General features: G+C 62.2%; 58 protein-coding genes and 1 tRNA gene (2 of these 59 cut by a window edge). 33 read left to right on the top strand and 26 right to left on the bottom strand.

Features of this window, described 5'->3' with window-relative positions; all coding sequences use genetic code 11:
* From VH564_RS12960 to VH564_RS12945, 4 genes are all read left to right on the top strand, one after another.
* Nucleotides 1–76, top strand: the end of a protein-coding gene (locus VH564_RS12960) for a peptidase M14 (RefSeq protein WP_423340249.1). The gene continues 986 nt to the left of window position 1, outside the view; only the last 76 of its 1,062 coding nucleotides appear in the window; its start codon lies beyond the left edge, outside the window; the stop codon is at nt 74–76.
* Nucleotides 77–78: 2 nt separating this feature from the next.
* Complete coding sequence (locus tag VH564_RS12955; RefSeq protein ID WP_423340248.1) at nt 79–429, top strand: ArsC family reductase; 351 nt, start codon at nt 79–81, stop codon at nt 427–429.
* 3 nt (nt 430–432) lie between these two features.
* Complete coding sequence (gene ybaK / locus VH564_RS12950; RefSeq protein WP_423340247.1) at nt 433–906, top strand: Cys-tRNA(Pro) deacylase; 474 nt, start codon at nt 433–435, stop codon at nt 904–906.
* Between the two features lie 110 nt (nt 907–1,016).
* Nucleotides 1,017–2,270 (top strand): aminopeptidase, encoded by a 1,254-nt coding sequence (locus tag VH564_RS12945; RefSeq protein WP_423340246.1) that lies wholly within the window; start codon nt 1,017–1,019, stop codon nt 2,268–2,270.
* 19 nt (nt 2,271–2,289) lie between these two features.
* On the opposite strand, the gene VH564_RS12940 is transcribed toward VH564_RS12945, so the two are convergent.
* Entirely contained in the window at nt 2,290–3,150 is an 861-nt protein-coding gene (locus VH564_RS12940; RefSeq protein ID WP_423340245.1) for an EamA family transporter, read from the bottom strand.
* Nucleotides 3,151–3,228: 78 nt separating this feature from the next.
* Here VH564_RS12940 and VH564_RS12935 point away from each other — a divergent pair, with 78 nt between their 5' ends.
* Complete coding sequence (locus VH564_RS12935; RefSeq protein WP_423340244.1) at nt 3,229–3,729, top strand: MarR family winged helix-turn-helix transcriptional regulator; 501 nt, start codon at nt 3,229–3,231, stop codon at nt 3,727–3,729.
* A 322-nt stretch (nt 3,730–4,051) separates the two neighbouring features.
* Here VH564_RS12935 and VH564_RS12930 read toward each other — a convergent pair whose 3' ends face one another.
* The 3 genes from VH564_RS12930 to VH564_RS12920 form a co-directional block, all read right to left on the bottom strand.
* Nucleotides 4,052–5,161 carry an endonuclease/exonuclease/phosphatase family protein gene (locus VH564_RS12930; protein WP_423340243.1) on the bottom strand — a complete coding sequence of 370 codons (1,110 nt, stop codon included), beginning with the start codon at nt 5,159–5,161 and terminating at the stop codon, nt 4,052–4,054.
* Nucleotides 5,162–5,265: 104 nt separating this feature from the next.
* A complete protein-coding gene (xseA, locus tag VH564_RS12925; protein ID WP_423340242.1) occupies nt 5,266–6,879 on the bottom strand; it encodes an exodeoxyribonuclease VII large subunit in 1,614 nt (537 codons plus the stop codon).
* A gap of 140 nt (nt 6,880–7,019) precedes the next feature.
* Nucleotides 7,020–8,831 (bottom strand): hypothetical protein, encoded by a 1,812-nt coding sequence (locus VH564_RS12920; protein WP_423340528.1) that lies wholly within the window; start codon nt 8,829–8,831, stop codon nt 7,020–7,022.
* 270 nt (nt 8,832–9,101) lie between these two features.
* Here VH564_RS12920 and VH564_RS12915 point away from each other — a divergent pair, with 270 nt between their 5' ends.
* Nucleotides 9,102–9,476, top strand: a complete 375-nt coding sequence (locus VH564_RS12915) for a GtrA family protein (protein ID WP_423340241.1) — start codon at nt 9,102–9,104, stop codon at nt 9,474–9,476.
* Between the two features lie 12 nt (nt 9,477–9,488).
* Here the strand turns inward: VH564_RS12915 and VH564_RS12910 are convergent, their stop codons facing one another.
* The gene (locus tag VH564_RS12910) at nt 9,489–10,475 is read right to left on the bottom strand and encodes a Gfo/Idh/MocA family protein (RefSeq protein WP_423340240.1); all 987 of its coding nucleotides are present in this window, start codon (nt 10,473–10,475) and stop codon (nt 9,489–9,491) included.
* 176 nt (nt 10,476–10,651) lie between these two features.
* On the opposite strand from VH564_RS12910, the gene VH564_RS12905 reads away from it, so the two are divergent.
* A complete protein-coding gene (locus tag VH564_RS12905; RefSeq protein WP_423340239.1) occupies nt 10,652–11,602 on the top strand; it encodes an aldo/keto reductase in 951 nt (316 codons plus the stop codon).
* A 12-nt stretch (nt 11,603–11,614) separates the two neighbouring features.
* The gene (locus tag VH564_RS12900; RefSeq protein ID WP_423340238.1) at nt 11,615–12,058 is read left to right on the top strand and encodes a GNAT family N-acetyltransferase; all 444 of its coding nucleotides are present in this window, start codon (nt 11,615–11,617) and stop codon (nt 12,056–12,058) included.
* Here the strand turns inward: VH564_RS12900 and VH564_RS12895 are convergent.
* Both VH564_RS12895 and VH564_RS12890 read right to left on the bottom strand, forming a co-directional pair.
* Nucleotides 12,048–12,659, bottom strand: a complete 612-nt coding sequence (locus tag VH564_RS12895) for a hypothetical protein (RefSeq protein WP_423340237.1) — start codon at nt 12,657–12,659, stop codon at nt 12,048–12,050. The genes VH564_RS12900 and VH564_RS12895 overlap by 11 nt on opposite strands.
* 61 nt (nt 12,660–12,720) lie before the next feature.
* The gene (locus VH564_RS12890) at nt 12,721–13,611 is read right to left on the bottom strand and encodes a LysR substrate-binding domain-containing protein (protein WP_423340236.1); all 891 of its coding nucleotides are present in this window, start codon (nt 13,609–13,611) and stop codon (nt 12,721–12,723) included.
* A 120-nt stretch (nt 13,612–13,731) separates the two neighbouring features.
* Between VH564_RS12890 and VH564_RS12885 the strand changes: the two genes are divergently transcribed.
* Both VH564_RS12885 and VH564_RS12880 read left to right on the top strand, forming a co-directional pair.
* Nucleotides 13,732–14,727 carry an aldo/keto reductase gene (locus VH564_RS12885; protein ID WP_423340235.1) on the top strand — a complete coding sequence of 332 codons (996 nt, stop codon included), beginning with the start codon at nt 13,732–13,734 and terminating at the stop codon, nt 14,725–14,727.
* Between the two features lie 51 nt (nt 14,728–14,778).
* Nucleotides 14,779–15,003 (top strand): DUF3072 domain-containing protein, encoded by a 225-nt coding sequence (locus VH564_RS12880; protein ID WP_423340234.1) that lies wholly within the window; start codon nt 14,779–14,781, stop codon nt 15,001–15,003.
* A 143-nt stretch (nt 15,004–15,146) separates the two neighbouring features.
* Here the strand turns inward: VH564_RS12880 and VH564_RS12875 are convergent, their stop codons facing one another.
* Complete coding sequence (locus tag VH564_RS12875; RefSeq protein ID WP_423340233.1) at nt 15,147–16,451, bottom strand: DUF3422 family protein; 1,305 nt, start codon at nt 16,449–16,451, stop codon at nt 15,147–15,149.
* 232 nt (nt 16,452–16,683) lie between these two features.
* Between VH564_RS12875 and VH564_RS12870 the strand changes: the two genes are divergently transcribed.
* Nucleotides 16,684–17,043 (top strand): nuclear transport factor 2 family protein, encoded by a 360-nt coding sequence (locus VH564_RS12870; protein ID WP_423340232.1) that lies wholly within the window; start codon nt 16,684–16,686, stop codon nt 17,041–17,043.
* A gap of 40 nt (nt 17,044–17,083) precedes the next feature.
* On the opposite strand, the gene pheT is transcribed toward VH564_RS12870, so the two are convergent.
* From pheT to infC, 8 genes are all read right to left on the bottom strand, one after another.
* Complete coding sequence (gene pheT / locus VH564_RS12865) at nt 17,084–19,507, bottom strand: phenylalanine--tRNA ligase subunit beta (RefSeq protein ID WP_423340231.1); 2,424 nt, start codon at nt 19,505–19,507, stop codon at nt 17,084–17,086.
* On the bottom strand, nt 19,504–20,136 hold the full coding sequence (locus tag VH564_RS12860; RefSeq protein ID WP_423340230.1) for a DNA polymerase III subunit epsilon: 633 nt from the start codon (nt 20,134–20,136) through the stop codon (nt 19,504–19,506). Before VH564_RS12860 ends, pheT begins: the two co-directional genes overlap by 4 nt.
* On the bottom strand, nt 20,137–20,382 hold the full coding sequence (locus tag VH564_RS12855) for a DUF2442 domain-containing protein (RefSeq protein WP_423340527.1): 246 nt from the start codon (nt 20,380–20,382) through the stop codon (nt 20,137–20,139).
* Nucleotides 20,383–20,392: 10 nt separating this feature from the next.
* On the bottom strand, nt 20,393–20,629 hold the full coding sequence (locus VH564_RS12850; protein ID WP_423340229.1) for a DUF4160 domain-containing protein: 237 nt from the start codon (nt 20,627–20,629) through the stop codon (nt 20,393–20,395).
* On the bottom strand, nt 20,630–21,712 hold the full coding sequence (pheS, locus tag VH564_RS12845; protein WP_423340228.1) for a phenylalanine--tRNA ligase subunit alpha: 1,083 nt from the start codon (nt 21,710–21,712) through the stop codon (nt 20,630–20,632).
* Nucleotides 21,713–22,048: 336 nt separating this feature from the next.
* The gene (gene rplT, locus VH564_RS12840; RefSeq protein ID WP_423340227.1) at nt 22,049–22,453 is read right to left on the bottom strand and encodes a 50S ribosomal protein L20; all 405 of its coding nucleotides are present in this window, start codon (nt 22,451–22,453) and stop codon (nt 22,049–22,051) included.
* 36 nt (nt 22,454–22,489) lie between these two features.
* Nucleotides 22,490–22,693, bottom strand: coding sequence for a 50S ribosomal protein L35 (rpmI, locus tag VH564_RS12835; RefSeq protein WP_423340226.1), 204 nt, complete (start codon nt 22,691–22,693; stop codon nt 22,490–22,492).
* 305 nt (nt 22,694–22,998) lie between these two features.
* Complete coding sequence (gene infC, locus VH564_RS12830; protein ID WP_423340526.1) at nt 22,999–23,535, bottom strand: translation initiation factor IF-3; 537 nt, start codon at nt 23,533–23,535, stop codon at nt 22,999–23,001.
* A 177-nt stretch (nt 23,536–23,712) separates the two neighbouring features.
* Between infC and VH564_RS12825 the strand changes: the two genes are divergently transcribed.
* From VH564_RS12825 to VH564_RS12815, 3 genes are all read left to right on the top strand, one after another.
* Complete coding sequence (locus tag VH564_RS12825; RefSeq protein ID WP_423340225.1) at nt 23,713–24,519, top strand: alpha/beta hydrolase; 807 nt, start codon at nt 23,713–23,715, stop codon at nt 24,517–24,519.
* Nucleotides 24,520–24,709: 190 nt separating this feature from the next.
* Nucleotides 24,710–25,309 (top strand): transglutaminase-like cysteine peptidase, encoded by a 600-nt coding sequence (locus tag VH564_RS12820; RefSeq protein WP_423340224.1) that lies wholly within the window; start codon nt 24,710–24,712, stop codon nt 25,307–25,309.
* Between the two features lie 248 nt (nt 25,310–25,557).
* Nucleotides 25,558–25,941, top strand: a complete 384-nt coding sequence (locus VH564_RS12815) for a hypothetical protein (RefSeq protein ID WP_423340223.1) — start codon at nt 25,558–25,560, stop codon at nt 25,939–25,941.
* Nucleotides 25,942–26,065: 124 nt separating this feature from the next.
* Here VH564_RS12815 and mbfA read toward each other — a convergent pair whose 3' ends face one another.
* The gene (gene mbfA, locus VH564_RS12810; protein ID WP_423340222.1) at nt 26,066–27,049 is read right to left on the bottom strand and encodes an iron exporter MbfA; all 984 of its coding nucleotides are present in this window, start codon (nt 27,047–27,049) and stop codon (nt 26,066–26,068) included.
* 177 nt (nt 27,050–27,226) lie between these two features.
* Between mbfA and VH564_RS12805 the strand changes: the two genes are divergently transcribed.
* Entirely contained in the window at nt 27,227–27,694 is a 468-nt protein-coding gene (locus VH564_RS12805; RefSeq protein ID WP_423340221.1) for a group III truncated hemoglobin, read from the top strand.
* Nucleotides 27,695–27,702: 8 nt separating this feature from the next.
* On the opposite strand, the gene VH564_RS12800 is transcribed toward VH564_RS12805, so the two are convergent.
* The 4 genes from VH564_RS12800 to VH564_RS12785 all read right to left on the bottom strand — a co-directional run bounded on the left by VH564_RS12800 (nt 27,703) and on the right by VH564_RS12785 (nt 30,908).
* Entirely contained in the window at nt 27,703–28,605 is a 903-nt protein-coding gene (locus VH564_RS12800) for an EamA family transporter (RefSeq protein WP_423340220.1), read from the bottom strand.
* A 95-nt stretch (nt 28,606–28,700) separates the two neighbouring features.
* A complete protein-coding gene (locus tag VH564_RS12795; protein ID WP_423340219.1) occupies nt 28,701–29,726 on the bottom strand; it encodes a histone deacetylase family protein in 1,026 nt (341 codons plus the stop codon).
* Between the two features lie 54 nt (nt 29,727–29,780).
* Nucleotides 29,781–30,311 carry a GNAT family N-acetyltransferase gene (locus tag VH564_RS12790; protein WP_423340218.1) on the bottom strand — a complete coding sequence of 177 codons (531 nt, stop codon included), beginning with the start codon at nt 30,309–30,311 and terminating at the stop codon, nt 29,781–29,783.
* 18 nt (nt 30,312–30,329) lie between these two features.
* Entirely contained in the window at nt 30,330–30,908 is a 579-nt protein-coding gene (locus VH564_RS12785; RefSeq protein WP_423340525.1) for a helix-turn-helix domain-containing protein, read from the bottom strand.
* A gap of 159 nt (nt 30,909–31,067) precedes the next feature.
* On the opposite strand from VH564_RS12785, the gene lepA reads away from it, so the two are divergent.
* The 3 genes from lepA to VH564_RS12770 all read left to right on the top strand — a co-directional run bounded on the left by lepA (nt 31,068) and on the right by VH564_RS12770 (nt 34,460).
* A complete protein-coding gene (gene lepA / locus VH564_RS12780; protein ID WP_423340217.1) occupies nt 31,068–32,903 on the top strand; it encodes a translation elongation factor 4 in 1,836 nt (611 codons plus the stop codon).
* A gap of 105 nt (nt 32,904–33,008) precedes the next feature.
* Nucleotides 33,009–34,070: a type I restriction endonuclease gene (locus VH564_RS12775; RefSeq protein ID WP_423340216.1), complete on the top strand. Its 1,062-nt coding sequence runs from the start codon at nt 33,009–33,011 to the stop codon at nt 34,068–34,070.
* Nucleotides 34,071–34,166: 96 nt separating this feature from the next.
* Nucleotides 34,167–34,460, top strand: coding sequence for a SelT/SelW/SelH family protein (locus VH564_RS12770; protein ID WP_423340215.1), 294 nt, complete (start codon nt 34,167–34,169; stop codon nt 34,458–34,460).
* Between the two features lie 15 nt (nt 34,461–34,475).
* On the opposite strand, the gene VH564_RS12765 is transcribed toward VH564_RS12770, so the two are convergent.
* The gene (locus tag VH564_RS12765; protein WP_423340214.1) at nt 34,476–34,958 is read right to left on the bottom strand and encodes a BA14K family protein; all 483 of its coding nucleotides are present in this window, start codon (nt 34,956–34,958) and stop codon (nt 34,476–34,478) included.
* Between the two features lie 167 nt (nt 34,959–35,125).
* Between VH564_RS12765 and VH564_RS12760 the strand changes: the two genes are divergently transcribed.
* Both VH564_RS12760 and VH564_RS12755 read left to right on the top strand, forming a co-directional pair.
* Nucleotides 35,126–36,547: a phosphomannomutase gene (locus VH564_RS12760; protein ID WP_423340524.1), complete on the top strand. Its 1,422-nt coding sequence runs from the start codon at nt 35,126–35,128 to the stop codon at nt 36,545–36,547.
* Between the two features lie 81 nt (nt 36,548–36,628).
* A tRNA-Leu gene (locus VH564_RS12755) sits at nt 36,629–36,715 on the top strand.
* A 107-nt stretch (nt 36,716–36,822) separates the two neighbouring features.
* Here the strand turns inward: VH564_RS12755 and VH564_RS12750 are convergent.
* The gene (locus tag VH564_RS12750) at nt 36,823–37,143 is read right to left on the bottom strand and encodes a hypothetical protein (RefSeq protein ID WP_423340213.1); all 321 of its coding nucleotides are present in this window, start codon (nt 37,141–37,143) and stop codon (nt 36,823–36,825) included.
* A gap of 247 nt (nt 37,144–37,390) precedes the next feature.
* Here VH564_RS12750 and VH564_RS12745 point away from each other — a divergent pair, with 247 nt between their 5' ends.
* Nucleotides 37,391–38,314, top strand: a complete 924-nt coding sequence (locus VH564_RS12745; RefSeq protein WP_423340212.1) for a glycosyltransferase family 25 protein — start codon at nt 37,391–37,393, stop codon at nt 38,312–38,314.
* Nucleotides 38,315–38,380: 66 nt separating this feature from the next.
* Here the strand turns inward: VH564_RS12745 and VH564_RS12740 are convergent, their stop codons facing one another.
* Nucleotides 38,381–40,330, bottom strand: a complete 1,950-nt coding sequence (locus tag VH564_RS12740; RefSeq protein ID WP_423340211.1) for a polysaccharide biosynthesis protein — start codon at nt 40,328–40,330, stop codon at nt 38,381–38,383.
* 379 nt (nt 40,331–40,709) lie between these two features.
* Between VH564_RS12740 and VH564_RS12735 the strand changes: the two genes are divergently transcribed.
* The 11 genes from VH564_RS12735 to VH564_RS12685 all read left to right on the top strand — a co-directional run bounded on the left by VH564_RS12735 (nt 40,710) and on the right by VH564_RS12685 (nt 53,203).
* On the top strand, nt 40,710–41,672 hold the full coding sequence (locus tag VH564_RS12735) for a GlxA family transcriptional regulator (RefSeq protein ID WP_423340210.1): 963 nt from the start codon (nt 40,710–40,712) through the stop codon (nt 41,670–41,672).
* A 105-nt stretch (nt 41,673–41,777) separates the two neighbouring features.
* Nucleotides 41,778–42,674: a class II glutamine amidotransferase gene (locus VH564_RS12730; protein WP_423340209.1), complete on the top strand. Its 897-nt coding sequence runs from the start codon at nt 41,778–41,780 to the stop codon at nt 42,672–42,674.
* A 57-nt stretch (nt 42,675–42,731) separates the two neighbouring features.
* Nucleotides 42,732–43,418 (top strand): protein GlxC, encoded by a 687-nt coding sequence (locus tag VH564_RS12725; protein ID WP_423340208.1) that lies wholly within the window; start codon nt 42,732–42,734, stop codon nt 43,416–43,418.
* Between the two features lie 71 nt (nt 43,419–43,489).
* A complete protein-coding gene (locus tag VH564_RS12720; protein WP_423340207.1) occupies nt 43,490–44,818 on the top strand; it encodes an FMN-binding glutamate synthase family protein in 1,329 nt (442 codons plus the stop codon).
* A 1-nt stretch (nt 44,819) separates the two neighbouring features.
* A complete protein-coding gene (locus tag VH564_RS12715) occupies nt 44,820–45,281 on the top strand; it encodes an OsmC family protein (RefSeq protein ID WP_423340206.1) in 462 nt (153 codons plus the stop codon).
* Nucleotides 45,282–45,328: 47 nt separating this feature from the next.
* Nucleotides 45,329–46,636, top strand: a complete 1,308-nt coding sequence (gene glnT / locus VH564_RS12710) for a type III glutamate--ammonia ligase (RefSeq protein ID WP_423340205.1) — start codon at nt 45,329–45,331, stop codon at nt 46,634–46,636.
* 285 nt (nt 46,637–46,921) lie between these two features.
* Nucleotides 46,922–47,806, top strand: coding sequence for a formyltetrahydrofolate deformylase (purU, locus tag VH564_RS12705; RefSeq protein WP_423340204.1), 885 nt, complete (start codon nt 46,922–46,924; stop codon nt 47,804–47,806).
* A gap of 177 nt (nt 47,807–47,983) precedes the next feature.
* Entirely contained in the window at nt 47,984–50,920 is a 2,937-nt protein-coding gene (locus VH564_RS12700; RefSeq protein WP_423340203.1) for an aminotransferase, read from the top strand.
* Nucleotides 50,921–51,411: 491 nt separating this feature from the next.
* A complete protein-coding gene (locus VH564_RS12695) occupies nt 51,412–51,606 on the top strand; it encodes a hypothetical protein (RefSeq protein WP_423340202.1) in 195 nt (64 codons plus the stop codon).
* Nucleotides 51,607–51,735: 129 nt separating this feature from the next.
* The gene (locus VH564_RS12690) at nt 51,736–52,737 is read left to right on the top strand and encodes a P1 family peptidase (protein WP_423340201.1); all 1,002 of its coding nucleotides are present in this window, start codon (nt 51,736–51,738) and stop codon (nt 52,735–52,737) included.
* Between the two features lie 121 nt (nt 52,738–52,858).
* Nucleotides 52,859–53,203, top strand: coding sequence for a DUF982 domain-containing protein (locus VH564_RS12685; RefSeq protein ID WP_423340200.1), 345 nt, complete (start codon nt 52,859–52,861; stop codon nt 53,201–53,203).
* Here the strand turns inward: VH564_RS12685 and VH564_RS12680 are convergent.
* Nucleotides 53,114–53,506: a cupin domain-containing protein gene (locus tag VH564_RS12680; protein WP_423340199.1), complete on the bottom strand. Its 393-nt coding sequence runs from the start codon at nt 53,504–53,506 to the stop codon at nt 53,114–53,116. The two genes, VH564_RS12685 and VH564_RS12680, sit on opposite strands and share 90 nt — an antisense overlap.
* Nucleotides 53,507–53,608: 102 nt before the next feature.
* On the bottom strand, nt 53,609–55,396 hold the full coding sequence (locus VH564_RS12675; protein WP_423340198.1) for an APC family permease: 1,788 nt from the start codon (nt 55,394–55,396) through the stop codon (nt 53,609–53,611).
* Nucleotides 55,397–55,647: 251 nt separating this feature from the next.
* On the opposite strand from VH564_RS12675, the gene VH564_RS12670 reads away from it, so the two are divergent.
* A protein-coding gene (locus VH564_RS12670; protein WP_423340197.1) for a DUF1989 domain-containing protein crosses the window boundary here: on the top strand, nt 55,648–56,200 show its 5' portion. It continues 1,808 nt past the right edge of the window; only the first 553 of its 2,361 coding nucleotides appear in the window; its start codon is at nt 55,648–55,650; the stop codon falls past the right edge of the window.

Raw genomic sequence — 56,200 nt, 5'->3', positions numbered from 1 at the left:
GGGTGCCGACCTGATGAAGATCGGCTGCGATGCGCCGAGCAGCGTTGTGCGCAAGCCCGGCACGCTGGAGGACTGAGCATGGGCGTGACCCTCTACGGCATCAAAAACTGCGACACGATGAAGAAGGCGCGCGGCTGGCTCGACAGCCACGGCATCCCCTACCGCTTTCACGACTACAAGGCCGAAGGCATCGACAGCGACCATCTGCGACGCTGGATCGACCAGGCCGGCTGGGAGACCGTGCTCAACCGCGCCGGCACGACATTCCGGAAGCTCGACGAGGCAGACCGGACCGGTCTCGACGCCGAGAAAGCCATCGCCCTGATGCTCGCCCAACCCTCGATGATCAAACGCCCGGTGCTGGAGGCAGAGGGCAAGCTGCTGGTGGGGTTCAAGCCGGAAGCATATCAAACACTTTTCAAGATGTGAGCCATGTCGAAAACCACCCGCGCCACGCAGGTCCTTAGCCAGGCAAAGATTGCCTTCACCGTGCATGTCTATGATTACGACCCTGGCGCCGAGAGGATCGGCATGCAGGCGGCGGAGGCTTTGGGGGAGGCGCCGCAGCGGGTGCTGAAGACGCTGATGGCCGAGGTCGACGGCAAGCCGGTCTGCGTGATCGTGCCGTCCGACCGCGAGGTCAGCATGAAGAAGCTCGCCGCCGCCTTTGGCGGCAAGTCGGCCCATATGATGAAGCCTGCCGACGCCGAGCGGCTGACCGGCTACCATGTCGGCGGCATCAGCCCGTTCGGACAGAAGAAGCTGGTGCCGACGGCCGTCGAGGTGGCGGCGCTCGGCGAAGATCTCGTCTTCATGAATGGTGGGCAGCGCGGGCTGCAGGTGCGGCTCGCCCCGCAGGATGCCGTGGCGGTGCTGAAGGCGAATGCCGTGCCGCTGGTCGCCTGAGCGCCCTGCCCCACCCGTCCATCCGCCGAATTGCATTGCGGCGAGCTTCATTTTCGCCGCAATGGGGCTTATGTCTTCTGCCTCGGCATTTTCCCAGCAGGCAGGTTTCCATGACATCCGTATCGAAAAGCGTTCATACCGTTGATCCCGTCAAGCTCGACAAGCTTGCCGAGGTGGCCATCAAGGTCGGATTGCAGTTGCAGAAGGGTCAGGACCTGGTCGTCACCGCCCCCGTGGCGGCGATGCCGTTGGTGCGGCGGATCACACGGCACGCCTATATGGCCGGTGCCGGCCTCGTGACCTCCTTCTATGCCGACGAGGAAGCGACGCTCGCCCGCTACGAGAACGGCAGCGACGAAAGCTTCGACCGCGCCGCCGGCTGGCTCTATGAAGGCATGGCCAATGCCTTTGCCAATGGCGCTGCGCGGCTGGCGGTGTCCGGCGACAATCCGATGCTGCTGTCGGGCCAGGACCCGGCCAAGGTGGCACGCGCCAACCGCGCCAATTCCACGGCCTACAAGCCGGCGCTGGAAAAGATCTCCAACTTCGACATCAACTGGAACATCGTCTCCTATCCCAACCCGTCCTGGGCACGCCTGGTGTTTCCGAACGATCCCGAGCCGATCGCGGTTGCCAAGCTCGCGCGGGCGATCTTTGCGGCATCGCGCGTCGATGTCGAGGACCCCATCGCCGCCTGGACCGAGCACAACGCGAACTTGCGCGTCCGCTCCAGCTGGCTCAACCAACAGCGTTTCTCGGGCCTGCATTTCGTCGGGCCGGGCACCGATGTCACCATCGGCCTTGCCGACGGCCATGAATGGCATGGCGGCGCCTCGACGGCGAAGAACGGGATTACCTGCAACCCGAATATCCCGACGGAGGAAGTCTTCACCACGCCGCATGCGCTGCGGGTCGACGGCCACGTCTCCAGCACCAAGCCGCTGTCGCATGGCGGCACGCTGATCGACAACATCCAGGTGAAGTTCGAGGCCGGACGCATCGTCGAGGCCAAGGCCAGCCGCGGCGAAGAGGTGCTGAACAAGGTGTTGGACACCGACGAGGGTGCGCGGCGGCTGGGCGAAGTGGCGCTGGTGCCGCATTCCTCGCCGATTTCGGCGAGCGGCATCCTTTTCTACAACACGCTGTTCGACGAGAACGCATCCTGCCATATCGCGCTCGGCCAGTGCTATTCGAAGTGCTTCCTCGACGGGGCGTCGCTGACCCAGGAACAGATCAAGGCGCAGGGCGGCAATTCCAGCCTGATCCATATCGACTGGATGATCGGCTCCAACAAGGTCGACATCGACGGCATCAAGCCGGACGGCACGCGCGTGCCGGTCATGCGTGGGGGTGAATGGGCCTGACCATCAACCGCCGGGCGCCTCAGCCTAGCCCTTGGCGGCGAGGCGCCTGCTGGCTTGCCCAGACGCTGGCGATGACCACGACGACGCCCAGCAGCTGAACGGCATCGAGCGCCTGCCCGAGCAGGCACCAGCCGAGAAGGACCGCGACCAGCGGGCTGAGGAAACCCAATGCGGAAGCCGCCTGCGCGCCGATCAGCCGCAGGCCGCGAAACCAGAGCATATAGGTGAAGGCAGCCCCGATCAGCCCGAGATAGAGAAAGCCGATGAGGTTTGCAGGCGTCAGCGGCGGCAGGGTTGGCTCCATCAGGAGTGCCACTGGCGCCAGCAGCAGCCCGCCCGCCGTCAGTTGCCAGGCCGTGAAGCTCAGCGGCGACACCGGCGGCTTCCAATGGCGGCTGAGAACGGTGCCGAGCGCCATCGACAGGGCACCGGCCAGGCCCGCAGCGATGCCGACGGGATCGAGTGCCGCGCCCGGCCGCAGCACCAGCAGGGCGACGCCACAAAGCCCGGCCGCACCGGCCAGCAGCGCAATCGTCCGCACCGGCGTGCCCATAACGACACGAGAGAGCGCAATGACGATCAACGGCTGGACGGCGCCGACCGTTGCCGCCACGCCGCCGGGCAAGCGATAGGCTGAGACGAACAGGAAGCCCCAGAACAGCGAGAAATTGAGGGCGCCCAGCACCAGGCTCTTCCACCACCAGGCGCCCTGCGGCCATTGCCGGACAATCAGCAGCAACAGGAGGCCGGCGGGAAGCGCGCGCAGGGCTGCGACCGTCAACGGCATGCCGGGCGGCAGAAGCTGGGTCGTGACGATGTAGGTCGATCCCCAGATGGCGGGCGCCAATGCGGTCAGGGCGACATCGCGGGCATTGGACATGACAACTCTCCATTTATCTTGACCTCAAGGTAAGTGGAGAAATCTTGACGTCAAGATAAATCGCCGCATAGTAAGCGCATGGATCACGTCGACATCATTCTCCAACAATGGCAACGCGAGCGCCCCGACCTCGACACCGCTGCGATGGGGCTTCTCGGCCGCCTTACCCGTCTGCATGCCCATCTGTCGCGCGAGATCGAAAGCGTGCTGGCTGAGCACGACCTGTCGCGGGCGAGTTTTGATGTCCTGGCGACCCTGCGCAGATCCGGCGCGCCCTATCGCCTGTCTCCCGGCGATCTGCTGGCGGCGACCATGGTGACCTCCGGGACGATGACCAACCGCATCGATCAGCTGGAAAAGCGCGGCCTCGTCTGCCGCCTGTCCAATCCGCCGGACGGGCGCAGCGTTCTGATTGGCCTGACGGACGAGGGCCTGTCGCTGATCGACAGGACGGTGACCGCGCATGTGGCAAACCAGCAGAAGATCACGTCCGGCCTCAGCCCCGACGAGTTTGCCGCGCTGGACGGGTTGCTGGCGCGCTATCTGGCGCAATTCGAGCCGGCGGCACCGAAGGAATAGCGGCAGGCCGGATGCCTGCTCGGACTGCTGAAGAGGTACCATCTAACAAGTCTGCGGGTCACTCGGGAAATTGGAGCCGGTTGCCCCCCTCATCTTCGCCATTGTGGCGAGGTCCAGTCAGCTTAAGTCCTTGCGCTGAAAGGTCTTTTGACACGACAGACGTCGTGCCGCTGGATCCCTGCCACAAGGCCGAGTAGGGCATCGCTCTCGTCAAACAAGCGTCTTCAGGGTTTGTCAGCAGTCTTGGCAGGCAGGATGCCTGATTTGCGGCGTGGTGGTCGGGTTTTGCAGGTCCACCGATCAGCGGCGCGCGCGGCGGCCATCAGATGTCGAGATCGACCCAGACGGCGGCGTGATCGGAGGCCGCCTGCTCCGGCGCTGTCAGCTCCGCATAGGTTTCCCAGCGCTTTGGCTTGACGCCCGGCCAGACACCCTTGCGGAAGACGCCACCCTTTTCAATCTTTGCAAACAGCTTCGGCGACAGGAAGAGATAGTCGATCTTGTTGCCGGCATTGCCGAGACCGAAGGTGCCGGGAAAGCCGCCTTCATCGAAATTCGGATGGGTGAAGGCATCTTTCAGCGTGCTGTCGACAAGCGGCTCCAGCTGCGCGCTGTCAGGCGTATCGTTGAGGTCGCCGATCAGGGCAATATACTCGAAGCCACCGGCCAGCAGGTCCTCGTAGACGACCCTTGCGCGTTCGGCCTGCGCGCGGCGCCTGGCATTGGACGACTGCGGGCTGCCGAAACCCTTGCTCTTGAAGTGGTTGAGCAGGACGACCAGCGTCGTGCCCTTCGGCGTGGTGATGAAATATTCCGGGCAGTCGCGCGAGAATATCAGATTGCCATCGGCGCTTCTGTCATCGACATGGCTGCGCATCAGCCCGAGCGTGAAGTGCTCGCGCGCCATCAATCCGACGTCGATCCCACGCTCGTCATTGCCATCGATCACCATCACCTGATGAAACGGCTTGCCGGACACCGCCGGAAGGACCTGCTCGTTGAAGGCAGACAACACCGGCCGGCTCTCGACCTCGACGACCCCAAGCACGTCGGCCTCAAGATCGGTCATTACCCTTGCGGTGTTGCGCATCGCCTGTTCGCTGACCGGCGCATCGCGAAGTTCGAGCGATCCGACCCAGTCCGATCTGCCGTTGGCTGTGACGATGACGCCGCCGGCATGCGGTCTTTTCAGCAGCGCGCCGCGATTGCGCCTGAGAATGACGAAAGGGCCGGTGTCGCTCTTTTCCATGCCGAGTTCGACAATGAGCGCTGCCATCCGCGTCTTGTCGGCCGCGCTGTAAGTCACCTGCCCCAGCAGGCCGTTGAGCGCGGCGAATTTCTCGAGCACGGGCTTGCCATCGGCCCACGTGTCGAGGTTCATCGCTTTTGCGCGGTCAAACAGATTTTCGACGTTGAAAGATGCCAGGCGCATGGAAAGCTCCTCAACATTGCAAGACGTATCCTTAGCATCTCTATGTTGCAATTCGATGTCAATATGCAAATCCAGGTGGAGTAACCGGATAATGCCAAGGCCGCCTAAAACAGCGTGCCCTGCTTCGGCGGTTCGACGGATGCGGCGGGCTCGGCCGGCTTCGGTGTACGCTTCTTCATCGGCGCGCCGCCGGCCGGTGCAGGTGTCGTGCCGTCTTCGCTGGTGACGGCACCGATCCGTCCGTCGGCGAACTCGATCGACAGGGCGGCGCCCGCCGACAGCAGGGCGGCTGAGGATACGGGGCGGTCGTCTTCGTCCCGAACGACGGCATAGCCGCGTTTCAGGACATTCTTGTAGGACAGAGACTGTAGCACGCGGTCCTGCGCGACGATGATGCCGCGGGCCTCGCTCAGACGGTGGCGGATGGCGGTGTCGGAGTGGCGGGCGAGATTGGCAAGACGGTCGCGGAAGCTGCGCGTCTGGGCCGTCAGTCGCGCCGGCACACCGCGCATAGCAACCTCGGCGTTGGAGATGCGCTTGTGGCTGTCCGACAGCAGGCGCTCGATGCGGCGCTCGGCACGCACCATGCGCTCGCTCAGCATCTGTCGTCGCTCGGCGAGTCGGCCGGACAGGACCTCGGGGCGGAGATGCGCTGCGGCGCGCTCGAAGCTGCGACGCTTGTTGAGGGTGTTGAGTTCCAGGCCACGGCCGAGGCCGGCTGCGGTTTCGTCGAAGCGGCGACGCGGCAGGGCCAGCAACTGGTCCAGCGACGGCAGGGCACGCACCAGAGCGCGCACGGCCTGGCCGCGATGGTCCATGTGGCGGCGGATGCCGGTCTGCAGACGCGCCGAAAGCCCGGCGGCCTGTGCCTCGAGCTCTGCCTTGACCGGCACGGCCATTTCGGCAGCGCCTGTCGGGGTCGGCGCGCGGATATCGGCGGCATAGTCGATCAGCGTCCAGTCGGTCTCGTGGCCGACGGCGGAGATCAGCGGGATCGTGCTTTCGGCTGCCGCCCGCACAACAATTTCGTCGTTGAAACTCCAGAGATCCTCGAGGCTGCCGCCGCCGCGCGCAACGATCAGCACGTCCGGGCGCGGCAACGCGCCGCCCATTTGAAAGGCGTTGAAGCCGCGAATGGCATTGGCGACTTCCGTTCCAGAGCCCTCGCCCTGAACCTTCACCGGCCAGACCAGCACATGGACGGGAAACCGATCGGCGATGCGGTGGAGAATATCGCGGATGACGGCACCGGTCGGCGAGGTGACGACGCCGATGACCTTCGGCATGAACGGCAACCGCTTCTTGCGGTCGGCATCGAACAGGCCTTCGGCGCCGAGCTTGCGCTTGCGCTCCTCGATCAGCGCCATCAACGCGCCGGCGCCGGCCGGCTCCAGCGTCTCGATGACGATCTGGTATTTCGACGAGCCCGGGAAGGTCGTGACCTTGCCGGTGGCGATGACTTCCATGCCCTCTTCGGGCTTGAACTTGAGCTTGGAGAAGCTTCCCTTCCAGATGACGGCATCGATGCGCGCGCGGTCGTCCTTCAGCGAGAAATAGGCGTGGCCGGAGGAATGCGGCCCGCGATAGCCGGAGATCTCGCCGCGCACCCGCACCTGATCGAAGGCGTTTTCGACCGTCCGCTTGATCGAGCCGGACAGTTCCGAGACCGAATACTCGGAGAGGTTCGACGGCGAATCATTTTCGAAGAGACTGCTCATGCGTCTTTCTAGCGCAGGCAGGCTCCAAGATCAGCCACACCGGCGCCACATCCCGTATTTTTACGGGCCTGTTGCCGTTGCGGGCGGCGGCGGCTCCGTCCGCAAATTAGTGGTGCACCGCCGGCCGAGGTGGCGCGGACCTACGGTTGCCGCACGCTGAAGATCCGCAGGGCCTCCTTTGGACTTCCGGGTAGTGGATCCAGATAAGCGGGGACATTGCCTCTGGCCAGCTGCCCGTAGAGGCCTTCCGGCTTCAGCTTTGCAAAGCGCTCCACCTGCGGGTCCTCTGCGCAATAGGCAAGCAGCGTTACGCCGGCCTGCTGCATCATCGTCCGCGCCTCGTCGGGTGGGGCCATGCCGATCTTCATTTCAGCCAGCATGCCGTCGGCATCGCGGTGATAGGGGCCCGAGAGGGTTCGATGCGGTGTGAAGCGCAGGATCGGCGAGCCGAGATTGGAGGCTGCCAGCACGACGCCGGGGCTAAGGGCTGCGAGCGGCGCCAGCGATTCCTTCGATCCGCATGAACTGTGGTCGGCAGCCGCCGTGGATTTGGTAAAGATATTGCCGATGTCGCTCCTGGCGAGCCCGCCGCCGATGGCCCAGACGGCCGGGACAGAGACCAACACGCCGACGACATAGAAGAATGCCGCACGGATATCTTCGGAATCGGCGTTGGAGATCCGGCGCAGGTCGAGCACGAACAAGGTCAGGGGCGGGATTGCCAGCAGGTTGGCAAAGACTGCGCCGCGCACCTGCACCAGCGCGATGATCCAGTTGATGGCGAGCAACGCCAGCAGGATGGCGTGAAGCTGGGCTCGTTCGCCCCGGACGATCCGGAACAGGCAGACGACGATAGCAAGCAGGCCGACCGCATAAAAGGCGCCGATCGAGGTCGGGTCGTTGACGCTGAGCGCGACGATGGACTGCGCCTCGCTGACGCTGCTCAGCCAGAACTCGACGAGCATCGGATCGAGGCCGGCAAGCGGGTTGCCCAGGCATTGCGGCGCAAGCAGCAACGCTGAGCCGAGCACCGCGACGCCAACGACGGCGAGGACGACGAAGCGCCTGGCTCGCGGCAAGCGGCTGGCAAGAAGTGCCGATAGCAACAGCCCTATGCCGCCGACGGTCGTGATGCCGTAAAAGCCGAGCGAGAGGTTGTCGCAGGTGACCATCGAATAGAAATGCGGCGGCACGGTCGCGAAGAAGGCAGCGCTGATGGCAACGGTCAGCGTCAGCGCGAAAGCGGAGGCCGCCTTGGCGAAGGCTGCACCTTCCCAAGCCCAAAGCATGCCGACGGCCATGCACGCAACGGCGACGAAGGGCGTGGTTTCCGCGCCGATGCCGATGGCGATGGCGGCGGCGACGGCGGCGACCGCAAAACTCGAGGCGCGGAAGCGCTCGTCGATCAGCATGGCGACGATCAGTGCCACCAGGCCCATCTGGACATTGTCATGGTCGATCGAGCCCGGCAGATAGCGCACGGAAGTGATGATCAGAAAGACCGTCTGCAGCAGGGTTATGTGAACGCCCGGGACCCCTGCGAGCCGGCGCCCGACCAGAGCCATGGCGCCCATGAACGGAATGACGAGGAACAGCGGCCAAACCGTCAGTGCCAATATCTCGGCACGATCGGGGGAGACGAACTGACGAAAGAAGACGATCAGGCTGGCGATCGGCAGGTCGATGAAGCGCGACCAGTGCATCAGCGTTCCGCCGCTGAGGCCGAGCCTGTACTGCATCATGTCGAACCAGCCCTGGCCGGCGAGAAGGTCGCGGACTTCGACGAGGCGCATCGCGTCGTCATTGTCGGCACCGACATAATCGACAGCATTGTGATTAAGCACCAGCAGGACGACGATGACGGCAAAGCTATAGCTGAGGGCCAGGAACCATGTCCTTGACCACAGCGGAGTCCCTGCGGCTTTATGCTCGACGCCTTCGATCGGCCGCATATCCGTTGCATCCGTCATTTCGTGATCCTGTGCCCGCCTTGTCGCCGCGACGAAATTAGCGTTTCGGCATCAAGAAAGGGTAAAGCCACCGGCTCCAGCCGTCAGGAAATGTTGAGGAATTGGTGGGATGGTCGAAGGTGATAGGGGTCGCCGGCTTGTCGTGCCGACGCCTCAGGATAAGATTTACGAATGAGCGACCATGCGCCTTAGCACAGCCCTGCCTGCCGCGCCCACTGCGACGCACCTCGAACCCGGCCGCGCAGGTGCGGCATGAGAAAGCTCATCTGGTTTGCGATTGCCGGCAGCGTCGGCTTTGTCGTCGACGCCGGTGTGCTGATGCTCATCCTGCACTTCACCCCGATCGGGCCGTTCGGTGCACGGGCGATCAGCATTCCATCGGCGATGCTGGCGACCTGGTTCTTCAACCACACCTTCACCTTCGAAAAATCCAGCCAGTCGCTGGCCGTCGAAGGTTTTCGCTATGGGTCCGTCGGCGTCGTCTCGGCGTTGATCAACTACGGCATTTATTCCGGGCTGCTGATCTCGATCCCGATCCTGCGTCCGACCTTTGCGCTTGTCATGGCCTCGGCGGCGGCGACGGCGTTCAGCTTCTTCGGCTATTCACGCTTCGTCTTCCGCCGCTGAAGGCCTGACGGATCAGACCGTTTCCCAGCAGTCCTTCTCGCTGGCGCGGTAGATGGCATCGATCATCGCCTGGTTGCGCTTCGAGCTTTCGAGCGTCACCACTTCGGACGCGCCGCCGGTGGCCGCATCGGCGAAGGCTTCCGCTTCCAGCTTGTACTGGCGACTGTCGGGGAAGCGGAAGATCTGCGAGTGGCCGTGGCTACGGTTGGAAAGCTCGACTTCCTCGGCACCATAGCGGTCGGCATTGAACGGCGATTTCACCTCGATGAAACCCTCCGTGCCATGGAACACCATGACCTGACGGCTCGCCATCTGGGTCGAGATATAGAAGCTCATTTCGAAGTCGCCGAAATCGGCCTTGACGCTGGAATAGATGTCGGTGCCGAATTCGGGATCACGCTCGGTGACGGCCTGGATGCGTTGCGGTTCCTTGCCGGTGACGAAACGGGTGGTGATCGACGGGTAGACGCCGATATCCGGCAAGCCGCCGCCGCCGAGTGCCGGGATGTTGCGCATATTGCCGGCATCGCGGTTGAAATAGGTGAAGGCGCCCTGGACATGGCGCAGACGGCCGATGGCGCCTTCGGACAGCAGCTCGCGGACCTTCTTCCAGACGGGCGTATAGACGACCATGTAGGCTTCGCTGATCAGCACCTTGTTGCGGTCGCGGGCGGCGATCAGGCTGTCGATGTCGGCCGATTTCAGCGCAATCGGCTTTTCGCAGAGCACATGCTTGCCGGCGTCTGCCGCCTTGATCGACCACTCGACATGCTGCGAGGTCGGCAGGGGAATGTAGACGGCGTCGATCGTGTCCGACGCCAGCATCTCCTCGTAGGAACCGAATGCATGCGGCACGGAGAAGCGGTCTGCCATCTCGCGGGCGCGGCCGAGGTCGCGGCTGGCGATGGCGGTGACGACGCAATTCTCGGCATCCTGGATCGCCGGCACAACAAGTTCACGGCCGATCTTGGCCGTCGACAGAATTCCAAAACGCAACATCGATGTCTCCTCATCCGTGTTTTGGCCAAGCATAGGCAGCGGTGAAGTAGGGCGCAACGCCGATGCGGCAATTCACGGAAGTTTGGGTTTCTTCCCGGTGCGGAAACCCTACATAGAAAGGGCGGCTTAGCGCCGCGTCGTCCTTTCAGCGAACAGACACCTTCTAGGAGAGCGCCATGCAGATGCGGAAACTTGGTAAAACCGGCCTTACGATCGCTCCCATCGTGTTCGGCGGCAATGTCTTTGGATGGACGGCCGACGAAAGGACCTCCTTCGGTATTCTCGATGCCTTCTTCGACGCCGGCTTCAACACCATCGACACCGCCGACGTCTATTCGCGCTGGGTGCCTGGCAACAAAGGCGGAGATTCGGAAGAGATCATCGGCAAATGGCTGAAGCAGGGCCACGTGGCGCGCGACAAGGCAATCATCATCACCAAAGTCGGCTCGGAAATGGGCCCGGGCATGAAGGGGTTGAAGGAGAGCTATATCCTCAAGGCGGTCGAGGATTCGCTGAAGCGGCTGCAGACCGATTATATCGACCTCTACCTCTCGCACTGGCCCGATCCGGAGACGCCGCACGAAGAAAGCCTCGGCGCCTATGCGAAGCTCCGCCAGCAGGGCAAGATCCGCGCGGTCGGCTGCTCCAATCTCGATGCCACACAGTTGCAAGCCTCGCTCGATGCCGCCGACAAGGCGGGCGTCCAGCGCTACGACGTGCTGCAGCCGGAATATAATCTCTACGACCGCAGCAGCTTCGAAGGGCCGCTGGCCGATCTTTGCCTGCGCGAGGACATCGGCGTCATCACCTATTTCAGCCTGGCCTCCGGCTTTCTCTCCGGCAAGTACCGGACCAAGGCGGATACCGAGGGCAAGGCCCGTCAGGACCGGGTGGCGAAATACCTTGACGACAAGGGCCTCAGAATCCTTTCGGCGCTCGATACCGTCTCCAAGGAAACCGGAGCAACGGCGGCCGAAATCTCGCTGGCCTGGCTGCTGCAGAAGAAGGCCGTGACGGCGCCGATCGCGTCGGCGACAAGCCTTGCGCAGCTGGAAGCTTTGGTTAAGTCTGCGCAGCTGACATTGTCGCCGGAGGCGATGAGCCTGCTCGACAAGGCTGGAGCATAAGGGAACGAAGAGATGAGTGTGACGGTTCGCGAAGCCCTGCCCCAGGACGAAGCGCCCTTCAGAAGACTCTGGGCCGACTATCTCGCCTTTTACGGCGTCGGCATCGCGGATGATGTCACCGATCTCACCTGGCGCCGGGTGTTCGACCCGGCGTCGGCGATTTTCATGCGTGTGGCTGTTGTCGACGGGGACGTCGTCGGCTTCGCCCTCTGCCTCACCCATGAGGGCACCTGGACCTCAAGCCTCGATTGCTATCTGGAAGACCTGTTCGTCGATGCGGCTGTTCGCGGCAAGGGCGTCGGCCGGGCACTGCTCGACGACCTGGTCGTGCTCTCAAAGGGCAAGGGCTGGTCGCGGCTCTACTGGCACACGGACGAGACCAATGCCACGGCCCGCAAGCTCTACGACCGCTATGTCGAGAGCGACGGCCATATCCGTTATCGTATCACGCTTTGAACGACGGGAAGCCGGCATAAAGCCCGGCGTGACTGCCCGCCCAGTTCGCCATGCCTTCCCGTGTCAGGATGCCGCGTGGCGCGGCATAGCTGCTGATCAGCCGCTTCGGGCGCTCGTGCCAGGAGATGTTGACGGCCCAGAGTTTTGGGAAGAACTGCAGCGACGCATAGGGCAGATGGTCGTGGATCCACCAGGCCAGCTTTTGCCATTCGCCCGTCTCGTGATGGCGATCCCAGACCCAGGGGACGACAACGCAGGCCGTCGCGCCCATGCAGCCATCGGCATCCCGGCGATCCCAGACATGGCCCGTAGCATCATCTCGGGCGCAATTGAGGTCGTGAGCGTTTCCATAGTTGTTGAGCGCATGGGAGCGATAGCCGGAGCGCAGATGCAGCCTGCCGAACGTCGCCTGCAAGGGCTCCAGCAGCTCCGCGCATAGCCGGCTGCCAGCCGCAATGGCGAGATCTGGATCGTCCGGAATATTCGGAATACCGTAGAGGCTGCCGATTTCGGAATGCAGGAAGTCGCGCAGGAAGAAGTTCTCCGACAGCCGCACCCGGCCGAGGTCCTCCAATCCGCGCATAGATGTGGGTCTCTTCATACCCTCTCCTCCCCGCCAGACTACACGCATCGCTAGGACGGGCCACCCGAAAACTGCTGCTTCAACCGCCAACCTTGAAAAAATCGATGAAGGCGCGCAGGGCCGGCCGCAGCTGGCGGCGGCTGGGGTAGTAGAGGAAGGGGCCGGGATAGGGCTGGCACCAGTCTTCCAGCACCCGGACCAGCCGCCCGCCGGCCACCTCGTCCTCGACGCGGATATTGAAGAGGTAGGCCAACCCGGCGCCGCTGAGGGCTGCCAGCAGCGCCAGCCGGTCCTCGCCAACGATGAGCGGCCCGTCAACCGCGACGACGAGCGACTCGCCATCCTTGTCGAACTCCCAGCGATAGATCGAGCCGTTGGAAAAGCGGCGCTTGATGCAGCGATGTGCGGAGAGGTCGCGCGGATGGAGAGGGATCGGATGCTTTGCGAAATAGGCAGGCGAGGCAGCGATAACGGTGCGCATCTCCGGCGATATACGCACGGCGATCATATCGGCATCCAGGCTTTCCTCCATCCAGATACCGGCGTCATAGCCCTCAGCGACGATGTCGATGAAGCCATCCTCATTGGCGATCTCCAGCGTGATGTCGGGATAGGCATTGAGGAAATCGCCGATGCGGGGCCCGAGCAGAATGTCCGAGGCGAAGCGCGGCGCGGTGATGCGCAGGTTGCCGGCAGGCCGGTCGCGCGCGTCGATGACCGCCTCCAGCGCAATGCCGATCTCATCGAGCGCAGGCCGCAGCCGTTCCAGCAGGCGTTGCCCCTCCTCCGTCGGCGCGACGCTGCGGGTGGTGCGCGCCAGGAGGCGCACCCCGAGGCTGGCCTCCAGGCCCGATATGGCGTGGCTGACCGCAGAGGGCGCGATCGCCAGCTCCTTGGCCGCAGCCCGGAAGCTGCGATGCGCGGCGACGGCGGCAAGAACTGCCAATTGCGAAAGCTGGGTCCTGTTCATTGATCTAAATTATAGAACAGCGCATTGCAGTTTGCACCCATATTCAAATGCTGTTTTGCGCCCTATTTTCGAATGTGCATCGTGTCGCCTGCAGGGCTGACCGTTCCAAGGAGAGATTTCATGAAGACCCGCAAACTCGGTACCGAACTCACCGTCTCCGCCATTGGCCTCGGCTGCATGGGCATGAGCCATGCCTATGGCGGCCAAGAGGAAGAGGACGCGATCCGCACGCTGCACCGCGCCGTCGACATCGGCGTCACCTTCTTCGACACCGCAGAGGTCTACGGCCCCTTTGCCAACGAGATCCTGGTCGGCAAGGGTCTGAAGAGCGTCCGCGACAAGGTGACCATCGCCACCAAGTTCGGGTTCAAGATCGATCCGGCGAAGACGGATTCGCAGGCCATGTCCGGGCTCGACAGCCGGCCCGAGCATGTGCGCGAGGTGGCGGAGGCCTCGTTGAAGCGGCTCGGCGTCGAGGTGATCGATCTGTTCTACCAGCACCGTCCCGATCCGGAAGTGCCGATCGAGGACACCGCCGGTGCCGTAGCCGATCTCATCAAGGCCGGCAAGGTCCGAGCCTTCGGCCTCTCGGAAGCAACCGCCGAACACATCCGCCGCGCCCATGCGGTACAGCCGGTCTCGGCGCTGCAGAGCGAATATTCGCTCTGGACCCGCGATCCCGAGGGCGAGATCCTCGATACCTGCCGCGAGCTCAACATCGGCTTCGTGCCCTTCAGCCCGCTCGGACGCGGCTTCCTGACCGGCAAGATTCAGAACACCTCCGAGTTCGGCGAAGGCGATTTCCGCAAGAACCTGCCGCGTTTCGAAGCCGACAACATGGCCGCCAATCTGGCGCTGGTGAAGCTCGTCGAGGAGATGGCGGCCGAAAAGGGTGCAACGGCGGCGCAGCTGGCGCTCGCCTGGGTGCTGGCCAAGGGCGACTTCATCGTCCCCATCCCCGGCGCCCGCAAGATCACCCATCTGGAACAGAATGCCGCTGCTGCCGACGTCGTGCTCACGGCGGACGACGTGACGAGACTGGACGACATGCTGTCGCCCGACAAGATCGCCGGAGCGCGCTATGGCAAACCTGCGGCGTGGAACGCAAAGCGCTGACGGAACCTGGCCTCCTCTAGAACGTTAAGAGAACAAACAAGGAGGCTAGCAATGATAGACGAGCATAATCCAAAGACCGATCCGGACCCTTCTTCCAACACCGAGAAGGATCCGGACGACTGGGTCACCGGCGACGAGCCGATGACCGGCGCCCAGAAATCCTACCTGAAAACCCTGACGGAGCAGGCCCACGAACCTGATGCCTTCGCCGAGGATCTTTCGAAAGCGGAAGCCTCCAAGCGGATCGACGAAATCAAGGGTCGGATGCAGAAGTAGCATCGGGTCGACCTGCCAGCCGTTTGAGACGGGTTAGTTCAGTAAGGGCGGCGCCAGACGAAACAGGCGCCGCCCTTTCCGTTTACGGATACAGACACGCCTACATGTCTCGGAGCGATTCTCTGCGCCCAATGAGCCAACTCTCAGCGGATCGAGCGGGGCTTGTTGGCCGCCCGGACCGGTTCGTCGCTGTGCCGGCTGCGAATGCGCCGGACTGTCAGCCATACGCCGAGGATCACGAAGGGCACCGATGCGCCGGTCAAGGTGTCGGGCGAGATGTCGAGACCCGTGGCGTGGATTGCCTTGGCGAGATAACCGACGAGGCCGATGACGTAATAGGAAATCGCTGCCACCGACAGGCCTTCGACCGTTTGCTGCAGTCGCAGCTGCAGATGCGCCCGCTTGTCCATCGATGCCAGGATTTCGGTGTTGAACTTCTGGAGATCGACGTCGATCCAGCTGCGCAAGAGGCCGCTGGCGCGCGCCAGCTTGCTCGATAGGTTGGCCTGGCGGACTTCCACTGACTGGCATGTTCGCATCGCCGGCGCCAGGCGTCGTTGCAGGAAGGCGCCAAGCGTTTCGTTGCCGGGCAGCCCCTTCTCCGCCAGCATGGCGACGCGGTCGAGGACGATGTCGTAATAGGCGCGGCTGGCGCCGAAGCGGTAGAGGCTGAGTGCGGCGTTTGCCTCCAGTTCGGCGGCAAGGCGGGTGATTTCGGCCAGCATCGCATCCGCCTCGTCGCGGGCATGCTGCTTCATGCCCTGGGTGATGGCGGTGAAACTGTTCTCGATCTGGCGAATTTCCGGCGACAGGGTCTGGGCAAGCGGCAGCCCCATCATTGCCAGCGTCCGGTAGGTCTCGATATCGAGAATACGCTGGGTCAGCATGCCGCGCGCCGCATCGGTCATGCCGCGATCGAGGATCAGGAACTTGGTGAGGCCATCGCCGTCCTGACGGAAATCGGTGACAACAGTCGCCTTGCCGTCGGCCACGGTGCTCTGACAGAGACTGGTCGGGTCGAAATTCTCGATGACATCGACCGACATCTCGGTCGCAGGGCGAATTTCGATGCGGACGCCTGATATGAACGGGCCGGGCGCATTGAAACGGGAGCCGAAGGGATTGATGGGGATGTCGCCACCGAATTTCACCGGCGCAGGCGTGTCCCAGAAATAGGTCGAGAATTCCGTATGACGCTCCCAGCGCAGCGTTCCGCCACCCCAGGTCATCGTATGGTGGCTGGAATCGGCTGCAGGAGCCGGAATGCCCTGCCCGAGCGAGAGGTCGGTGAGGATGGCATGGTCGGCGGTGAAATTGGCTTCCGTCAGGAAGGCGATCTGGAAGACGACGCGCGGCAGGGCGAGCAGCGTGTAGGGCCTGGAGTGGATTTCGCCGATCGCCTTGGCGCGAATGTCGGCACTCGGGAATGAGAAACTTCGCTTCGACACATCACGGCCCTCGACTGCGCCCCGATGGCCAGTATCACTTCTTCGCTATGCGCAAATGAACCGCCGGACAAGGGCCGGCCGAGGAAGTTCCATCCTTGCGACGGTCACGCTCAAAGCGCAAGCCGGCGCCATCCGCAACCCAACGGTCGAAGCCACGACATAAACAGCCCTGCGTTGCGCATGGCCCAAAATCTGGTACCTTGTGGAGCGGTCACCCCAGGGAGGACGCGCCATGTCGGAAGAGCAGGCCATTCGTGCCGTTATCCACCTCTATGTCGATGGAATGGCCTTTGCCAACGCGGCGGCCTTGAAGAAGGCCTTTCATCCGCGCGCCACGATCGTCGGCAATTTCCAGGGTACGGTCGAATGGAGTTCGCTCGATCACTTCATCGCCGAGATCCTGGCCGAGGGTGCGGTGCCTCCGGGAACGCAGCCACTGATGGACATCCGGACGATCGACATCGAAGGCGATGCCGCAAGCGTCAAGATCATCGATGAATTTGCCGGCTACCGCTTTTCCGACTACCTGTCGCTGCTGAAGGTCGATGGCCGCTGGTCGATCGCCAGCAAGCTTTATTACGTGCACCGCTAGCGGATGGCCGATCCCCCGAAAAGGGACCGGCCTCCATTCCTTAGCCGCGCAGGACGCCGCCGGTCGTCTTGGTGACGTTGGCGACGATCTTCTGGGTCAGCGCGTCGAAATCCTCGTCGGTCAAGGTTCGGTCGGCCGGCTGGATCTGGACTTCGATGGCAACCGACTTCTTGCCTTCGCCGAGCGATGCACCCTCGAACACGTCGAAAACGTTGACGCCGGAGACCAGCTTGCGGTCGGCACTGGTGGCCGCCCGGATGATGGCGCCCGCTTCGACCGTCTTGTCGACGACGAAGGCGAAGTCGCGCTTGACCGCCTGGAAGGGCGAGAGTTCGAGCGCGGGCTTGGTGCGCGTCGCTTTGCGCTTCGGCTCGGGCATTACATCGAGGAAAACCTCGAAGCCGCAGAGCGCGCCTGACACGTCGAGCGCTTCGAGCGTCTTCGGATGGAATTCGCCGAAATAGCCGAGCACGACCTTCGGGCCCATCTTGATGGTGCCGGAGCGGCCGGGATGGTACCAGCCAGGACCGCCCTGCTCGATCTGGATATTGCCCATCGGCAGGCCGCAGGCCTCGATGACGGCAAGGGCATCGGCCTTGGCGTCGAAGACGTCGACCGGCTTGCCGCCGCCCTTGGCGGCGTTCGACCACAGGCGACCAGCACCGGCCATCGTCGCCGTGCCGCGACGGATGCCGCCGGCGACGCGCCGCTGGCCTTCCGGGCGGTCGTTCTCGTAGGTGCCGGAAACTTCGAACAGCGCCACATCGCCATAGCCCTTGTCGGCATTGCGCTGGGCAGCGCTCAGCAGGCCCGGCAGCAGCGACGGGCGCATGTCGGACATATCGGCTGCAATCGGGTTGGCAAGGCGCAGGGCATCCGATCCGCCGCCGAACAGCTTTGCCTGGTCTGACGAGATGAAGGACCACATGACCCCTTCCAGCATGCCGCGCGAGGCCAGCGCCCGCTTGGCCGTGCGGGTGCGGATCTGCAGCGTCGTCAGGATACGGCCGTTGACGGCGGCATGGCTTTCGAGCGGCGCCGGCTTGATCTTGTCGACGCCATGGATGCGCATGACTTCCTCGACGAGATCGGCCTTGCCGTCGACGTCAGGACGCCAGGATGGGACGGCGACCGAGACGCGCTCGCCCGAACCGGTGACCTTGAAGCCGAGGCGGGTAAGGATATCGGTGCTCTCGGCGTCGGAGACTTCTAGGCCGGTGAGCCGCTTGACTTCCGCGAAGGGAAAATCGACGATCCTCGGTTCATAGGGCGTGTAGCCGACGACATTGGCCTTTGCCGCGGTGCCGCCGCAGATCTCCAGGACCAGATCCGTCGTGCGCTCGAGGCCGGGCATCATGTAGTCCGGATCGACGCCGCGCTCGAAGCGATAGCGGGCATCGGTGATGATACCGAGGCCGCGGCCGGACTTGGCGATGTTCATCGCATCCCACAGCGCCGATTCGATCAGCACGTCGGTGGTGTTTTCATCGCAGCCGGAATGCTCGCCGCCCATGATGCCGCCGATCGACTCGATGCCGTTGTCGTCTGCGATGACAACATTGTTCGGCGACAGCTTGTATTCGCGGGTGTCGAGCGCCAGCACGGTCTCGCCGTCGCGGGCACGCCGGACGATGAGGTCGCCCTTGACCTTGGCAGCATCGAAGACGTGCATCGGCCGACCCTGGTCGAAGGTCATGTAGTTGGTGATGTCCACCAACGCGCTGATCGGTCTGAGGCCGATCGCCAGCAGCCGTTGTTGCATCCAGGCCGGGCTCGGGCCGTTCTTCACGCCGCGCACCAGGCGGAGCGCGAAGCCGGGGCAGAGCTTCGGATCGTCGAGATCGAGTGTCACCTTGACCGGCGTTTCGCCCTCAACTGAAAACGCAGGGGCCGGGCGCGTCTTCAGCGTGCCGAGGCCTGAGGCGGCGAGATCGCGGGCGATGCCGTAGATCGAGGTGCAATCCGGACGGTTCGGCGTCAGGTTGACGTCGATCATGGCATCGTCGAGGCCGGCATAGGCAGCATAGCTCGCGCCGACAGGCGCATCGGCCGGCAGATCGATGATGCCGTCATGGCTGTCGGAAATCTGCAACTCCTTCTCGGAGCACATCATGCCATGGCTTTCGACGCCACGGATATTGCCGACGGCAAGCGTCACGTCGATGCCGGGCATATAGGTGCCGGGGGACGCGAAGGCACCGATCAGGCCGGCGCGGGCGTTCGGCGCGCCGCAGACCACCTGCACCGGCTTGTCGGCGCCGATGTCGACCATCAGCACCTTCAGCCGATCCGCCTGCGGATGCTTCTCGGCCGACAGGATTTTCGCAATCACGAAAGGCCTGAACGCCGCCTTGTCGTCGACCGCATCGACCTCGAGGCCGATCTCGGTCAGCCGGGTGCAGATTTCATCGAGACCAGCCTCGGTGTCGAGGTGGTCCTTCAGCCAGGAGAGTGTGAATTTCATTGGTTTACCCTTGTAAAATCGAGCGGGTTTTCCGGCAGACCCCGAGCCACATCAAATAGTTTCGAAAGAAGTGACGCATAGCCGCGTGCGTCATCGATTGCCTTGTGGGTGTGCGGATGATGACCAAGCCAGTCATCGGGAAATTTGTCTGCACCCAACTGAGGCTGGGTTTTGCCAAAGACACCCAGAACATAAGTCCCCATATCCAGTGGCCCCGCGTTGAAAACGCATTGGCCCCAATAGGGGACATCCAGCAGAAAGCGGTCGGCGAATGTCCTCAAATAGTGGTCGATCCAGAGACCATCGAACATAAGCGGGCGCGCGGCGAATGCGCGCTGTCCGGCAAAGGCTTCGACCCACTCTACAAACCGCACCATAACAGCCGCTGGATCTTCTGGATCAGCGGTGGCCGCCTCCCATGCCTCGGCTTGCGTCCCCCACCAGGCCATGGTCCGCTCATCCGTTCCACGATCCGCGCGGGGCATCAGAACCGCCTCGAACTCACCGCACGCGACCCCATCGGAACGCAAGGCAACCGTCGCGAAACTCAACATCGAGTGACGCAAAGGATCCGGACCGTTCGTCTCGATATCCGTGACGAAGTAATAGATGGGTCGTTGTTCCGTCACTCAGGCCACCTTCTGCGGAGCCTTCGCCCCCGGTGCCTTGATGCCACGGAACATGCTCTGGACGGAAATGCCCTCCTCCACTTCCGGCCACCAGACGCCCTCATACATCAACTCGATATCGTTGAGCGCGGATTGATCGAGATCGCGAAGAAACGGATACCACCAGAGCGGAGCCGAAATGGTCCGACCGTCTGCCAGCGTCACATGGACCTCCTCCGCAGAGCACCAGGCTTTGACGGGACGCATATCCTCGGTTTCAAACTCCAAAGAAGTCATTCCACGCCTCGATCCACTGATCCCTGTGTTCCGCAATCACCGCAAGAAGGCGGTCAACATCCCGTTCATTGTAACCAACATTCCGCGCAACCGCCACGCTTTCCAGCCAGACCTTCAACGAGTTCCCGTCCTTCACGACGTGGATATGGGGAGGTTCGCCCATATCCAGCGCATAGAACCGGAATTTGTATCCATGCCAGACCAGCAGGGTTGGCATTTAAACGCTCAAACCGCCAAACAGCGTCGGCATATCAAGCGGGCGGAAGCCGTAGTGCGAGATCCAGCGGACGTCGGCATTGAAGAAGTCGCGCAGGTCGGGCATTCCGTATTTCAGCATGGCGATGCGGTCGAGGCCCATGCCCCAGGCGAAGCCCTGGTATTCGTCGGGATCGAGGCCGCCATGGCGCAAGACGTTGGGATGCACCATGCCGCAGCCGAGGATTTCCATCCAGTCGGTGCCTTCGCCGAACTTGACGATCGGGCCCGAGCGGTCGCACTGGATGTCGACTTCGAAGGACGGCTCGGTGAAGGGGAAGAAGGACGGGCGGAAGCGCATGGTGACGCTGTCCACCTCGAAGAAGGCCTTGCAGAACTCTTCCAGCACCCAGCGCATGTTGCCGACGTTTGCCTTTTTGTCGACCACCAGGCCTTCGACCTGATGGAACATCGGCGAATGGGTGGCATCCGAGTCCTGGCGATAGGTCTTGCCGGGAATGATGATGCGGATCGGCGGCTTTTGGGCTTCCATGGTGCGGATCTGCACCGGCGAGGTGTGGGTGCGCAGCACCTTGCGCTCGCCGTTCTCGTCCGGCTGGAAGAAGAAGGTGTCGTGCATCTCGCGGGCCGGATGGCCTTCCGGGAAATTCAGCGCGGTGAAATTGTAGTGGTCGGTCTCGACATCGGGCCCTTCGGCGATCGAGAAGCCCATGTCGCCGAAGATCGCGGTGATCTCGTCGACGATCTGGCTGATCGGGTGGATGCGACCGCGCTCGGCCGGCGACGAGCGGACCGGCAGGCTGACGTCGACGGTCTCAGCCTTGAGCTTTTCCGTGATCGCAGCGTCCTTCAGCTCGGCCTTGCGGCTGGCGATGGCTTCCGTCACGACGGTCTTCAGCGCGTTGATCGCGGCACCGCGGGTCTGGCGCTCCTCTGGTGACATCGAGCCCAGCGTCTTCAAGAGTTCCGACACCGAGCCCTTCTTGCCGAGCGCGGCCAGACGGACGGCTTCTATCGCCGGTTCGTCAGCAGCAGAATGGACGTCGGAGAGCAGCTGCTGTTGCAATGTGTCGAGTTCGGTCATTGGGTCCTGCCTTGCGGGCGTTCGTCGTGGGTGGTGCTCGGCCGGTACTCGGCCAGCAACTTCGTCAGATAGTCTGTAGCAATATAAAGCGCCGCAGATCACTACCCATGCAGGCGCGGCCAATCAACCGGGCAGCCGACAAAAATAGACCGAGGAAGGTCATCATGAGATGCATTCGTCAATTGCTTCCTCCGGTGCGCGCATCGGCCAGGCACTCTAGGCGGTTGGCTTGTCGGCCGCGAGGCACCGCCGGAACATTGGGGTGACGAAAACGCAAAACCCGCGCCAGCTTGCCGGCGCGGGTTTCAACCTAGAACACGAAGGTTCGTCGCGCCGTTACTTAACGACGGCTTCGAATTCGTTCTTAGTGCCGGCATCCTTCAGATAGTCCAGCGCCTTCTTCGAGGCAGCAACCAGCGCGCCGAAGGCTTCGGTTTCATGGATAGCCATGTCCGACAGAACCTTACGGTCGACTTCGATGCCAGCCTTGGTCAGGCCGTCGATGAAGCGGCCATAGGTCAGGCCGTGTTCGCGGACGGCAGCGTTGATGCGCTGGATCCAGAGGGCGCGGAAATTGCGCTTGTTGACCTTGCGGTCGCGGTAAGCGTACTGCTTGGAACGATCCACAGCTGCCTTGGCGGCGCGGATGGTGTTCTTGCGGCGGCCGTAGAAACCCTTGGCCTGCTTCAGAACCTTCTTATGCTTGGCGTGCGAGGTGACGCCTCTTTTGACACGTGCCATGTCATGATCTCCTTAATATATAGCGGGCGAAGGGTCTTAGAGACCGTTCGGCAAGTAATTCTTGATGACCTTGATACCGTCTGGCTTGGCCAGAACCATGGTACCGCGTGCATCGCGAATGAACTTGTTGCTGCGCTTGATCATGCCGTGACGCTTGCCAGCAGCGGCGGCCTTGACCTTGCCGGTCGCGGTGATCTTGAACCGCTTCTTGGCAGAGGACTTCGTCTTCATCTTGGGCATTTTGCTACTCCTTCTGCGTCTCCGTTTGCGCTCTTCTTGCAAAGGCGCCTTCGGCAGGTCCGGCGGACCGGGCTTGCACAAAGTCGGATGACTTGGTTGTTGAACTGCGGGTCCGGTGATGAACCGCTCCGCAAGCATTCTGAACTGCCACGGCATGCCCTGCCGGTCAGTTCGGACGGGGTCCTATAACCGCAGTCCCGCCAAAGTGCAACGGGGCTGTGACGAAATCTTACTGACCGGATGCCGGCCGAAAGAAAAAGCCGCCCGGACGGACGGCTTCGACTTCCAGAAAGCTGGTCCGCACCTTACTTCGGCGCGAGCACCATCATCATCTGGCGACCTTCGAGCTTCGGTTCGGCTTCGACCTTGGCAAACTCCACCGTATCGACCTTGACCTGCTGGAGAAGCTTCATGCCGAGTTCCTGGTGGGCCATTTCGCGGCCACGGAACTTCAGGGTCACCTTGACCTTGTCGCCTTCGTCGAAGAAGCGGCTCATGGCCTTCATCTTCACCTCATAGTCGTGGGTGTCGATGTTCGGACGCATCTTGATTTCTTTGATTTCGACGATCTTCTGCTTCTTGCGCGCTTCAGCCGCCTTCTTCTGGTTGGCGTATTTCAGCTTGCCGAGATCGAGGATCTTGCAGACAGGAGGCTCGGCATTGGGGGAAATTTCGACCAGGTCGAGACCAGAGTCTTCCGCCATCTTCAATGCTTCGTCCGTCGGAACTATTCCCAAATTCGCGCCGTCCGCTCCGATGAGCTGGACTTTCGGGATGCGAATTTCCCGGTTGGAACGCGGTCCGTCCTTGACAGGCGCGTCGGTTTTAAAAGGTCTGCGAATGGTCGTATTCTCCACGAATTGTTTCGGATATTTGCAGCCCCAAGCTCCCGTCGGCGCAGTTGGCGGCAATGTGCTTAAAGCTGCATCGATGTCAATAGCACAGTGTATGGCAAAAATCACCTTCTGTCAGCCAGGAAGCGAATCTGTTTTAAAGGCCGGCAACGAGGAGCACAGCGCATGTCAGAACCGTCAGAGTCCAGCCCCCCCGAGACCATCACCGTCGGCAGCGGCGAGAATGCGCGCGAGATCGCAATGCGGCTGCGCAAGCCGAAGAAGTCTGCCTCGCAGGCGACCATCCTCTGGCTTTCCGGCTATCGCTCCGACATGGGCGGCTCGAAGGCTGTCGACGTCGATGCGCTGGCCGAGCGGCTCGGGCTTGGCAGCATCCGCTTCGACTATTCCGGCCACGGCAGCTCGGGCGGCGATTTCGCCGAGGGCACGATCTCTCGTTGGCTGGAGGAGGCGCTGGCGGTGCTTGCGCACGCCAAGCCCAAGCGCATCGTGGTCGTCGGCTCCTCGATGGGCGGCTGGATCGCGCTGCGCCTGGTCCAGGCATTGCGTGCCGGCAAGACCTCGCCCTCCATCATGGGCCTGGTGCTGATCGCCCCAGCCCCGGATTTCACGATTGACCTGATCGAGCCCAACCTTACTGCCGTCGAACGCGACGCACTGGCGGAACAAGGTTATTTCGAGGAACCCTCCGCCTACAGCCCTGTACCCAATATGTATACGCGCAAGCTGATCGAGGACGGCCGGGCCAACCAGGTGCTGTCCGGCATCATCGAGACCGGCTGTCCCGTTCATATCCTGCAGGGAATGCAGGACAAGGACGTGCCGCATGGTCATGCGATGAAACTGGTCGAACATCTGCCGGCCGACGACGTCGTGTTGACGTTGATCCGCGATGGCGATCACCGCCTTTCCAGGCCGCAGGATCTCGAGCGTATGCGGGAGGCCATCACGGCCTTTGCCGTGCCGCTCTAAAGGTCAGTCGCGCATCCCTGCTTAAGATCGATACGGGCAAACCGAATTCCCGCGCAAACCCTAAAATTCATGTTGCATTTTAACCATGTTCACCGGTTCACCGCGTTAACGTTTAAGTAACGATTGACCATCCGGCCTGGCGTCCGTTAACAATTTGTTAAGAATTAGGGACGGTACGAGGATTGGTCGCGTGGATTTCAGGGGCATCTTTCTAGCCTTCGTGGCGATGTGCGCGATGTCGACGGCAGCGATGCCGGCCTCCCAAAGCGGTCCGTCGATGGTTGTCGGCGGCACCACTTCACAACCGATCGGCCATTATGATTTCTGCCAGCGCTATCGCAGCGAATGCGGGTCGAATGTGGATTTGATGCCGGTCAAGATGACGGATGCCAACTGGGCGACGGTCAACCAGGTCAACCTTCAGGTCAACACCACCATCATCCCGGCCACCGACATGGAAGTCTATGGCAAGGAAGAGTATTGGGCCTACCCTACCACCGCCGGCGACTGCGAAGATTTCGCGCTGCTCAAGCGCCGCATCCTGATCCAGCGCGGCTTTTCGCCGTCCAACCTGCTGATGACCGTCGTACGCAAGCCGGACGGCGAAGGCCACGCGATTCTGACGTTGCGCACGGCGCAAGGCGACTATGAACTCGACAACCTCACCGACGAGGTGAAGGTTTGGTACCAGACGCCCTATTCCTTCATCAAGCGTCAGGCCAGCTACAATGCCGGCCGCTGGGTAACCATCGAGAACGGCCGCGACGTGCTCGTCGGCGCCCTCAAATAAGCAGAACTTATTGGTGTTTCGCAATAAAACGCAGGAACGACAGGACAACCCCGTCCCTTATTTTGCCGAAGCATGGCTATACATGCCAGCTGAGCTTGCTATACGGCAAGCAAAACACGCCAATTGAATTGGCTGTTTGGAACTTCCGACAATCATTTGCATTAGAGCAAAAAGAAACAAATAAAAGTACGGCTGCAATGGGAAAACATGTTTTTCATGCTAGCAGGCGTTGGGGTCAGGAGAGAAGCATGAGATTAAGATCATTAATGCTCGCGGTCATGGGTCTTGGAACCCTGACTTTGGCCGGCTGTGTCGAAGATGGCGGATACAGCGGCGCATACGTGACGACGTACGATGCTCCCTATTACAACGGCGGCTACTACAACAGCGGATACTACGGCGGTTACCGTCGCGATTATTATCGGCGCGACAGGCATGATGGCTATCGCAGGGATGGCGGCTTCAACAGACGCGACTATGCCGACCGTCGCCACGACAACGACCGCCCACGCGGCCCCGGCCGGGACAATGGACCGCGGAGAGACAATGACGGTCGTCCAGGTAACAACCAGATCATCCTGCCAAACCCGGATTCACCGCGCGGCCCGATGTTCAGCCGCGGCGGCAATTGAACAGTCCTAGGCTGACATAACCTCTTCAGGGCCTCAGTCAGCCTCAAGGTTATCGAAAAAGGCACCGGAGCCAGTTGGTCCCGGTGCCTTTCTTGTTTCTACGCAAAGGGTGCGCCGGCCGCCCTCACCCATTGCCGATCAAGATGCCGGCAGCCAGCACCAGACCGCCGCCAATGACCACCTGGAAGGCAGCGCGCAAAAACGGTGTCTCCATGAAGCGGTTCTGGATGAACGCGATTGCCCAAAGCTCAAAGAAGACGACGATGGCAGCGGTGATGGTCGCCGTCCAGAAGTCGGGGATGAGGTAGGGCAAGGCGTGGCCGAGGCCGCCGAGTGCCGTCATGATCCCGCAGGCGAGGCCGCGCTTGATCGGCGAGCCGCGACCGGAAATCTTTCCATCGTCGTGGGCGGCCTCCGTAAAGCCCATCGAGATGCCGGCGCCGACCGAGGCGGACAGGCCAACCAGAAATGTCTGCCAGGTATCCTGGGTCGCGAAAGCGGCGGCGAAGATCGGCGCCAGCGTCGACACCGAGCCATCCATGAGGCCGGCAAGCCCCGGCTGCACATAAGTCAGCACCATCTGGCGGCGCGCATCCGCATTTTCGTTCTTCTTGACGTCCTCGGGCGTATGCTTTTCGCTCAGCATGGCGGCGACGTCTTCGTGGCCCTGCTCGGCCATGGCGAGGTCGTCGAGCAGCTGGCGCGTGCCTGCATCGGAGGTCTGCTTGGCGGCCCGCAGGTAGAAGCGATAGGCCTGGCCTTCCATCGCCTCGGCTTCCTGACGGATGGCTTCGAGCGACAGATTGTTGCGCAACCAGTCGGGCTTGCGCTCGTAAAATCCCTGGACGTGCTCCCGCCGAATGAGCGGTATGCGCTCGCCGAAGCGCTTTCGATGCATCTCGATCAGCATCGAGCGATGGGTGCTCTCGACCTCGGCCATATCCTCGAAAACCTTGGCCGAACTCGGAAATTTCGGCCTCAGCATATCTGCGTAAGCGAGGTAGATGCGCGCATCGTCCTCTTCGGCCGCGATTGCGACGGCCAAGACCTCCTGCTCCGTCAGGGTTTCGAAGGGGCGCTTGGACGATCGGAAGAGGCGGGGCAGCATGACGTTCTCCACTTTAGAATTAATCTAAAACTAGAGCCCCTGATGACGCGGGTCAAGATGCAGACGCGGCAATTGTGGCAAATCGGCAGACGCGGTGGTACGGCCTTCTGAATCGCCGCCGACAGGCCTATACCCTGTCGTCACCGCTCTTTCGGGACGACGGCGAACGGAGAAGAAATGACCAATGAATTGCAGGGCCGCCCGGCCCAGATCGCCGCGATGCGCGAGCGGGCAGAGGCCGACATGCGGCGGATCGGCGTCGACGCTGAATTCATCGACCTGCTGGTGGAAACCTTCTACCAGCGCATCCAGGCTCATCCGCGCCTCGGGCCGGTTTTCGACGCGCGGCTTGCCGGGCGCTGGCCGCAGCACATGGAGAAGATGAAGCGCTTCTGGTCGGCGATCGCGCTGAAGACCGGGGCCTATGGCGGCAAACCGGTGCAGGCTCACACGGGGGTCGAGGGGCTGGTGCCGGAGCTGTTTCCCGAATGGCTCGGCCTGTTTGCGGCGACGCTCACCGATATCGCCCCCACCCCGGAGGCGCGTGATTGGTTCATGACGACTGCCGAGCGGATCGCCAAGAGCATGTTTCTGGCGCTGTTCTACAACCCAGCCGACGACGCTCCCGCCGCGCCGGCCGCCTAGCCGTCCGATCAGGGAGACAGCGTTGCACCGACGCTAGCGGCGACGACGAAGGCCGTGCCCAACATCTGCAGCAGCGTCATCGGCTGCGCTAGCACCAGGAAGCCCGCGAGCGCGCCCAGTGCCGGCTCCAGGCTCATCAGGATGCCAAAAGACGATGTCGGCATCCGGCGCAGTGCCACCATCTCGAGCGCATAGGGAAGCAGCGGAACGAGGACGGCGAGGCCGAGCATTTCGCCCAGCCCCGTCAAAGACAGGGCGCCGACTGAAGCCGGCAGGCCGAACGGCGTTGCCACCAGCGCGGCGACGGCCAGAGACATGGCGAGGCCCTCGAATCCCTTGAAGGCGGCACCGACTTTCTTGGTGAGGACGATGTAGATGGCCCAGCCGACCGCCGACGCCAGCGCGAACAGAACGCCCGGCAGATTGCCGACCCAGCCCTGCTCGTCTCGCGCCAGCAACACCACGCCAATGCCCGCCACCAACGGCCAGGCCAGCCGCCAACCGACGCCGTAGCCGAAAGCTGCGACCGACAGCGGACCGAGAAAGTCGATCGCAACGAGCAGTCCGAGCGGAATGCGCTGGATTGCCGCGAAGAACGACATGGTCATCAGGGCCGTGACCGTTCCGAGCAGCAGGGCGCTCAGCCATTGGCGGCGGCTATAGTGGAAGATGCGGGGCCGGACGATGGCGGCGAGAATGAGCGCGGCGAAACCCAGCCGCAGCCAGGTGGCCCCCATGGCGCCATAGAGGTCGATGGCCGACGACGAGAGAGCGGCTCCGAACTGAATCGACGTCATCGAGAGCAGGCACATGAGCGCGCCGGCCGCCATGCCGCCTGACGGCACATTTTCCGACTTGGGCATCAGCGGCGCACCGCCGTCGCTGCCCATCGTCACTCCCGCCTGATCCATGATCGTCCCCCGTTTGCGCCCTTCCTAGTCCGGCGTCGAGGCGACCGCAAACGCGCAATTGTCATGGCGGCATCAAAGAAATCGATGGCCGCAGATCAGGATTCCAACCCCGTCAGCACGTTGGCAACGTTGAGGCCGATTTCCGGAACACCGTAGCCACCCTCCATGCAGGTCAAAACAGGCAGGCCGGCGCCAGCTATCATCGTCCCCATGCGGCCGAAATCCTCTGACGTCAGCTTGAAGAACGAGATCGGATCGCGCTCGAAGGTGTCCACCCCGAGCGACAGCACGATGGCCTCGGCACCCGACGCCTTGATGCGGGCCAGCGCATCGGCCAGCGCTGCAGACCATGCGGGCCATGCGGTGCCGCGCGGGAGCGGATAATTGGCGTTGCAGCCTTCCCCGGGACCACTGCCTGTCTCGTCCGCATAGCCCCAGAAATAGGGGAAGGCGTCGGCGGGCTCGCCGTGCAACGAGGCAAAGAAGATGTCGCCGCGCTGATAGGTGATATCCTGCGTACCGTTGCCGTGATGAAAATCCACATCGAGGATGGCGACCTTTTTCGCGCCATGTTCGAGCAACCGCTCGGCGGCCGCAGCGGCGTTGTTGATGAAGCAATAGCCGCCGAAGAGGTCGATGCCGGCATGGTGACCGGGCGGGCGGCAGAGCGCGAAGGCGAAACGATTGCCGGCGGCAAGCCAGTCGGCGCCTTCGAGCGCGCAGCGCATGGCGGCTAGTGCCGCCTCATAGGTGCCGTCGGTGATCGAGGTTTCGGTGGCATTGGCATAATAGCCGAGCATGCCGTCGATGTCGTTCGGAACGCGCAGGGTGGAGCGTCGCACCGGCAGGGAGGTCGCGATCGCCTCCCCTTCGGCACCGCTTGCCTTCCACAACCGCCAGGCCTTCGACAGAAAATCGAGATAGCCTGCATCATGGACCTTCAGGGCCGTTTCCAGGCCATAGGACTTCGGCGCGACGATATCGGCAAACCCTCTTTCCTGCAACGCCGCCAATATCCACTCGGCCCGGAATGGCCCCTCGAAGGGCGTTACCAATAGGCCGCCGTGCAATTCCGTCTTGGCATCGCGCAGCTTGTGGTCCTCGGAGTAGATAATGCGCATCGGCGGCTCCCTCATGGTGTGCGGCTGGATAGAACGGGGCAGACGGGCAGACTGTCAAGCCGTCGGCTGGCCGATCCGCTTGTAGAACACCGTCGTGTCGCAGAAGCCGCCTTGCGGCCAGAGGGCATAATCCGGAATGACGCCGGCGCGGATCCAGCCGAGCTTCGGATAGATTTCTTCGGCCGGGCTGCCGGTTGCCGTGTCCAGCACGAGCAGGATCTTGCCGCGCGCGGCGGCCTCGCGGTCGGCCGCCTGCATCAGTTGGCGGGCCAGTCCCTTGCCGCGACCGGAGCGGTGGACCAGCAGCTTCTTCAGATCACCCCGATGCGGCTGATTCGGCATCTGCGCCAGGCCGACCTGCACGGTGCCGAGAATAACACCATCGACTTCGGCCACCAGCAGCACTGTAGCGCCCGATGCCACGGCGCGCGCCACCTCCGCCCAGTATGGCTCGGCATCGGCGACCCCGTAAGGCTTCATGAAGCCGACCGACGCGTCGTCGTTGACGCAATCGGACAGGACCTCGGACAAGGCCGGAATGGCGGCCACGGCCTCGGGGCCGGAGAGCAGGCGGACGGCGATCATGATAGGCTCCTCATGGGACTAGGCGAATTGATGGGCGCCGCGCTCGAGCACGACGCAATAACGGGCCGGGCTATTGCCCGGATTGTGGAAGGCATGGCCGTCGCCGACAGGCATGTAGAGGCAGTCGCCGGGATGCAGCAGGTGGACAGCATCCGCCGTCGTCATTTCGAGCAGCCCCTCGAACAGCCAGATATGCTGGGTCATGCCACGGCTGGCTGCATGCGGCGGAAAGCTGACGCGGGCCCCGGCCGGGAACTCCACCTCGATGATATCGACCGGCGCACCGGCGCCGTCAGGCGACACCGCGCGCCTGAGATAGCCGGTCTCCGGATCTCGCCAGACCTGCTGCTCGGCGCGGCGCGACAGTGGCGATGCCGCCCCGCCCTCATCGGCAAAGAAGGCCGAGAGCGACAGACCGAGGGCCGCGCAAAGGCGGGCCAGAAGCGCTGCCGTCGGGCTTGCTTCGGCGCGCTCGATGCGCGAGATCATTGCCCGGCTGACCCCCGCCTCCGCCGCCAACTCATCCAGCGTCAACGAGCGGGTGATTCGCAGGTTGCGCAGCCGTGTGCCGATGGCAATGTCCAGTTCGTCTTGCATCTCTACCATCCGATTTCCACTATATCAGATATCTTTCTCTCTTTATGGAATCAAGTCCCGATTGCGCCGGTCAAGCGGCCTCCGACATGCTGCATAAAGCGCCGAGGCGCCCTATCAGCCAGCCGTTTTCCGCTTTGCGGTATCGGACGGCGCTGCTATATGGCGCGCATGAGCACCGATCCGAACCGCACCCCACTCGACCATATCCGCAACTTTTCCATCGTCGCGCATATCGACCATGGCAAATCGACGCTTGCCGACCGGCTGATCCAGTCGACGGGCGGCCTTGCCGAACGCGACATGTCGGAGCAGGTGCTCGACAGCATGGATATCGAGCGCGAGCGCGGCATCACCATCAAGGCCCAGACGGTGCGCCTGCACTACCAGGCGAACAACGGCGAGAAATACGTCCTCAACCTGATCGACACGCCCGGGCACGTCGACTTCGCCTACGAGGTCTCCCGTTCGCTGTCGGCCTGCGAGGGATCGCTGCTGGTGGTCGACGCGTCGCAGGGCGTCGAGGCGCAGACGCTTGCCAACGTCTACCAGGCCATCGACAACAACCACGAGATCGTCACCGTTCTCAACAAGATCGACCTGCCGGCCGCAGAGCCCGACCGCATCCGCGAGCAGATCGAGGAAGTCATCGGCATCGACGCCAGCCAGGCCGTGCTGATTTCGGCCAAGACCGGCTTCGGCATCCCCGAGGTTCTGGAAGCCATCGTTCACCAGCTGCCGGCGCCGAAGAGCGAATTCGGCGACAAGGGTCCGCTGAAGGCGCTACTGGTCGACAGCTGGTACGACACCTATCTCGGCGTCATGGTGCTGGTGCGCATCATCGACGGCGTACTGACCAAGGGCCAGACCATCCGCATGATGGGCACGGACGCCAAATACCAGGTCGAGCGCGTCGGAGTGCTGACGCCGAAGATGCTGGCCGTCGACAGCCTCGGGCCGGGCGAAATCGGCTTCTTCACCGGCTCGATCAAGGAAGTGGCCGACACACGCGTCGGCGATACCATCACCGAGGACAAGAAGCCGACGGCGCAGGCGCTGCCGGGCTTCAAGCCGGCCCAGCCGGTGGTCTTCTGCGGCTTGTTCCCGGTCGATGCCGCCGATTTCGAGGATCTGCGCGCGGCCATGGGCAAGCTGCGCCTCAACGACGCGTCGTTCTCGTTCGAAATGGAATCGTCTGCGGCGCTCGGCTTCGGCTTCCGCTGCGGCTTCCTCGGCCTGCTGCATCTCGAAATCATCCAGGAACGCCTCGAGCGCGAGTTCGACCTCGACCTCATCGCCACCGCCCCGTCGGTGGTCTACAAGCTGAACATGACGGATGGCACCGAGCGCGAGCTGCACAACCCGGCCGACATGCCTGATGTCGTGCGCATCTCGGAAATCCACGAGCCGTGGATCAAGGCGACGATCCTGACGCCGGACGACTATCTCGGCGGCATCCTCAAGCTTTGCCAGGACAGGCGCGGCATCCAGACCGAGCTCACCTATGTCGGCAAGCGCGCCATGCTGACCTACGAGCTGCCGCTCAACGAAGTCGTGTTCGATTTCTACGACCGCCTGAAGTCGATCTCCAAGGGCTATGCCTCGTTCGACTACCATCTCGACGACTACAAGGAAGGCAACCTTGTGAAGATGTCGATCATGGTCAACGGCGAGCCGGTCGACGCACTGTCGATGCTGGTCCACCGCTCGGCCGCCGAAAAGCGCGGCCGCGACATGTGCGAGAAGCTGAAGGACCTGATCCCGAGGCACATGTTCAAGATCCCGATCCAGGCGGCCATCGGCGGCAACGTCATCGCCCGCGAAACGATCTCGGCCATGCGCAAGGACGTGACCGCAAAATGCTACGGCGGCGACGCCTCACGCAAGCGCAAGCTGCTCGACAAGCAGAAGGCCGGCAAGAAGCGCATGCGCCAGTTCGGCAAGGTCGACATTCCGCAGGAAGCGTTCATTGCGGCGCTGAAGATGAGCGACGAGTGAAGTCTCGCTCTCGCCTGCCAGGCATATGAACGAATAGGTTGTGGCCCATTGACGCGAGTGAATACTTAGTTGAATGATTTCCCTCATAACGAGTGGGGGGAAAGCATGAGTACGATAGAAGAAAGTCTGCGCGCTATATCTGAGCGCGTGAAATCGCATTCCAGTACCATGATCACGGAAGAAGCCGTGAAGACGGCAGTGGTGCTGCCTTTTCTTCGATCGTTGGGATATGATGTCTTTGACCCATCGGAGGTCATTCCCGAATTTACTGCTGACGCTGTTGGGAAGAAGGGCGAAAAAGTCGATTATGCGATTAAGATCGACGGCGACATTCGTATCCTCATTGAATGCAAGCCCATCTCGGTCGCACTCGAGAAAAAACACCTCGACCAGCTTTATCGGTATTTCAGTGTCACGAACGCAAAATTCGCCATTCTTACGAACGGGCGTACTTTCAACTTCTACACCGACCTGGATGCCGTAAATAAGCTGGATACTCGCCCTTTCCTTATATTCGATGTTACCGACTTTAACGCCGGCATCCTCGCCGAACTGCGAAAATTCGAAAAGGGCGCGTTCGACGTCAACGCCATTCTGGCGACAGCCGAACGGCTCAAATATACCTCCGGCGCCAAACAGGTTATTTCTAAACTCATTGAAGATCCGTCAGAGGAATTCGTGAAACTCATCTCGGCAGGTTTCTACGAGGGAACGAGGACCGCATCGGTTCGAGAGATGCTCACCGTTGTGGTGCGGGCCGCTTTCCGCGAAGTGATCATGGATACCGTCAAGAGCCGTCTTTCAAACGCACTGGCGGACACGCAGGAGGTCATCGAGAAGATCGATGAGCCGATTGCTGAAGATCCGGAAGTCGTCACGACTGACGAAGAGCGGGAAGGTTTCATGATTGTGAAGGCAATCGTCCGCGATACGATCGCTCCGAAACGCGTCGTCATGCGCGACCAGAAAAGCTACTGCGGCATCCTGGTCGACAATAACAATCGTAAGCCTCTCGCCCGGCTTTGGTTTAATCGGGCGGTGAAGTACATTGGGATGTTCGATGGTGAAAATGAAGAGCGTATTATAATCGACAGCCTGGACCAAATTTACGATCACAGCGAACGTCTTCGCTTGACAGCGAAAAAATATGTCGGGACCCCAATCTGACTCTCCTTGGCTTAATCGGACGCTGAGGGGAAGACAGCTGGCATGTTGCTGCGCGCGGATGGCGGCTTTAAACTGAGCCGCCGGAGGAAATCAGACATGACAGCCAAACCCCGCATCACCATTCTCTACTGCACCCAATGCAACTGGCTGCTGCGCGCCGCCTGGATGGCGCAGGAGCTTTTGCAGACCTTTGGCGACAGTCTCGGCGAGGTGGCGCTGCTGCCGGGGACGGGCGGCAACTTCGAGATCCGGGTCGACGAGGCGCTGGTCTGGGAACGCAAGCGCGACGGCGGCTTTCCGGGGCCAAAGGAATTGAAGCAGCGGGTGCGCGACATGATCGAGCCCGGACGCGATCTCGGTCACACCGACAGGACATCGGCGGAAGGTTGACGCCCCTCCAGCACGTCAACGCAAGAGACAACGCGTCGGACGGTTGCCGGGCCCGACATAGCTGTCGGTGCGGGCATCATAGGAGCGGTAGCGCTCCAGGCAGCGCTGGCGGTGGAGGCTGGGGTCGACCAGCAGCGGGCGCGCCGCCTGTGGCCGCTTGGCCGGCGTCTGCTGACGTGGGATGAAGCGCGGCGGACCGGCGGCATCGGGCCTGTAATAGCGCGGGCCCGTCTGATCGGTCGGCTGCATGGTCGGCCGGCTGTAGCTTTGGCGCGGCCCGAAGGTAAAGCAGCCACGGGTGTCGCATTTGGTCAGGACATCGATGACAGGCAGCCCGCGCTCGATTGCCCGGACGGCCGGCTGAGGCATGGCGGAGGCGGCGCCCGGCAGCACCAGCAAAAGCATTGCCGCAAGGCCCATGCCTGTCCGACGCCGCATGTTGCTGCCGCGCTTGGCACGCTCATCCCGGCGCCGGCACACCTCAAAACTGGCTGTCATCATTCCGCTTTCTTTCATCCGTTACATCCACTGATATAGGTCGCCCTCCCCCTCTCGCCCAGGCCGTGCCGTTTGAAAGCAGGCGGCGAATTGTCGGTATTGGTTGATCGCATCCCGGAGGTGCGGCATAAAACGCCATCATCATCAGGAGTTATCGCGTGAGCAGTCTGAAATTTGGAACGAGCGGCCTTCGCGGCCTTTCCGTCGATCTTGAGGGCCGCGCCTCGGCGCTCTATGCCACCGCCTTTGCCCGACATCTGTTGAAAAGTGGCCACGCCAGGCTGGGCGACTTCGTTCTCGTCGGTCGCGATTTCCGCGAATCGAGCCCCTCGGTTGCGGCCACATGCATCGGCGCGCTGGAGCGCGCCGGCCTGGTGCCAATCGACTGCGGCGCGATCGCCACGCCGGCGCTGGCGCTCTATGGGCTCGATCTCGGTGCCGCCAGCCTGATGGTAACCGGCTCGCATATTCCGGCCGACCGCAACGGCATCAAATTCTATCGCCCGGACGGCGAGATCGACAAGCAGGACGAACTGGCGATCACCCAAGAGGCCGATGCCATCGGCGACGATGCCATCGACGCGACGCCGGCTCGGGCCGAGGACCGCAGCGGCCAGGCAGACGCGCAGTTCTTCGCCCGCAATGCCGCGTTGCTGCCGGCGGGCAGCCTCGCCGGTCTGACCGTCGGGGTCTACGAGCACAGCACCGTCGCGCGCGACCTGCTCGGGCTCGTGCTGTCCCATTTCGGCGCCCGTGTGGTGCCACTCGGCCGCTCCGACAGCTTCATCCCGGTCGACACCGAGGCAGTCTCTCCCGAGACGGTCGAATTGCTGCGCGGCTGGACAAAGCAGCATCGGCTTGACGCGATCGTTTCGGCTGACGGCGATGGCGACCGGCCGCTGGTGTCGGACGAGCAGGGAGAGCCGCTGCGCGGCGATCTCCTGGGCCTGATCGCCGCCAATTTTCTAAGCGCCGGCGTGCTGGTCACGCCCGTCACCTCGAATTCAGGCATCGAGGCTGCCGGCCGCTACCGCGTTACCCGCACCCGCGTCGGCTCGCCCTACGTGATCTCGGGCATGAACGCGGCGCTGGAAGCCGGCGAGCCAGGCGTCATCGGTTTCGAGGCAAACGGCGGGACGCTGACCGCAACCCCCTTCGCCATCGGCGGCACCACCCTCAAGCCACTGCCGACCCGCGACAGCTTCCTGCCGATTCTGGCAACGCTACATGCGGCGGCTTCGGCCAAGGAAACGCTCTCCGAGGTGGCCGCCCGCTACCGCCTGCCCTTCGCCGCCGCCGACCGGCTGGAAAACTTCCCGCTCGAGACCAGCGGCGCGCTGATGGCCCATCTGCGGGCCTCACAGGCGGCGCTGGAGACGTTTCTTGCGCCGATCGGGTCAGTTGCCTCATCCAGCGACATTGACGGCCTGCGGGTCATGCTGACCGACGGCCGGATGATCCATTTCCGTCCTTCCGGCAACGCGCCGGAAATGCGTTGCTATGTCGAGGCTCCGACCGAAAAGGACGCGAAGACGTTGTTGGAGCAAGGGCTTGGGCTGATCCGTAACTTCGCGAAAACAGGACAATAATCGGCTTTTTGGGGGAATGACATGAAAACTTCAAAAACGCTGTTGACAGCAGCGGACGACCCCCTTACATGCCTGACCGTCGCCCAGATGGCGGAATTGGTAGACGCGCCAGCTTCAGGTGCTGGTACCCGAAAGGGTGTGGAGGTTCGAGTCCTCTTCTGGGCACCATTCCATTTTTGATCGCTGCCAGATCAAGACCTTAACGCAAATCGATGTTGTTATATTTCACCCCCTCGGGGGCGCCGGTGGGCTCTGTTTTATCCCTGTACGTCGGCCTAGCGGTTACGGTCGTTGTATTGCCAGTAGCTGTAGTTCGGGGGGCGCGTGCTTTCGGAGATGACGCCATTCTGGTTGCAGACGTAGACCAGACGCGGATAGTCTCGGTAGAAACTGCGGTAGCCGAAGCTTAGATCCGCAGTCCTTGTCCAGCAGGTGAAATTCTCCTCCGGCGTATGCGGCGCTGTTACGCCCGGCAGGTTCTTGTAGGGATAGGTCGGCTTTGTCCATGTAAGCTTGGGCGAACCTTCGGCAAGCGCGGGAACGGCTGCAAGGCCGATCAGCGCCATACAGGCGATAACAAGTTTCAATCTCGACATTTTGGCCCAATCCCTTCGACGGGCGTGCAGCGCACATCCTCCCTACATATAGTCACGGACGCGCCCAAGGAGAAGCTGTGTCATCCCGCAAAACCGTTGGGGTGAGGATCACATCTTCCTGAAAATCCCGGAACATATCCGGTCGTCATAAATGGAGATGTCTCGCCGGCTTGTAGTTGGCGGATAAGCATGGCATTAAATAGCGTACCGAGATAAGTGCAACCTGGAATCGCTTCGGTGTCTCGATATGCTTATCTCCGCCTTCAGCGGCATGGATGAGTATTGGTCTGTTGGAGTTGTGCTCATGCTTGAACGGGTCGAACCGACGAAGGTCGGTGTCGAAATGGCTATGCCAGCGTCCCCGCTCCGAATCTATGTGATCAACCTTGATCGCTGCACTGAACGCTGGGCGCGGATGCGTAGCCAGGCGATCCAGTTCGGTTTGAATATCGTCCGCGTGGCGGCTATCGACGGCCATAGCGTCGACGACGAGCAACGGGTAGGTTTCCATCCTCGATCCTTCTATTTTCACAACGGCCGGACGATTCTGGCCGGCGAGTATGGGTGCTATCGCAGCCATCTCCTGGCGCTCGAGACCTTTGTTTTAAGTGGCGAATCCATGGCGATCGTGGTGGAAGACGATGTTGACCTCAATCCCGGCCTGATCCCACGCGCCGTGGAAGCCGTCAGCGCCGTAAGCGCCGTAAGCAGCGTGAAGTCCGGCGGTCGTGTCATCAAGCTTGCCAACCATCGCAAGGTCGGCTTTCGCGCCTTGGCGTCGACGGTTCACGGCGATGTCGTCGGCCGCTGTCGCCACGGGCCGCAAGGCTCGGCAGCATGCTATATCGTGACCCGTCAGGCGGCTCTGAACCTCCTGCAGACGATGGACACCATGTTGCTGCCCTTTGACGTTGCTCTCGAGCGAGGCTGGTCGACAGGCGTAGAAACCTTTTCGACAGAAGACAATCTGGTCGAGTTCAGCCCGCACCGTCGGGATACGACGATCGGCAAGCGCGCCCATTATCGGGCGGTCAAGCCGCACTTTATGCTGCGCATCACGACCCACTGGTTTCGGGTTCACGATCAGATGCGCCGGTGGTTCTATGCCACATGGGCATGCCACAAGATGGAACATCTGCCGAGCTCTGCGAGAACGCAGCAAGCCAATTGACGTCAACAATACGGGCGCCGGGTGCACTCAGCCAAGACAATCGGTTCGCGGCTAGCACGCCTGGCCTTACACCAGGATGTCAGCCTCGCGTTCGCGGAAGACGAGATCGACCACGTCGCCATTGGGGGCGTATCCTGAAACAAGCATCTTCAGTATCGTCTGGGCGAGAGGGATGTCGTTGTCGTCCAATGCCTGTTCCAAGGCCGCCAGGCGCTGCGACAAATCCTGCCACGCCAGAAAATCCTCGCGCGCGCGCATGATGCGCGGATGCGGCGTCGGCTGCGGGTTGTCGCCGATCAGCAGCTCTTCATAAAGCTTTTCACCGGGACGCAAGCCGGTGATGCGCAGTTCGATATCCCCTTCGGGATTATCTTCATCCATGATGCTGAAACCGGACAGTTCAACCATGCGACGGGCGAGATCGACGATTCGCACCGGCTCTCCCATGTCGAGAAGAAAAACGTCGCCACCGGAGGCCATGGCGCCAGCCTGAATGACCAGCTGCGACGCCTCGGGAATGGTCATGAAATAGCGGGTGATATCAGGATGGGTAAGGGTTACCGGACCGCCTTCGCGAATCTGCTGGCGAAACAGCGGCACCACGGAACCGGATGAGCCGAGAACGTTACCGAACCGCACCATCGAGAAGCGCGTGGGCGTGCCGCTGACCGCCCGATCCGCATCCAGCGCCTGCAGCACCATCTCTGCGAGCCGTTTGCTGGCGCCCATGATATTGGTGGGCCGCACGGCCTTGTCGGTGCTGATGAGCACGAAGTTCTCGACACCGGCGATCTGGGCGGCCGTGGCTGCGGCCACTGTGCCCATGACATTGTTCCTGATGCCCTCGCCCGGATTGTATTCGACCAGCGGCACATGCTTGTAGGCGGCCGCATGATAGACGGTGCTCGGCTTCCAGGCTGTCATGATCTGCTGCAGGCGAGGCGCGTCACGAACCGAGGCGAGGAACGGGATGATGCGGATCGGCGTGTCCGGGTAGGCAAGGGCCGCCTTTTCGAGCTCGCCGAGAATGAGATAGAGGCCGAACTCGTTCTGCTCCACCAGAAGCAGACTGGAAGGACGGTTCTTGACGATCTGGCGACACAGCTCGCTGCCGATCGATCCGCCGGCGCCGGTCACAAGAACGACCTTGCCGCGGATGTTGCGGTCAAGCAGTGCCTGGTCGGGCGCGATGACATCGCGGCCGAGCAAATCTTCGATGTCCAGTTCCCGCAGGTCGGAAACGGCGATGCGCCCCTGTGCCAGGGCGGTGAGATCCGGCATGGTGCGAACCGTGACGCGCGCCTTGCGTATACTCTCGAGGATCTCGTTTCGACGCTGCCGTGTCGCATTCGGGAGAGCCAAGAGCACGTCGCGTATTTCCCCGGTCGCGACCAGCGCCGGCAGATCGGTGGGGTTGTAAATGGGCAATCCAGCCATGATGCTGCCCTGGAGATGCCGGTCGTCGTCGAGAAAGCCGACGACATTGACCTCGGAGCTGTTGGCAAGGGCCGCCGCGAGCTGCCGGCCGGAGGCGCCGGCGCCGTAGATCAGAACCTTGGCGAGGGCACTGCGGTTGAGGAGCCTCTGGTAGGCGTTGCCGAGCCAGTAGCGCGTCCACATCCGCGACAGGCCGACAGCGATCAGCAGCAGCAACGGCTGCAATATGCCAACCGTGCGCGGTACGCCTGGAATGCTGATTGCGGTGAAAATCGTCATGAAGGCAAGGCCATAGATGGCCACCGCCTTGACGACCGTCATGAAGGCGGAGAGGCCCGCATAGCGGAAGATGGCCCGGTAGAGGCCAAGAACGACGAAGATCGGAATGGCGAGCAGCAGCGAGACGATAGCCGGAACCCATTCGACGCCCTCGAGGATCACCCAACCGTCCAGTCGCAGGCAATAGGAAAACCACACTGTCAGCACGCAAAGGCTGGCGTCGACCATCAGGGCGAAGGCGCGCTTGGTCGTCCGTGGCAATGCCAAAAAGGGAAGAACAAGCCGATCGGCAGGTACCATCAACAATTCCTCAGGCGCCGGTTACCCGGTCGATCACTATATTTTCTGGGGCAAATCGGCCCTCTCCTGAAAACCACTTATGTCTTGCTGCTTTCAGCAACAAAAGGCAATTGCGTGATATGGAAGATTGGCATTTTTACGGGCGTTCCGACGCTTTGCACCATCCGGGACGATAGGAGCGCTGGAGACAATGGATGCCGCCAACGTGCTGCGACGCTGGATGCCTTGACGATCATCGTGAAATGATCGACCAAAAGCGCACCAATAGCGGCCGGTCATGGGAAGTTTCATCCGACGTGTCACTCGCTTATTTCATTTGCGCTATCCGTGCAGCTGCATCCCACGCACCTCTCCGCTCCTGGCCCAGGGCGCTGGCCTGATGCGCGACAGCGACAGCAGCAATGTCCAAGAGATTGGCTTCATCCTGATCCCCGGCTTTGCGCTGATGTGTTATGCTTCCGCCGTCGAGCCGCTGCGGGCTGCCAATCTTCTCGCCGGCCGTGAAATCTACCGTTTCCGTGTGTTTTCTCCGCAAGGCGCCTTCGCACTCGCCTCCAATGGTGTGCAGGTTCCGGCGGAACCGCTGCCAGGCCGTGGCGAGCGGCTGCACACGGTCTTTGTGGTTGCCGGCGGCCATCCCGACGAGTGGAACTGGCCGAACGTCTATGCGACGCTGCGGACGCTCGACCGCGACGGCGTGCGCATCGGCGGCATTTCTGGCGGACCCTATCTGCTTGCCGCTGCCGGCCTTCTGTCCGGGGAGCGTTTCACAATCCATTGGGAGCATGCGCCGGCGCTAATCGAGCGTTTCCCTGGCATGGCGCCACTGCAGGCACGTTACATCATCGACGGCAAGCGGTTGACCTGCGGTGGGGGGGTGGCGCCGCTCGACATGATGCATGCGATCATCGCGGCCCGCATGGGCGCCGATTTTGCACGCCGGGTCAGCGACTGGTATCTGCACCGACATGTCAGTTCCGCCGCAGAGCCCCAGCGCGCCTCCGAGGCGGAGCGCCATGGCACGCATCATCCAATCCTGCTCGCGGTGATCGAGAAGATGGAGACGACGATCGAACAGCCGCTCGATCGCAAGGCCATGGCGATCTTCGCGCAGATCACGCCGCGCCATCTCGACAGGCTGTTTGCAACGCGGCTCAACTCCACCTTCTTGGCCGAATACCGCCGGATCAGGTTGGCCCATGCCCGTAAGCTGCTGCAGCAAAGCAGCCTGTCCGTATCGGAAATCGCCTTTGCCTGCGGCTTCTCAAACCCGGGCCATTTTGCGCGCTGCTATCGCGAGGCCTACGGAGGCTCACCCAAAACAGCCCGGAAAACTGGCTGACGTCCCTCACCTATCTTTCTTTGAGGGAAATATATTTTCTTGCCAGTTGAAGTGATTTCGGATTCTTGCTAGGCCTTTTCCGACGATCAATCGGAGGTTTTCATCATGTGCGGTATTGTCGGCCTGTTCCTCAAGGACAAGAGCCTGGAACCGAAACTCGGTGAGATGCTGTCCACCATGCTGGTGACGATGACCGACCGTGGTCCGGACTCGGCCGGCATCGCGATCTATGGTGGGGCAGCGGGCAGCGAGGCCAAGATCACCGTGCAATCCCCGACGCCGGCAAAGGATTTTGCGGGGCTTCAGGCGGAGCTGGAACAGGCGCTGGGCCAGGCCATTTCCGTCGAGGCCAAGAGCACCCATGCCGTCATCACGCTGCCGAGGGACAAGCTCGAGGAGGGCCGCGCGGCGCTCTCGGAGTTGTGCCCCGATATCCGCATCATGAGCAGCGGCGATTCGATCGAGATCTACAAGGAAACCGGGCTGCCACGCGATGTGGTCCAGCGCTTCGGCGTCGCCGGCATGTCCGGCACGCACGGCATCGGCCATACCCGCATGGCAACGGAATCGGCCGTCACGACGCTGGGTGCCCATCCCTTCTCCACCGGCTCCGACCAGTGCCTGGTGCACAATGGGTCCCTCTCCAACCACAACAACCTGCGCCGCGAACTGAAACACCAGGGCATGCGCTTCGAGACGGAGAACGATTCCGAAGTTGCCGCCGCCTATCTGACGGCCGAAATGGCCAAAGGCAAAAATCTCGGTGCGGCACTCGAGGGCGCGGTCGACGATCTCGACGGCTTCTTTACCTTCGTCGTCGGCACCAAGTCCGGGTTCGGCGTGCTGCGCGATGCCATCGCCTGCAAGCCGGCGGTCATGGCCGAGACGGATCAGTATGTCGCCTTCGGTTCCGAATACCGGGCACTGGTCAACCTGCCCGGCATCGAGGCGGCGCGTGTCTGGGAGCCGGAGCCGGCAACCGTCTATTTCTGGGAACACTGACGCGCGCTTGCAGTCGGCCATTCCCATCCGTTCAAGCTTACAGTTGCAGGACATTCCATGCCCACTTTCGATCTTGCGATCACTCCGCTTCGTGACCTCAACCAGGCCCTGCACGATGTTGCGCCGGGGTCGAACGACCTCCATTTCGAGGTGATCAACCCGCGCGGCAGCCACGCCGTCGCCTGCGGCGTAAGTGCGCCCGTTGCGATCGATGTGCAGGGGAATGTCGGCTACTATTGCGGCGGCATGAACGAGGACGCCACCATCACCATCCATGGATCGGCAGGCCCCGGAGTCGGTGAGAACATGATGTCGGGGACGATCGTCGTCAAAGGCGATGCCTCCCAATATGCAGGTGCCACCGCCTGCGGCGGTATGCTCGTCATCGAGGGCAATGCGTCCTCGCGCTGCGGCATCTCGATGAAGGGCGTCGACATCGTCGTGCGCGGCAGCATAGGCCATATGTCGGCCTTCATGGCTCAGGCGGGCAATCTGGTGGTGCTTGGAGATGCTGGCGATGCCTTGGGCGATTCGCTCTACGAGGCGAAGATCTTCGTCCGCGGCACGGTAAAGAGCCTCGGGGCCGACTGCATTCCGAAAGCAATGAAACCGAAGCATCTGGAGCGGCTCGCTCAGCTGCTCGAGAGAGCCGGCATCACCGACGTCAAGCCGGAAGAATTCAAGCGCTACGGCTCCGCCCGAAAGCTCTACACCTTCCATGTCGACAATGCGGACGCCTACTAGGCGACAGCGCTCCGACCTGCGGCGGCACCTTCTGCCGCGATACAGTATAATGCGAATAATCGAGGTCCGCCATGAGCTACCAGAACCCGCCCACCACGCCGCGCCCCTCGGCAACCTTCGACGAATACACCATGTCGGAAATCCGCCGGGCTGCGGCAACAGGGATCTATGACATCCGCGGCGGTGGCGCCAAGCGCAAGCTGCCGCATTTCGACGACCTTCTGTTCCTTGGTGCCTCGATCTCGCGCTATCCGCTCGAAGGCTACCGCGAGAAGTGCGAAACCAACGTCGTGCTCGGCAGCCGCTTTGCCAAGAAGCCTATCGAGCTGAAGATCCCGATCACCATTGCCGGCATGAGCTTCGGTTCGCTGTCCGGCCCGGCCAAGGAAGCGCTTGGACGCGGCGCCACCATCGCCGGTACTTCGACAACGACGGGCGATGGCGGCATGACCGAGGAAGAGCGCGGCCATTCGCAGATGCTCGTCTACCAGTATCTGCCGTCGCGCTACGGCATGAACCCGAAGGATCTTCGCCGCGCCGACGCAATCGAGATCGTCATCGGCCAGGGCGCCAAGCCCGGCGGCGGCGGCATGCTGCTGGGTCAGAAGATATCGGACCGGGTTGCCGACATGCGCACCCTGCCGAAGGGCATCGACCAGCGCTCGGCCTCGCGCCACCCGGATTGGACCGGCCCGGACGATCTTGAGATCAAGATCATGGAACTGCGCGAAATCACCAACTGGGAAAAGCCGATCTATGTGAAGGTCGGCGGTGCCCGCCCCTATTACGACACGGCGCTGGCGGTGAAGGCCGGTGCCGATGTCGTCGTGCTCGACGGCATGCAGGGCGGCACGGCAGCGACGCAGGAAGTCTTCATCGAGAATGTCGGCATGCCGACGCTCGCCTGCATCCGTCCTGCGGTCCAGGCGCTTCAGGATCTTGGCATGCATCGCAAGGTGCAGCTGATAATTTCAGGCGGCATCCGCAACGGGGCGGATGTGGCCAAGGCACTGGCGCTCGGCGCCGATGCCGTTTCCATCGGCACGGCGGCGCTGGTCGCCATCGGCGAGAACGATCCGCGCTGGGCGGCGGACTATGCGGCACTCGGCACGACGGCCGAAGCCTATGACGACTGGCACGAGGGCAAGGACCCTGCCGGGATCACCACCCAGGACCCGGAACTGATGAAGCGCGTCGACCCGATCGCCGCCGGAAGGCGTCTTGCCAACTACCTGAAGGTGATGACGCTGGAGGCGCAGACGATCGCGCGTGCCTGCGGCAAGAACCATGTCCACAATCTTGAGCCGGAGGACCTATGCGCCCTGACGATCGAGGCGTCGGCCATGGCACAGGTACCGCTCGCCGGGACGAGCTGGATACCGGGCAAGGGCGGCTTCTGAGATGAGCGCCTATACCGCGACCATCCTGTGGGAAAGGGGACCGGCAGAGCCGTTCACCGACAACCGCTACGGTCGCGGTCACTCCTGGTCGTTCGACGGCGGCGTCACCTTTCGTGCCTCGTCCTCGCCGCATGTGGTGCCGCGCTATTCGGATCCGTCAGGCGTCGATCCGGAAGAAGCCTTCGTCGCCAGCCTCTCGTCCTGCCACATGCTGACCTTCCTCTATCTCGTGGCCAAGCGCGGCTTCGTCGTCAACCGCTACGAGGACTGCGCCGAAGGGATGATGGCAAAGAACGAGCACGGTCGCATGTGGGTCAGCCGCGTCGTGCTGCATCCGCGCATTGTCTGGGAGGGCAATGGGCCGGATGCGGCTGATTTGGAAGAGCTGCATCACCTGGCGCATGAGGAGTGTTTTATCGCGAATTCGGTGCGCACGGAGGTAACCTGCGAACTCGTCGACTGACAGGCCGGAAAGGCCGCGGTCAAAACCAAAAAATGGGGAACTGCAACATGACGATCAATCTCGAGACGTGGGCGAAGGAACGCGGCGTCAAATATTTCATGATCAGCTACACCGACCTGTTCGGCGGCCAGCGCGCGAAGCTCGTGCCGAGCCAGGCGATTGCAGGCATGCAGGCCGAGGGTGCCGGTTTCGCGGGCTTTGCCACCTGGCTCGACATGACGCCGGCCCATCCCGACCTGTTTGCGGTGCCGGACGCTGCATCCGTCATCCAGCTGCCGTGGAAAAAGGACGTCGCCTGGGTCGCGGCCGATTGCGTCATGGAGGGAGAGCTCGTCGAGCAGGCACCGCGCAACGTTCTGAAGAAGCTGATCGCCGAGGCGGGGGCACTGGGCAAGCGCGTCAAGACGGGCGTCGAGGCGGAGTTCTTCCTGATTACGGCCGATGGCGAGCAGATCTCCGACAAATACGATACGGCAGACAAGCCCTGCTACGACCAGCAGGCCGTGATGCGCCGCTACGATGTCATCACCGAAATCTGCGACTACATGCTTGAACTCGGCTGGGGGCCGTACCAGAACGACCACGAGGATGCCAACGGCCAGTTCGAGATGAACTGGGAGTTCGACGATGCCCTCAAGACGGCCGACAAGCATTCCTTCTTCAAGTTCATGGTCAAGTCCGTTGCAGAGAAGCACGGTCTGCGCGCGACATTCATGCCCAAACCCTTCAAGGGCCTGACTGGAAACGGCTGCCACTGCCACATCTCGGTCTGGGACAACAGCGGCACGAACAACGTCTTTGCCGACAAGGGCATGGATTTCGGGCTCTCGGCCGAGGGCCGGCATTTCCTCGGCGGCATCATGAAGCACGCCTCGGCGCTGGCCGCGATCACCAATCCAACCGTCAACTCCTACAAGCGTATCAACGCCCCGCGCACCACCTCAGGCGCCACTTGGTCGCCCAACTCGGTGACCTGGACCGGCAACAACCGCACCCACATGGTGCGCGTTCCCGGCCCTGGCCGCTTCGAGCTTCGGCTGCCTGATGGCGCGGTCAACCCGTACCTGCTACAGGCGGTGATCATCGCTGCCGGTCTAGATGGCCTGAACACCAATGCCGATCCCGGCCGCCACTACGACATCGACATGTACGCCGAGGGCCATCTGGTGAAGGATGCACCGCGCTTGCCGTTGAACCTGATCGATGCGTTGCGGGAATATGAGAAAGACGAGGGACTGAAGCAGGCGATGGGCGCAGACTTCTCGGCCGCCTATATCAAGCTGAAGCATCAGGAGTGGAATGCCTATGCATCGCATTTCACCCAGTGGGAGCGCGACACCACGCTGGATATCTGAGGCAGCGCGCGCCGGTCGGCCCGCAGCGGACAATTCCCGGCGCTGCCGCGCCATCGGCTTCTGCACCGGCGCGCCCGCTACGGCGGGGATACGCGTTCCGACGACGCAATGGGAACGGGATTTCTTGGCGCCTGCCGTAATCTGCCGGCGAAAGGGCGGCGACGGCTGGCGGTCGGATAACGATTCCAGCGGACCAGGTTCCGGCGGAGATGACGTCGCATCCGGCTATCCGGCGCCCAAGCTTTGATTTATGCAGGGGCAACACCTGCGAATGAGGGAAAAGACATGAAGAGCTACGTGCTGACGGTATCCTGCCAATCGACGCGCGGAATCGTTGCTGCCATTTCCACCTATCTGGCCGCTCAGGGCTGCAACATCGTCGATTCATCGCAGTTCGACGATCTCGACACCGGCAAGTTCTTCATGCGCGTCAGCTTCATGTCCGAGGAAGGCATCGCCCAGGAGGCGCTGGTCGACGGCTTCAAGCCGATTGCCGCTACTTTCAAGATGGATGCCGAAATCCACGATGCGACCAAGCGCATGAAGGTGCTGCTGATGGTGTCGCGGTTCGGCCATTGTCTCAACGACCTGCTCTATCGCTGGAAGATCGGCGCGCTGCCGATCGACATCGTCGGCGTCGTCTCAAACCACTTCGAATACCAGAAGGTCGTCGTCAACCACGACATTCCCTTCCACCACATCAAGGTGACCAAGGAAAACAAGGTCAAGGCCGAAGCCGAGATCATGGACGTCGCAGAACAGACCGGCACCGAACTGATCGTGCTCGCCCGCTACATGCAGATCCTCTCGGACGACATGTGCAAGAAGATGTCCGGTCGCATCATAAACATCCACCATTCCTTCCTGCCAAGCTTCAAGGGGGCCAACCCCTACAAGCAGGCCTATGAGCGCGGCGTGAAGCTGATCGGCGCCACCGCGCACTACGTCACCGCCGACCTCGACGAAGGCCCGATCATCGAGCAGGACACCGCGCGGGTGACCCATGCTCAGAGCGCCGAGGACTACGTCTCCATCGGTCGCGACGTCGAGAGCCAGGTGCTGGCCCGCGCCATCCACGCCCATATCCATCACCGGACCTTCATCAACGGCAACCGCACCGTCGTCTTCCCGGCCAGCCCCGGCAGCTATGCCTCGGAGCGCATGGGATAAGCCTCGAACCGAGGGCGCCGGACAACTGGCGCCCTTCCAATTTTCAGGATCAACACGTTTTCCAGACCCGAGCTTTGGCCCGTCCTAAGCAAGTCGCCGGCACGCATTGCATCTTTGCCTTGCCGCTGTCAGGATTTCCCTTATCTGATGCTGCCAGCAGATTGATCCGAGGGGACCATGACCGATCAAGCGCTCGTCAACCGCATGCAACTGCCGCGTCCGGAGGTGACGGAGCCAGAGGCAGCGGACATCCTCGCGACCCAGTACGGGCTCTCCGGCACATTGCTGGAGCTTGGAAGCCAGCAGGACCGCAACTTTCGACTGGACACGGGCGATGCCCGTTACGTTCTGAAGATCTGCCACGCGGACTATAATACCGTCGAACTGGAAGCGCAGAATGCCGCAATCCATTACCTGCGGACCGTTGCCGATGCGCCGCGCGTACCGAGAATCATTCCCTCGCTGGACGGCGCCGATATCGTCGCGCTCGACATCGGCGAACAAGCCTGTCAGGTCAGGCTTCTGACCTATGTCGAGGGACAGCCGCTGACGCGGCGCGCATACCTGCCGACGCAAACTGTGGCCGCCCTGGGTTCGCTCTGCGCGCAGCTTGCCCTTTCCCTCTCCGACTTCGACCATCCCGGACTTCATCGAACCCTGCAATGGGACTTGCGCCGCGCCGGCCCGGTTGCGGTGCATCTGCTTTCGGCGATCACCAATCATCAGGCGCGCGACCGCATTGCCAAGGCGATGGTCACGGCCGTCAAGCGTATCCAACCGCTGGCTGGACTGCTCCGCGTACAGCCAGTGCATCACGACGTCACCGGCGACAACGTCGTGGCGCTGACGAATGCCCAAGGCCACCCCATCCCCGACGGGGTCATCGATTTCGGCGACATTATCAAAGGCTGGGTCGTCGGCGACCTGGCGGTTACCTGCGCGTCGCTGCTCCACCATGCCAAGGGTGATCCCTTGTTCATCCTGCCCGCAGTCGCCGCCTATCACGCGGTCATGCCGCTGACCGAGGCGGAGCTGCAGGCATTGTGGTCGCTGATCGTGGCACGCGCGGTCATCCTCGTCGCCAGCAGCGAACAGCAGTTGGCGATCGACCCGGAGAATGACTACGTCCGCGAGAATATCGTCCTCGAGCGTGAGATTTTCGAGGTCGCGACCTCCGCCAATGCGGATGTCATGGACGCTGCCATTCTATGCGCGGTGGGGATCGGCCTGCCGCCGATCGTGACGACGGATTGGGCGGCGCTGCTACCTAGCATCGACCCTGTAAAGATCGTCCCGGTCGACCTGTCGACGACCAGCCCGCTGCTGGACGACGGCAACTGGCTGAAGCCGGATATCGACTGGCGGCTGCTGGCGCGGGCAGCGGGCGAGACGGGAATGGCCGCCACCCGCTACGGGGAATTCCGGCTTTCGCACACGCAGCCGCCGGCCCTGCAGGCACCGAAGAACTTTGCGCTCCATTGCGATATCTGCCTGCCCGCGGGAACCGGGCTTGCCGCGCCTTTCCCGGGCAAGATCGTCAACGATGGCCAGCACCTGGTGCTGTCGGCCGACTCTGTCAACCTGCATCTCGATGGGGTCGTCTGCAGCCTTGAGGAAGGTACCGAGATCGCGGACGGCGACCAGATTGGAACGATAGCCGGCGAAGAAGGCGCGATCGGCGGCCTTCGCGTGCAGCTTTGCCGGATTCCGGGACTGCTACCGCCGCTGTTCTGCGCCGCCGATGCAAAGACAGTTTGGTCGGCGCTCTGCCCCTCGCCAGCCGTGCTGCTGTCATCGGGCATCGATGCAGCTAGGACTGAGAGCGGCGATTTACTCTCACGGCGCGCCGCCCATCTCGCAGCCTCACAAAAACACTATTACGCGCAGCCGCCCCAGATCGAGCGTGGCTGGCGGGAGTACCTCTACGACATTGAGGGCCGCAGCTATCTGGACATGATCAACAATGTCACCCTCCTCGGCCACGCCCACCCGCGCCTCACCAGCGCAATCGAGCGGCAGTGGTCGCTGCTCAACACCAATTCGCGTTTTCACTATGCCGCGATTGCCGAATTTTCGGCGCGGCTGGCAAGCCTTGCGCCCGAGGGCCTGGACCGGGTTTTCCTGGTCAACAGTGGCTCGGAGGCCAACGACCTCGCCCTGCGGCTGGCCTGGGCCCACACCGGCGCCCGGAATATGCTCTGCCTGAAGGAAGGCTATCATGGCTGGTCGGTTGCCAGCGACGCCGTATCGACCTCGCTTGCCGACAATCCGCAAGCGCTGACGACCCGACCCGACTGGGTCCATGCGGCGCCGGCGCCGAACGGTTTTCGCGGACAGTTTCGCGGTCCGGATGCGGCCGACGCCTATGTCGAGGCAACGCGGCCGCTGCTGGATACCATCAGTGAGAAGGGCGAGCGGCTCGCTGGCTTCATCTGCGAAGCGATCTGCGGCAATGCCGGCGGCATCCTTCTGCCCGCTGGATATCTCGACCAGATCTACGCCTTGGTGCGCGACGCCGGCGGCCTGTGTATCGCCGACGAGGTGCAGGTCGGCCATGGGCGGCTCGGACAGGTGTTCTGGGGCTTCGAGCAGCAGGGCGTGGTGCCCGATATCATCACGATCGCCAAGGGAATGGGAAACGGCCATCCCCTTGGCGCCGTTATCACTAGTCAGGCGATTGCCGATTCGCTGGAGCGGGAAGGATATTTTTTCTCCTCGACCGGCGGCAGCCCGGTCAGTTGCGTCATCGGCATGGAGGTCCTCGACATCCTGCGGGACGAGGCGCTGCAGGACAATGCACGGACCGTCGGCGACCATCTGAAATCGGGGATGTCGGCGATGATAGAACGGTTTCCGCTCATCGGCGCCGTGCATGGCATGGGTCTCTATCTCGGCCTGGAACTGGTCAGCGATCGCTCATCGCTCGAACCCGCCGCTGTTCAGACATCGGCGCTATGCGAGAGGCTGCTCGACCTTGGCGTCGTCATTCAGCCGACCGGCGATCACCTCAACGTGTTGAAGATCAAGCCGCCGCTCTGCATCAGCATGGAAAGCGCCGATTTCTTCCTGCAGGCCCTGGAAAAGGCCCTCGGTGAGATTTCCGTGGCTTCGTGAGGGCGCATTAACCATTAGGGTCATTTGGCGACGAGGCGGTTTTTCAACCGGCGCGCCATTGCCGGTGGCGACCCAAATTCCTATCTCTGGAGCGTCGGTGAGAATCGATCCTGGGCGGAGGCAACTAGGGAAGATCGAATATCTTTCACATAGTTGTCCCAAATCGGATTTATATTTTTCGCAGCGCCGACATTTTGATATTTATTGGAATGTGTTTGCGATGGTATTCAGGTTATTTTCTACCTTACAAGTAGAGTAATTGATTCCATCGTGTGATCTCCGGGTGCCGGAGATCTCAAGTGCAACGCCAACCTAAGGGACGTGAGATGAAACACTACACACTCATTGCAAGCGCCGCCTGCGGCGATGCACTGGACGAAGACGTCTCGGGCTTCCGCTCCGGCCCGCGCTGTCGAATGTGACGTTCATCCCTTTTCGGATCAAAATCGTCATTTTGCCATAACTGCGCCCTGCGCAGTGGGAGTATACCTATGAAGAAGCAAGTTATCGAATACGCAGGTGTGCCTGTCGGTATCGTCGTCCCGGATGACGATCGGCTGCGGTTCATTGCCGTGAAATATCATGTCCATGACCTCGACGAACAGCGTTTCGGCAGCGCCGACGAGGTCAAGCTCGCCATCCGCGACCTGCTGGCGCGCAGCCCCGCCCAACCGATGCACGTCTAGGCGGCTGCGGGCAGAGCCCGCATTCAGCCACCACCAGACCGACAAGACCGGCCCAGCAGACGCTGGGCCGGTCTTGTCTTTTCCGGAGCGGTGCGATTCTATCGGCCTGTACAGGCGAGGAACGATGACTTGGCTAGCTCTCTCAATCTGCTAACGGACATAGAAGGCCTGTCGGTTGGCCATCATACGGACCTTACCCTTGGCTCCGGCGTTACCGTCGTCGTCTTCGACAGTCCGGCTGTCGCCTCCGGAACCGTCATGGGCGGGGCACCAGGCGGGCGCGACACGGCGCTGCTCGATCCATCGATGTCTGTCGGCATGGTGGATGCGCTGGCTCTTTCCGGCGGGTCGGCCTTCGGGCTGGATGCCGCCGGTGGCGTCCAGGCAGGACTACGCGAGGTCGGACGCGGGCTGCAAGTCGGCACGACCCGCGTGCCGATCGTGCCGCAAGCGATCCTGATGGACCTTCTGAACGGCGGCAACAAGGACTGGGGCCTGCACTCTCCCTACCGCGACATGGGCTACGAGGCCTTCCGCGCAGCCGGGACAGGGGCATTTTCGCTGGGCAGCGTCGGCGCCGGTACCGGTGCAACGACCGCAACCGTCAAGGGCGGCTTGGGCTCCGCGAGCGCCATCAGCAGCGGCGGTCACCGCATTGCTGCACTGGTGGCCGTCAATGCGCTGGGCACTGCTCTCATCGGCAATGGTCCGCATTTCTGGGCTGCCCCCTTCGAGGAGGGCGACGAGTTCGGCGGGCTCGGCATGCCGCACATCGTTACCCCCGCTGACCGAGCCATGCGGCTGAAGGGTGTGAACATTACCGCGACCACCATCGGCACAGTCGTGACGGATGCCGCGCTGACCAAGGCCGAGGCGCATCGACTGTCGATCATGGCGCAGGACGGTCTCGCTCGTGCGCTGTTGCCCGCCCATCTGCCGTTCGACGGCGATACCGTCTTTGCCGCATCGACCGGCGCTCGGCCCATGCAGGGCGTGGCCGATTTTCTGGAGCTCTGCCAGCTTGCGACGACAGTGATGGCGCGCGCCATCGCCAGGGGCGTGCACCAGGCAACAGCTTTGCCCTATGACGGCGCGCAGGCGGCCTGGCGTGATCGATTCGGCCCGAGGTAGATTGGGCGACATGAGGCTTATACCCTTAGACCGACACGCGCTTCTCCCCGATCGCCTCGATACCTCTGTTTTCAAACTTAAGTTGAATGGAACAATTTTACTCTTCCATCCGTTGTAGAGTATGGATATCAAAAAATGGAATGCAATGGTAACCGTCGAGGTGCCGACAACCGGTCAGTTCAGGCACATCGACAGCGCCCTCGAGGCTATCGACTGCCTTTATTCCTGCTGGCCCGCCCCGCAGGGTGAGGCACACCGTTTGGCAATCAATGCCTGTCTGGCGGTTCTCGACGACAATCGGCCGACCGAGGCTTCGCGGGACGCCTTTATTGCGGCAGCCAGGGCGTCGTTCATCGAATTTAAAGCCGAGGGCGGATCAATCGGCAAATTGATAAACGACCTCGGAGAAACGGCCGGTCGGGAAGACGTAGAAGAGTCTGAGGACGCTCGTCGACTCGTTTCTTAGTCCGTGTTCGGCATTGCCGGGTATGAAAATGACGGCATCTTTGCTGACAATTGTATCGACTCCGTCGACAGTGAGAATACCGGTGCCTTCAAGAATGTAGTAGATCTCGGCTTCAGCGTGGCGATGCGACCGCGCGCCACCGCTGCCGGGCGCCACTTCCGCGACGCCGGCACACATGCTGTCTGTTGGCGTGATATCGCTGCTCAAGAGCGTATAGAAGGCCGTATTGCCTCTCACCGGGTCGTCCCACTCCTCCCGTTGCCGCTCTTGCGTGCGGGTGATGACCGGCTGCGACTGGCTCATATCGTATTCCCTTCTGGACAAGCTTGGATGCGTGTCATCGTTCATCACCGCGCCGATTCTGATGGAGCAACACGCAGGCCTCCCCGCGTGTTGCGATGAACATTACGCCGGCAGCTGGAAGATGACGTTCGCGACGAGCACGACGACCAACCCGGCGGCCAATGCTGCGTAGGGAAGGATGCCTGCCCTTTTCACGCCCATGTCCTGACCGACCAGGCCGAGGTCCTCCATAGCACCGGCCGGAAACCTGCCGCCGTCGCGCACGTAATGCCGATAGGCGAAGACGGGCAGGATCAGGGCCGCGAAGATGAAGCCGACCCAGAGCGCGTTGGAATAGCCCCAGACCTTGGCGCCCGCCCCCAGAAACAGCGCATTGACGAAGGCCAGCACCGTGTTCAGGCCGATCAGCCAGGTCGGCGCCTTCCACGGGCGCTCGATATGGCTGCTGTCCATGCGGTGGATCCACCCGGCATTGAGATTCAGGAAGTTGAAGATGATGTAGCCAACGTTGGAGACAGCGAGAACGAAGAAGTAACCGGCCGTATCGGAGGCAATGGCGAGCAACAGCAGGTTGAAGGCGAAATCCGTCCACATGGCACGGGTCGGGGCGCCGTGTTCGTTGACGTGATCGAGGTATTTCGGCAGCCAGCCGTCCTTCGATCCCTGATACAGCGTGCGCGAAGATCCGGCCATGGCCGTCATGATGGCGAGGAAGAGCGCCATGATCATCAGGATGACCAGCAGTTGCGTGACGATCTTGCCGCCATGCACGAGACCACCGAGCGCTTCCCCAACGCCCGTACCGTCGACGATGCCGGGCGCCAGCATGCCGGACTGTCCGAGAACGGCCTGAAAGGTGAAGGGAATGAGGAAGAAGAATAGGCAGCAGAGCAGGCCGGAATAGAAGATCGCCTTGAAGGTGTCCGTCTTCGGGTTCTTCAACTCGCGCGTATAGCAGACCGCCGTTTCGAAGCCATAGGTCGACCAGGCGGCAATGTAGAGCCCGCCGAGGAACAGCGTCCAACCGCCATTGCTCCAAGTGCCGTCGACGCCCGAATAGGCCGCCGTCGGTGGCAAAAGACCCGTGACATTGAGGGTGTCTATCTGGCCGCTGAAGATCGGATAGAGGCCGATGACAAGCAGCGGCAGGAGGACGACGATGGCGAGCCATTTTTGCACGCTGGCGGTGCCGAGGATGCCGCGATGCTGGATCGCGAATATGATCAGCATCAAGATACCGCCAATGACAAAGGTGGCGTTGAGGCTGGCCTTCGCGAGGAAGGGGATGTTGAAGGTCACCAGCGACCAGGTTCGAATCCAGGGCGTATAGGCAGCAACGCCGTCAGCGGATAGAAGCGCGGAAATCGCGTCTGCCTGGGTCTTGCCGGTGTTGGTTGCCAGCCATTCGGCAACCCTTGGGCTATCTGCGGCGATGCTGCCTGCATGGGCGGCGATCCAGCTGGTGACGAGCTGCGAATCGGCTCCCGGGATGGGGAAGAGCGCATTGAGGATATAGCCGGCGGCAATGGCGCAGCCGAGCGAGAGCACGGGCGACCAGGCGAACCAGTTGCACCACACCGATAGTGGGGCAATGAACTTGGAATATCGCAGCCAGGCCGTCGCCCCGTAGACGGAGGCACCGCCGGATTTATTGGCGAACATGCCGGCGATTTCGGCATAGGTAAAGGATTGTAGAAAGCCCATCACCATGGAGATGATCCAGACGACGAAGGCGAGCTTGCCGGTCGTGCCGGCGATGCCGCCTATCGAGAAGAGCACAAGCGGCGGAACGCCGGCGGCCACCCAGAAGGCGCCCTTCCAATCCAGTGAACGGATCAGCCCGCCGCTTGACGCGGCTTCGGATCCTTCGGTTTCAACGAAAGCAACCATAGCAGTCTCCTCGACCAGTTTTTGCTGCGCGCGGTATGCGCGTTCCCTTATGTTTTGGCTGGATCGTGGCGTCGCTCTTGTTCGGCCGGGGCGCCTTTGCAGCGTCTCCCTGTCGATTCCCGTCTGAAGCGTTCCGCATCACTTATTTCTCATAGTGAATTTTTTTTCATAAGGGTCAAGTCTGTCTTTGTATCTCATCCCGATTTTGGGTGATATAAGGACCGCAGGACGCTGCCGTTTCGGAGAACCAGATGCCCCATTCTACCAGCGGTCTGCAGCCGCCAGGCGCCAGCACAATCTACCGGCCGGGGCTTTCCGCACTGGGGCCAGGGGTAGAGCGCTACCGCGTAAAGGGCGGTGGCTCGACGATGATCAGGGTCGCCCTCGGGGACCGCCTCGCCATCACGGATATCGAGGGCGGCCAAGCCTGCGAAGTCACCTTCATCGACGGAACCGGCCGGTTCAATCCCGCCGGCCTTGGCGTTCCGTTCTTGCGCCCAGCCTCTGGATTGCTTGCTATTCTGGCGGGCGGCGGTGACGGGGCTGCTCGGACGCTCTCGGCTTTGCGGCGGCGGGGCATCGATCCTGCCAAGGCGGAAGCGCTGACTTTGTTCGGGGAAAGCACTTCGGCCGGCACGTCCGCGGAACTTACCATTCAATTGGACGGGTTGCTGGTGGTTGCAGCGCCCGGTGGGGCGATGGATGCCGAACGGCAGAACACCACCACCGCAATCGCCGTGCGGGTCCATCGAGCCCGCATCCTGCGCAGCTACGAGGAAACCTTGCCGGAGCCAATGGCCGATC

It is taken from the genome of Rhizobium sp. HT1-10, assembly GCF_049472505.1.
Classification (GTDB): domain Bacteria; phylum Pseudomonadota; class Alphaproteobacteria; order Rhizobiales; family Rhizobiaceae; genus Rhizobium.
Note: the sequence above shows the minus strand (reverse complement) of the source record. Positions and strands in the feature narration are given on the sequence as shown.

Bases quoted from the DNA above. Each gene is read 5' to 3' on its own strand.
- VH564_RS12955 (WP_423340248.1), top strand. From the start codon at position 79: ATGGGCGTGACCCTCTACGGCATCAAAAACTGCGACACGATGAAGAAG.
- ybaK (WP_423340247.1), top strand. From the start codon at position 433: ATGTCGAAAACCACCCGCGCCACGCAGGTCCTTAGCCAGGCAAAGATT.
- VH564_RS12945 (WP_423340246.1), top strand. From the start codon at position 1,017: ATGACATCCGTATCGAAAAGCGTTCATACCGTTGATCCCGTCAAGCTC.
- VH564_RS12940 (WP_423340245.1), bottom strand. From the start codon at position 3,150: ATGTCCAATGCCCGCGATGTCGCCCTGACCGCATTGGCGCCCGCCATC.
- VH564_RS12935 (WP_423340244.1), top strand. From the start codon at position 3,229: ATGGATCACGTCGACATCATTCTCCAACAATGGCAACGCGAGCGCCCC.
- VH564_RS12930 (WP_423340243.1), bottom strand. From the start codon at position 5,161: ATGCGCCTGGCATCTTTCAACGTCGAAAATCTGTTTGACCGCGCAAAA.
- xseA (WP_423340242.1), bottom strand. From the start codon at position 6,879: ATGAGCAGTCTCTTCGAAAATGATTCGCCGTCGAACCTCTCCGAGTAT.
- VH564_RS12920 (WP_423340528.1), bottom strand. From the start codon at position 8,831: ATGCGGCCGATCGAAGGCGTCGAGCATAAAGCCGCAGGGACTCCGCTG.
- VH564_RS12915 (WP_423340241.1), top strand. From the start codon at position 9,102: ATGAGAAAGCTCATCTGGTTTGCGATTGCCGGCAGCGTCGGCTTTGTC.
- VH564_RS12910 (WP_423340240.1), bottom strand. From the start codon at position 10,475: ATGTTGCGTTTTGGAATTCTGTCGACGGCCAAGATCGGCCGTGAACTT.
- VH564_RS12905 (WP_423340239.1), top strand. From the start codon at position 10,652: ATGCAGATGCGGAAACTTGGTAAAACCGGCCTTACGATCGCTCCCATC.
- VH564_RS12900 (WP_423340238.1), top strand. From the start codon at position 11,615: ATGAGTGTGACGGTTCGCGAAGCCCTGCCCCAGGACGAAGCGCCCTTC.
- VH564_RS12895 (WP_423340237.1), bottom strand. From the start codon at position 12,659: ATGAAGAGACCCACATCTATGCGCGGATTGGAGGACCTCGGCCGGGTG.
- VH564_RS12890 (WP_423340236.1), bottom strand. From the start codon at position 13,611: ATGAACAGGACCCAGCTTTCGCAATTGGCAGTTCTTGCCGCCGTCGCC.
- VH564_RS12885 (WP_423340235.1), top strand. From the start codon at position 13,732: ATGAAGACCCGCAAACTCGGTACCGAACTCACCGTCTCCGCCATTGGC.
- VH564_RS12880 (WP_423340234.1), top strand. From the start codon at position 14,779: ATGATAGACGAGCATAATCCAAAGACCGATCCGGACCCTTCTTCCAAC.
- VH564_RS12870 (WP_423340232.1), top strand. From the start codon at position 16,684: ATGTCGGAAGAGCAGGCCATTCGTGCCGTTATCCACCTCTATGTCGAT.
- pheT (WP_423340231.1), bottom strand. From the start codon at position 19,507: ATGAAATTCACACTCTCCTGGCTGAAGGACCACCTCGACACCGAGGCT.
- VH564_RS12855 (WP_423340527.1), bottom strand. From the start codon at position 20,382: ATGCGTCCCGTCAAAGCCTGGTGCTCTGCGGAGGAGGTCCATGTGACG.
- VH564_RS12850 (WP_423340229.1), bottom strand. From the start codon at position 20,629: ATGCCAACCCTGCTGGTCTGGCATGGATACAAATTCCGGTTCTATGCG.
- pheS (WP_423340228.1), bottom strand. From the start codon at position 21,712: ATGACCGAACTCGACACATTGCAACAGCAGCTGCTCTCCGACGTCCAT.
- rplT (WP_423340227.1), bottom strand. From the start codon at position 22,453: ATGGCACGTGTCAAAAGAGGCGTCACCTCGCACGCCAAGCATAAGAAG.
- rpmI (WP_423340226.1), bottom strand. From the start codon at position 22,693: ATGCCCAAGATGAAGACGAAGTCCTCTGCCAAGAAGCGGTTCAAGATC.
- VH564_RS12825 (WP_423340225.1), top strand. From the start codon at position 23,713: ATGTCAGAACCGTCAGAGTCCAGCCCCCCCGAGACCATCACCGTCGGC.
- VH564_RS12815 (WP_423340223.1), top strand. From the start codon at position 25,558: ATGAGATTAAGATCATTAATGCTCGCGGTCATGGGTCTTGGAACCCTG.
- mbfA (WP_423340222.1), bottom strand. From the start codon at position 27,049: ATGCTGCCCCGCCTCTTCCGATCGTCCAAGCGCCCCTTCGAAACCCTG.
- VH564_RS12805 (WP_423340221.1), top strand. From the start codon at position 27,227: ATGACCAATGAATTGCAGGGCCGCCCGGCCCAGATCGCCGCGATGCGC.
- VH564_RS12800 (WP_423340220.1), bottom strand. From the start codon at position 28,605: ATGGATCAGGCGGGAGTGACGATGGGCAGCGACGGCGGTGCGCCGCTG.
- VH564_RS12795 (WP_423340219.1), bottom strand. From the start codon at position 29,726: ATGCGCATTATCTACTCCGAGGACCACAAGCTGCGCGATGCCAAGACG.
- VH564_RS12790 (WP_423340218.1), bottom strand. From the start codon at position 30,311: ATGATCGCCGTCCGCCTGCTCTCCGGCCCCGAGGCCGTGGCCGCCATT.
- VH564_RS12785 (WP_423340525.1), bottom strand. From the start codon at position 30,908: ATGCAAGACGAACTGGACATTGCCATCGGCACACGGCTGCGCAACCTG.
- lepA (WP_423340217.1), top strand. From the start codon at position 31,068: ATGGCGCGCATGAGCACCGATCCGAACCGCACCCCACTCGACCATATC.
- VH564_RS12775 (WP_423340216.1), top strand. From the start codon at position 33,009: ATGAGTACGATAGAAGAAAGTCTGCGCGCTATATCTGAGCGCGTGAAA.
- VH564_RS12770 (WP_423340215.1), top strand. From the start codon at position 34,167: ATGACAGCCAAACCCCGCATCACCATTCTCTACTGCACCCAATGCAAC.
- VH564_RS12765 (WP_423340214.1), bottom strand. From the start codon at position 34,958: ATGACAGCCAGTTTTGAGGTGTGCCGGCGCCGGGATGAGCGTGCCAAG.
- VH564_RS12750 (WP_423340213.1), bottom strand. From the start codon at position 37,143: ATGTCGAGATTGAAACTTGTTATCGCCTGTATGGCGCTGATCGGCCTT.
- VH564_RS12745 (WP_423340212.1), top strand. From the start codon at position 37,391: ATGCTTATCTCCGCCTTCAGCGGCATGGATGAGTATTGGTCTGTTGGA.
- VH564_RS12740 (WP_423340211.1), bottom strand. From the start codon at position 40,330: ATGGTACCTGCCGATCGGCTTGTTCTTCCCTTTTTGGCATTGCCACGG.
- VH564_RS12735 (WP_423340210.1), top strand. From the start codon at position 40,710: ATGCGCGACAGCGACAGCAGCAATGTCCAAGAGATTGGCTTCATCCTG.
- VH564_RS12730 (WP_423340209.1), top strand. From the start codon at position 41,778: ATGTGCGGTATTGTCGGCCTGTTCCTCAAGGACAAGAGCCTGGAACCG.
- VH564_RS12725 (WP_423340208.1), top strand. From the start codon at position 42,732: ATGCCCACTTTCGATCTTGCGATCACTCCGCTTCGTGACCTCAACCAG.
- VH564_RS12720 (WP_423340207.1), top strand. From the start codon at position 43,490: ATGAGCTACCAGAACCCGCCCACCACGCCGCGCCCCTCGGCAACCTTC.
- VH564_RS12715 (WP_423340206.1), top strand. From the start codon at position 44,820: ATGAGCGCCTATACCGCGACCATCCTGTGGGAAAGGGGACCGGCAGAG.
- glnT (WP_423340205.1), top strand. From the start codon at position 45,329: ATGACGATCAATCTCGAGACGTGGGCGAAGGAACGCGGCGTCAAATAT.
- purU (WP_423340204.1), top strand. From the start codon at position 46,922: ATGAAGAGCTACGTGCTGACGGTATCCTGCCAATCGACGCGCGGAATC.
- VH564_RS12700 (WP_423340203.1), top strand. From the start codon at position 47,984: ATGACCGATCAAGCGCTCGTCAACCGCATGCAACTGCCGCGTCCGGAG.
- VH564_RS12695 (WP_423340202.1), top strand. From the start codon at position 51,412: ATGAAGAAGCAAGTTATCGAATACGCAGGTGTGCCTGTCGGTATCGTC.
- VH564_RS12685 (WP_423340200.1), top strand. From the start codon at position 52,859: ATGGATATCAAAAAATGGAATGCAATGGTAACCGTCGAGGTGCCGACA.
- VH564_RS12680 (WP_423340199.1), bottom strand. From the start codon at position 53,506: ATGAGCCAGTCGCAGCCGGTCATCACCCGCACGCAAGAGCGGCAACGG.
- VH564_RS12675 (WP_423340198.1), bottom strand. From the start codon at position 55,396: ATGGTTGCTTTCGTTGAAACCGAAGGATCCGAAGCCGCGTCAAGCGGC.